This window comes from Rhodobacter maris (assembly GCF_900217815.1).
GTDB lineage: Bacteria > Pseudomonadota > Alphaproteobacteria > Rhodobacterales > Rhodobacteraceae > Rhodobacter > Rhodobacter maris.
On record NZ_OBMT01000003.1, the window covers coordinates 55,681 to 109,231 of the forward strand.

Here is a 53,551-nt window from a genome sequence, read left to right on the forward strand (position 1 = left end):
GCTCGATGCCTGCAGACGAAGCCTGGCTGGCGTTTCGTGGCAAGATGCCGGGGGTCGAGGCCTTGCTGAAAGGCCGGGGGCTCGCCGCGACCTGACACGTCACAGGTTGGCGCTCGGGTCCGGGGCTGTAGTCCCCCTCGGCCCGCTTCATCTGCTGCTCAACCACCTGCCGGATCGCCCGGTCGGTCTCTTGAATGAGCCGCTGGCGGCTGCTCGCGTCGGTGACGACGCCGCGTTCGAGAAGCAGAGTGTCAACGGTGGGGCCATACCAACGTTCCAAGCTCTCGGGCGTGGCGGCCGCGCGGTCCAGAAGCTTGAGCGCCTCGACCCAGATCCCCGGTTCGCCCGGCTCCAGCTCCATCGCCGCCATGTAGTCGCGATACAGCACCCCGGAGAGCGCGACGATTTGCTTGTGCGGCAGGGGCTCGGGGCGCTTGCGCAGCCGGTCCCAGATCAGCGCCTGTTTGCGCACCGCTTCGCTGTTGCGCTCCTTCGCCTCGGCCGGATCTTTCGTTCCGAGCGAGTGGCTGACCTCCCTGCGGCCGAACACCGCGACCAGATCGGCGGGCGTTTTCTGGCGAAAATAGTAGACGCCGGACTTCGGATTCTTATGCGGACGGGCCATCTGCAAGACCATGGTGTAGAACCTCGGTGTAGAACCGAAGGCAATCTAACCCCTTGATAGCAGCCAACTTCTTGGGATGTAACAAGAAAATATGGTGCTGCAAGAGAGGATTGAACTCTCGACCTCTCCCTTACCAAGGGAGTGCTCTACCACTGAGCTACTGCAGCGCCGGTGACCCTCTGGGGCCGTGGCGGCGATGTAGACGACAAATCCCGGCCATGCAAGTGCAAATTCGCTCGCTCTCTCGACACAATTCTTCGGGGACGCTAGAGAGGGGCCATGAACGAGAAAAACCCCGACAAATCCTGTGTCCGCACCGCTGGCGCGGCCCAGCTGAGCGCGCGCGAGGAGCGTCTGGCCGCAGCCTTGCGGGCCAATCTGGCGCGGCGCAAGGCGCAGGCGCGGCAGCGTGACGCGGTTACGGGGGACGATACGGATGAGGCCGAGACCGGCCCGGAAGGAAACCTGTAGTGGACAGCATCTTGGTGCGCGGCAACGGGCCGCTCTCTGGCCAGATCCCGATTGCGGGGGCAAAGAACGCCTGCCTCGCGCTGATGCCGGCAACGCTTTTGAGCGAGGAGCCGCTCACGCTCACCAATGCGCCGCGGCTCTCCGACATCCGCACCATGACCCAGCTTCTGGCCTCGCTCGGCGCCGAGGTCACCGCTTTGCAGGATGGCAAGGTGCTCGCCACCTCCTGCCATGGCGAGATCACGCCCGTCGCCGATTATGACATCGTGCGCAAGATGCGCGCCTCAAACCTCGTGCTGGGGCCGCTCCTTGCGCGGCTCGGCCATGCGGTCGTCTCGCTGCCCGGCGGCTGTGCGATCGGCGCGCGGCCGATGGACATTCATATCGACGCCCTCTCCGCCCTTGGCGCCGAGATCGAGTTGAAGGACGGCTATCTGCATGCCACGACCCGGGGCGGGCTGAAGGGCGCCACGCACCAGATGCGCTTTGCCTCGGTCGGCGCGACCGAGAACTTCCTGATGGCGGCGGTTCTGGCCAAGGGCAGCTCGGTGCTCAAAAACGCCGCGCGCGAGCCCGAGATCGTCGATCTTGCGCGTTGCCTGCGCGCGATGGGGGCCGAGATCGAGGGCGAGGGGACGTCCGAGATCACGATTCAGGGGGTGGACCGGCTGCATGGCGCCACCCATCCGGTGGTGACGGACCGGATCGAGCTGGGCACCTACATGCTCGCCCCGGCGATCTGCGGCGGCGAGGTCGAGTGTCTGGGGGGGCGGATCGCGCTCGTCGAGAGCTTCTGCGAGAAGCTCGATGCCGCCGGTGTTGCGGTTGAGGAGACCGAACGCGGCCTCAAGGTGCGCCGCAAGAACGGCCGGATCCGCGCCGTCGATGTGGTGACCGAGCCCTTCCCCGGTTTTCCGACTGACCTGCAGGCGCAGATGATGGCGCTTCTGTGCACCGCCGAGGGCACCTCGGTGCTGGAGGAACGGATTTTCGAGAATCGTTTCATGCATGCGCCCGAACTGATGCGGATGGGCGCCAAGATCGAGGTGCAGGGCGGGCATGCCACGGTGCACGGGGTCGAAAGCCTCAAGGGGGCGCGGGTGATGGCGACCGATCTGCGCGCCTCGGTCTCGCTCATCCTCGCGGGGCTTGCCGCCGAGGGGGAAACTGTGGTGAGCCGGGTCTACCACCTCGATCGCGGCTATGAACGGGTTGAGGACAAACTCCGCGCCGTGGGGGCGCAGATCGAACGGGTGAGGGACGAATGAAGGCGCAAGGCCGGTCACTCGAACTCTTCTTCATCGACGGTAATCCCGAAGGGATGCAGACCGCGGAAGTCTTCAATTGGACTGGCCATGTGCTCTATTTTCCGCGCACTCAGATTGTCCACGCTTTGCAACGCTCTGCTGCACGTCATACTGGCGTCTACGTCCTTCTTGGGGAGGGCGAGGTTGGCATGCGGGCCTATATTGGCGAAGGCGAAGATGTGGCCGAACGGATCAAAAGCCATGATGCGCAGAAAGACTTCTGGACGCATGCGGTGCTGATCACCACACAGGCGAACAACCTGCATAAGGCGCATGTAAAATATCTCGAGGCGCGACTGATCGAAGAAGCCACCAAGATCCGCCGCGTGCCTCTGGAGAACAACAACACGCCGTCCCGTCCGGGGCTGTCCGAGGCGGCACGTGCCAATATGGAAGAGTTTCTGGAGACGCTGTTTATCGTTTTGCCCGCGCTGCGAATCGACATGTTCCTTGATCGCGCACGGCCCAAAGCGCCTGTTGCGCTGACTGCTGCCGACAATATCGAGCCGCAAACTGGGGCAGATAGTATCATGTTCCGCCTGTCGGCGCCCCGCGTCGGTCTGGCCGCCCAAGCGCTTTTGATCAACGGAGAGTTCGTTGTTCTGGCGGGTTCTCTTGCGCGGGATCACTGGGCGGGAGTGGACTACGCGACATACAAAAAACTCTATGATGAGCTAGCGAATACGGGCGTTCTCGTTGCTGAGAGTGGCCATTGCGTTTTTTCCGAGCCTTATGCCTTTGCCAGCCCGTCTGCAGCAGCCGCCGTGATTTTGGGGCGCGCGGCAAATGGCACGCTCGAATGGAAGACCGAGGATGGTCGCAGTTATAAAGAATGGGAGGCCGGGACTCTGTCGAGCCTGCCCGAGGAGGACGAATGAGCCGGGATGCACGTTTTTCCGAAGGCGGCGAGGCGCCGCTGAGCCTGCGCGCGGAAAGCGCGGAAGATCTCGCGGTGATCGCCGCACTTGTGCAAGATGCGGTGCTGCCGGTCTCCGAGATCCGCTACGAGCCAAAGGCGCATCGGCTCTCGATGCTGCTCAACCGCTTTCGCTGGGAAGACAAGGCGCGGGCCGAGGCGGCAGGGCGCGATTATGAGCGGGTGCAGGCGCTGTTCGTGATCTCTGACGTGCTCAAGGTCGCCTCGCAGGGGTTCGACCGGCAGGATGCCGATCTCGTGCTCTCGGTGCTCGATGTAAGCTTCGAGCCCGGCGCAGAAGGCGCGGGGCGGGTGGTGCTGACGCTTGCGGGCGATGGTGCGCTTGCCGCTGATGTCGAATGCCTCGCGCTCGATCTGCGCGACGTGACGCGGCCCTATGCGGCGGTCTCGGGCCAGGCGCCGCAGCATCCGGAATGATCCGGCAGGCCCGGCCCGAAGACGCGGCCGCGATTGCGGATCTGATCGGCGCGGCAATCACCCGGCTTTGCGCGGCCGATCACCACGGCCAGCCCGAACGGCTCACTCCCTGGGTCGCGGCGAATGCGGCCGGCGCCATTGCGGCGCGGATCGCCGATCCCGCGCAGCGGCTCCTTGTGATCGCGCCCCCCGACGGGCTCGCCGCCGTGGGCGGGCTTGATTGGCGCGATCAGCCGCCGGTGCGCGGCCGCGTGAGCCTTCTTTTCGTCTCCCCGGATCGACGCGGGGCGGGCCATGCGCGCGCCATGCTTGGCGCGCTTGAAGGTGAACTTATCGCCCTTGGCCGCACGGAGGCCCGCCTCACCGCCACCAATACCGCGCGCGGATTTTACCTCGCGCAGGGCTGGACGGCGGACCCCGCCGCACCAGGCGGCGCGCTGCTCGGCCACGCGCTTGCCAAGACCCTCGCCTGAGCCCCTTTCATCTTGCCAAAAATATCCTGCGGGGGTGCGGGGGGGCAAAACCCCCGCTTTGCGCCGCCAAGCCTTGCCCCGCGCGCGCCAAGGCTCTATCCCGAGCGCAGAAGGAGCTCCGTGATGCCGCATTTCCTCAGCACTCAAGACGCCGATTTCGAGACCCGCTTCACCGCCCTTCTGGGGATGAAACGCGAGGACAGCCCCGATGTGGATGCCACCGTGGCGGCGATCATCGCCGAGGTGCGCGCGCGCGGCGATGCGGCGGTGATCGACTATACAGCAAAATTCGACCGGCTCGCGCTTACGCCCGAGACGCTTGCCTTCTCGCCCGAGGAGATCGCGGCCGAGGTGGCGAAGGTGAGCGCAGAAGAACGCGCCGCGCTCGAACTCGCGGCCGAGCGGATCCGCGCCTATCATGCCCGGCAGATGCCGGTGATGGAGGAGCGCTGGACCGAGCCGACGGGGGCGGAGCTTGGCTGGCGCTGGTCGCCTGTGTCGGCGGCGGGGCTCTATGTGCCCGGCGGGCTCGCCTCCTACCCGTCTTCGGTCCTGATGAACGCGATCCCGGCCAAGGTGGCGGGGGTGGAGCGGCTCGTCGTCGTCTGCCCGACGCCGGGCGGGGCGGTCAATCCGCTGGTGCTGCTGGCGGCGGAGCTTGCGGGCGTCGATACCGTCTACCGGATCGGCGGCGCGCAGGCGGTGGCGGCGCTGGCCTATGGCACCGAAACCGTGCAACCGGTCGACAAGATCACCGGGCCGGGCAATGCCTTTGTGGCGGCGGCAAAGCGGCGGGTGTTCGGCCGTGTCGGCATCGACATGATCGCCGGGCCTTCCGAGATTCTGGTCATTGCGGATGGAACCGCGAACCCGGACTGGGTGGCGCTCGACCTGCTTTCGCAGGCCGAGCATGACCAATCCGCTCAGGCGCTGATCCTGACGCCCGACGCTGATTTTGCCAAAGCGGTGACGGCGGCGGTGGAAAAGCGGCTCGAAACGCTGCAGCGGCGCGAAATTGCGGGGCCGAGCTGGCGCGATTATGGCACGGTGATCGTCACCCGCGATCTGGCCGAAGCGGCGATGCTGTCAAACCGCGTCGCCCCCGAACATCTTGAGCTTTGCGTCGCAGACCCGGAAGCGCTTTCGGCCCGGATCACCCATGCCGGCGCGATCTTCCTTGGCTCCTGGACGCCCGAAGCGATTGGCGATTACGTTGGCGGGCCGAACCATGTGCTGCCCACGGCGCGCTCGGCGCGGTTTTCCTCGGGCCTTTCGGTGATGGATTTCCTCAAGCGCACGACGCTGGCGAAAATGACCCCCGAGGCCTTGCGCGCCATCGGCCCTGCGGCGGAAACGCTGGCGATCTCCGAAAGCCTCGAAGCGCACGGGCTTTCCGTGCGCGCACGGCTTGATGCGCTCAACGCGCGGGGCTGAATGCCCCGCCCTGTGCCCGAGATCAGCTTTTCGCGAGGAGCTTTTCAAGCGCTTCGGCGGTGCGGCGGGTGTTGTGATAAATGCCGAGGCTAAGATAGGCCGCGCCGCCCCCGATCAACACCGAGATGCCGCCGGCGATCCAGATGCCCAACGCTGTGACTAGGCCGCCATGATACCTGTCGAACATCGCCGCGCCCCCCGACACGATCACGGCGAGCACGCTCAGCACGATCCCGATTCCGATGATGGCCTCGAAACTCCGGATAAAGAAATCACGCATTTTGGAAGATCCTGTGTGGCTGTAATGCGCCGTCATGCTGGGGTCAAAATGGGGCTGCGTCAACGTGGCAATGACGCTTGAGAAACGGCTGCGCCACTGTCATACCCGTGTAAAACAGGGGAGAGACATGAGCCGCATTTCCCGCCTCGAGATCGACGATTCGGGCCTGCCCGCGCCCACCCCGGAAATCGAACAGGAGCGCCGCGTGGCGGTGTTCGACCTGCTTGAGGACAATTCCTGGACGCTGCCGGGCCGCGAGGGGCAGCCCGCGCCCGTGGGGCCCTATGCGCTCACGCTCTCAGTGCGCGACGGACGGCTCGTGTTCGACACCTGTCTTGAAAGCGGCGAGAAGGTCACCGAATTCCATCTCTCCTTCGGCCCGTTCCGGCAGGTGGTGAAGGACTATTTCCAGATCTGCGAGAGCTATTTCGAGGCAGTGAAGAAACTGCCGCCCTCGCAGATCGAGGCGATCGACATGGCGCGCCGCGGCATCCACAACGAGGGCGCAAGGGTGCTGCAGGAGCGCCTTCACGGCAAGGCGGAGATCGACATCGACACCGCGCGCCGCCTGTTCACCCTCGTCTGCGCGCTGACCCCGGCAAGCTGATGACCAGCCTTCCCCATTCGGTCCTGTTCTGTTGTGATCACAATGCCACGCGCTCGCCGATGGCCGAGGGGATGATGAAGAAGTTCTATGGCCGCGAGGTCTATGTGCAATCGGTGGGCGTTAAAGCCGATCTCGATACCGACGGCTTCGCGATTTCCGTCTGCGCCGAGATCGGGGTGAACCTCGAGCGCCATCAGGCCCGCAGCTTTCATGAATTGCGCGAAATGGGGGATGACCTGAGCGGGTTTGACCTGATCGTCGCGCTCAGCCCTGCCTCCTATCATCAAGTGCTCGATCTGACGCGGTTTTACCACATCGAGGTCGAACACTGGATGATCATGGATCCGACCGGGCTCGGCGAGGGGCGCGAGGAGCGGCTGCATTATTACCGTCAGGCGCGCGACCAGATCCGCGACCATATCATCGGCCGGTTCGGCCCGCCGCATCGGAACTGAGCGCCATCAGCTCGGGCAGGTGGCTCTCGATCCAGTCGCTGAGTGCAAAGACCCGCGCCGAGATTTCCTCCCCCGCCGGGGTCAGCCGGTAATCGACACGCGGCGGCACCTCGCCGTGATCGGTGCGGATCAGGAGCCCGTCCGCCTCCAGCACCTGCAGCGTTTGCGCCAGCATCCGCTCGGAGATGCCCTGAATTCTCCGGCGCAACTCGGCAAAGCGCAGGGTGCTGCCGCGCAGCGCGATCAGCACGAGCCCACCCCAGCGCGAGCTCACATGTTGCAGGATCTGCCGCGACGGGCAATCGCGCGCCAGCACATCCCCCTGCATCTCTTCCTGCGCACTCTGCGCACCGATCCTGTGCATGGCTGCGGTATACTTACATTCCTGTTGGTACTTACGAATTGTTAGCGCACCACGTAGCTTCGGGCAAGACGCATCACAGGAGATTGCCATGACCATCGCCGTTACCGCCGCCACCGGACATCTGGGCGCGCTCACCCTTGCCGCGCTGAAAGCCCGTGGGGCCGCCCCCGTCGCGCTTGCCCGCAGCCCCGCCAAAGTTTCGGGCGGGTTCGAGGCCCGCGCTTTCGACTACAACGCCCCCGATCCGGCGGCACTCACGGGCGTCGACGTTCTGATTCTGATTTCGTCGAATGATTTCAATGACCGCGCCGGTCAACACAAGCGCGCGATCGCGGCGGCAAAGGCCGCGGGCGTGGGCCGGATCGTTTACACTTCGGTGCTGAAGGGGCCCGCCTCGCCGATGACCCTGCTCGCTGCAGATCATATCGCGACCGAGGCCGCGCTGCACGAAGCGGGCGTGCCCTTCACGATCCAGCGCAACGGCTGGTACAGCGAGAACCTGACCGGCAGCCTTGGCGCAGCGCTTGAGCATGGCGCGGTGATCGGCGCGGCCGGAGAGGGCAGGCTCGCGACCGCCGCGCGCGCCGATTATGCCGAAGCGGCCGCCGTCGTGGCGCTCGACGGAGCACATGCGGGCAAGGTCTATGAGCTGGCGGGCGATCAGGCCTTCACCATGGCCGAATTCGCCGCCGAAGTTGCAAAACAGTCGGGCAAGCCGGTCGCCTTCGTCAACATGACGGAAGCCGATTATGCCAAGGCGCTCGAAGGCTTCGGCCTGCCCGCAGCCTTTGCCGCCACGCTGGCGCAATCGGATGCCACCTCGGGCAGCGCGGCGGCGCTTTATGATGACAGCGGTGCACTCTCGCGGTTGATCGGCCGCCCGACCACGCCGATTGCGGAAACGATCCGCGCCGCCCTCGGCTGAGCGCTTCCGGCAGGACGGTTTTCACTCCCGTCCTGCCGGTTCCGAGGTTTGACGGCGCCCGGACGGCATGCCAATGTGGCGCAAAATCAGGAGGTTCCGATGCCCCGCGCCACTGCCCTTGCCGCCATCTCGGCCTATTACGACGCCTTCAACCGGGGCGACACGCGCGCCATGGAAGCGCTGGTGACCGAAGATTTCGAGCACCATGTCAACGAGGGCAATATTCGCCGCGGCGTGGAAAAGTTCCGCGCGTTCAACGCCCACATGACCCGTTGCTACCGCGAGACCCTCACCGATATCGTGGTGATGGCGAATGATGCGGGCACGCGCGCCGCGGCGGAATTCGTGGTGCATGGCAGCTATATCGAGACCGATGACGGCCTGCCGGAAGCGAGGGGGCAGGTCTACATCCTCCCGGCGGGCACGTTTTTCACCCTGCGCGAGGGCCGCATTGCGCGCGTGACCACCTATTATAACCTCGCCGACTGGATCCGTCAGGTGCGCTGATGGAAGTGCGCATGCTCACCGGTGCCGCGCTCGACGCCGCGCTCGACGACGTGGCCCGGCTCCGCATCGCCGTGTTCCGCGACTGGCCCTATATTTATGATGGCTCGCTCGACTATGAGCGGCGCTATCTCGAAAGCTACCGCGCCTCGGAAACCGCGATTGTCGTCGGCGCCTTTGAGGGTGCGCAGCTTGTTGGCGCGGCCACCGGCACACCGCTCGAAGACCATGCCGAGGATTTCGCCACGCCTTTCGCGAATACGAACCTTGTGCTCGACGAAGTCTTCTACTGTGCCGAGTCGGTGCTTCTGCCCGCTTATCGCGGCCAGGGCCTCGGCCATACCTTCTTTGAGGCGCGCGAGGCCCATGCCCGGGCGCTCGGGCGACGCTTTTCCGCCTTCTGTGCCGTGATCCGTCCCGAAACCGATCCGCGCAAACCCGCGGGTTATCACGCGCTGGACGGGTTCTGGCGCAAGCGCGGCTATGCGCCGATGCCGGGGGTCGTTGCGCATTTTCGCTGGACGGATCTGGGCAATGACGCTCAAACCGAGAAGGCACTGCAATTCTGGGGGAAATACTTGTGAAACAGGTCACTGTCGCGACAGCCGCCTATCCGCTCGACTGGCATGAGGACTGGGCGAGCTATGAGGCGAAGGTCCGCGCCTGGGTGCAGGCGGGGGCGCTCAAACGGGCCGATCTGCTGGTATTTCCCGAATATGGCGCGATGGAAATCGCCTCGCTTGGCGGGCCGGAGGTGGCGGGCGACCTGGACCGCTCGGTGGCCGAGGTGGCGCGGCATGTGGGCGCGATGGAGCGGCTCTTCGAGGGGCTGGCGATCGAGTTCGGCCTTTACATCCTCGCGCCGTCGGGCCCGGTGATCGAGGGCATGGCGCGGCGCAACCGCGCAACGCTCTTTGGCCCCGCAGGCCGGATCGGCCATCAGGACAAGGCGATCATGACCCGGTTCGAGCGCGATGACTGGCGCATTGATGGCGGCAGCGACGGGCTGCGCCTTTTCGACACGGGCTTTGGCCGGCTCGCAATCCTGATCTGTTATGACAGTGAATTTCCGCTTCTGGCCCGCGCCGTTTGCGAGGCGGGGGCGGTTTTGCTGCTGGTCCCGAGCTGCACCGACACCCGCGCAGGCTACCATCGGGTGCGCGTGGGCGCACAGGCGCGTGCGCTGGAAAACCAGTGTGTCACGGTGCAGGCGGTTGTGGTCGGCGCCGCCGCCTGGTGCCCCGCAGTGGCGGAAAACCACGGCGCCGCCGCACTTTACGCGCCCCCGGATGTGAACTGGTGCGAGACAGGGGTGATTGCCGAAGGCGCTTATGACGCCCCCGGCTGGGTGGTGGCCAAGGTCGACCTCGAAAAGGTCGAAATCGCGCGCACCGATGGCGAAGTGCTGACCTTCCGGCACTGGGGCGAGCAGGCCATGCAAACGGCTCATGTCGGGCTTGAGCCGGAATCCCCCCGCAAGGCTTGACATAGCGCTTGAATTTTGCGCGATCCGGGCGCATGTATCGCGCGCCCGCGGAATTGGCGCGGGTATCCCTATCGGAGTGACCATGGCCAAGGAAGAAATGCTCGAATTCCCCGGCGTCGTGAAGGAACTCCTGCCGAACGCGACGTTCAAGGTCGAGCTGGAAAACGGCCATGAGATCATCGCGCATATGGCAGGCAAGATGCGTAAAAACCGCATCCGTGTTCTGGCAGGCGACCGGGTTCAGGTGGAAATGAACACCTACGACCTCACCAAGGGTCGCATCAACTATCGCTTCAAGTGAGGCTGATCCTCGGATCGGCCAGCCCCCGTCGGCGCGAGCTTCTGGCCCAGCTGGGGCTGGAACCCGCCGAGGTCCGCGCCCCCGACATTGATGAAACGCCCCAACGCGGTGAGCCCGCGCGCGATTATGTAGCGCGTATGGCGCGCGAAAAGGCGGCTGCGCTGCCCTGCGCCGCCGATGAGGTGGTGCTGAGCGCCGACACGACCGTGACCTGCGGGCGACGCATTCTCGGCAAACCCGCCGATGAGAAGGAGGCGGCCGAGTTCCTCTGGCTCCTTTCCGGGCGGCGCCATCATGTGCTGACCGCCGTGGCCGTACGCACCACGGACGGGCTGCGCGAGCGGCTTGTGGATACCATCGTGCGCTTTCGTCCGCTCTCCAATACCGATGTGAATGGCTATCTCGCCTCGGGCGAATGGCGGGGCAAGGCGGGCGGCTACGCGATTCAGGGCCGGGCGGGAGCCTTCATCCCGTGGATTCAGGGCTCGTTTACCGGCGTTGTGGGCCTGCCGCTTGCCGAAACCGCCACGCTCCTGCAGGCTGCGGGGATCACCGCGGGAGAGACTGTATGAAGGGGCGGATCGTTGTTCTAGGCGAGGTGAAGGGGCTTGAGGCTGCCGCGCTGATGGTGGATGGCCGGCTTGAGGATCTGATCGTCGATGCCTCCGCCGCCGTCGCGCTGGCGCCGGGCGCGATTTGCCGCGCGAAGGTCGAACGGCAGATGAAGGGGCAGGGCGGCGTGTTTGTCACGCTGCCGGGCGGTGAAAAGGGCTTTTTGCGCGAGGCAAAGGGGCTTTCGCCGGGGCAATCTGTGCTCTGTCAGGTGTCGGGCGGGACCGAACCGGGCAAGGCGCTCCCGGTCACGCTGCGGCTTTTGTTCAAGGGCCGGTATGGCATCGTCACGCCGGGCGCGCCGGGGCTCAATGTCTCGCGCCGCATCCGCGACGAAGATCTGCGCGAGGGCCTTCAGGCCCTTGCGGGCGTGGTGATGGAAGGCTCCGAGATGGGGCTCATTCTGCGCTCGGCCTGCGAGGGCGCCGAGGATGGCGAGATCGTCGAAGATCTTGCCGGTCTGCGTGATCTGGCCGAGGCCGTGCTTGCCGATACCGAGGGCACGCCGGAGCTGTTGGTCGACGCTCCCGGCCCCCATGAAGAAGCCTGGCGCGACTGGGCCGAGCCCGCGCCCGATGAGGTAGTCGAGGGCTTTGGGCCGCGTGGCGTGCTCGAAGCGATCGACGAGGTGCTGAGCCCGCGCGTGGCGCTTTCCGGCGGCGGTCACATGATGATCGAGCCGACGCGGGCGCTGATTGCGGTCGATGTGAACACCGGCGCCGACACCTCGCCCGCGGCCAGCCTCAAGGCCAATATCGCCGCGGCCCGCGATCTGCCGCGCCAGCTTCGACTGCGCGGGCTGGGCGGTCAGGTTGTCGTTGATTTCGCGCCGATGCCGAAAAAAGATCGTGTCGCGCTCGAACAACAGCTGCGCACCGCTTTCAAGGGCGAGGCGGCGGAAACGAGCCTTGCCGGCTGGACGCCCTTGGGCATGTATGAGCTGGTGCGCAAGCGCGACCGGGTGGCGCTTGCCACGCTGATCGGGGGGGCGGTATGAGCTGCCCGATCTGCGGCAAGGAATCGGATCCGAAATACCGCCCGTTCTGCTGCAAACGCTGCGCCGATATCGACCTCGCGCGCTGGCTCAATGGCTCCTATGTGATCCCGGGCGAGGCGCTCGAGGAAGAAGACCGCGCCGCCGAGCGCCCGGAGCCGCCGATTCACTGAGCCCCGTTTCGCCACGTCACGCGCGCCTTTGACCCGCGCCTGTGCTTGGATGGGGCAAAGGGAGGATCGGATGAGCCGGGTTAGCGTGACAAGGGCGGGGGGCGTGGCGCAGGTGCGCCTCAATCGCCCCGAAAAGATGAATGCCGTCGATTTCGAGATGATCGACGCGGTGATTGCCGTGGCCGAGGACTTGGCCGCCGATGCGAGCCTGCGCGCGGTGGTGCTGTCCGGCGAAGGGCGGGCCTTTTGCGCCGGGCTTGATGTGGCGAATTTTTCGTCGCTGGCGCTCGGCGATCCCGAGGGGTTGATCATGCCGCGCAGCCATGGCGCCGCGAACCGGTTCCAGCAGTTTTCGCTCGCATGGCGCGCGCTGCCGGTGCCGGTGATCGCCGCGCTTCATGGCGTGGCCTTCGGCGCGGGGCTGCAACTCGCGGCGGGGGCAGATATGCGCATTGCCGCGCCGGGCACGAAGCTGGCCGTGATGGAGATGAAATGGGGCCTCGTGCCCGATATGGGCGGGATGGTGACGCTGCCCGAGCTGGTGCGGGCCGATGTGTTGCGTCGCATCACCTGGACTGCCGAAGAGGTGGCGGCAGAAGAGGCGCTGCGGATCGGGCTTGTGACCGAGATCGCCGCCGACCCGCTGGCGCGCGCGGTGGAGCTTGCGGGCGTGATCTCGGGCAAGTCCCCTTCTGCGGTGCGCGCGGCCAAACGGCTGATCGAGGTCGCCTATACCGCGCCCGCAGATGAGGTGCTGGAGCGCGAGAGCCGCGAGCAGACCGATCTGATCGGCAAGCCCGACCAGATGGAGGTGATTGCCGCCAATATGCAGGGCCGCGCGCCGAAGTTTGGGTGAGGGGCGCAGGCCGGGCCGCGCCCTCCCGCTTCAGATCGAGAGCTTCTTGAAGATCGGCTCCGGGATCGCGCGGATCACGGCCATGAGGAAATACCAGATCTTCGCGGTGTAGACGACGTTTGCACCGCGCGCGATGCCGCCCATGATGTCTTCCGCCACGGTCTCGGGGCTCGCCATGAAAGGCAGCTTCTTGCCCGCCGTCATGCGCGTGTCCACCGGACCGGGCTTCACCGTCATCACATGCACGCCCTTGCGACCGAGCCGGTTGCGCAGCCCCGACAGATAGGTGGCAAAGCCTGCCTTCGCGGCGCCGTAGACGTAATTGCCAACGCGCCCGCGGTCCCCCGCAACCGAGCCCACGCCGATGATCGTGCCTTCCCCCCGCGCCTCGAGCACCGGGGCAAGAAGGGTGAGGAACTTGGCCGGGCCGGTGAAATTGTCGGTCACTACCGCGTCGATCAAGGCCGGATCGGCGTCGATCGCAGATTGCTCGGGCATCGCGCCGACAAAACAGGCGAGGTTCAGCACGCCCTCGACCGCGGCGAGTTTTTGCACAAGCGCCGGGAAGGCGGCATCGTCGCGGATGTCGAATGGTATCACCTCGACCTTCGGCGCCCCGCGCAAATGACAGTCTTTCGCGAGCGCGTCGAGCTCTTCCATGTCGCGCCCGGCAAGAATCAACGCGGCGCCGTCGATTGCGAGGCGCCGCAGAAAGGGGCGGGCCATGCCAGAAGTGGCCCCGAGAACGATCCAGTATTGCATGCCTCAGGCACTCCTCAGGTTCAGGCGTCGGACGAGGTCGGTCTCGAAGGCGCGGGTCGGGTCGGCCTTCGCCACCTCTTGCTGCCACAGCGCGAGCTCGGGATACATGGCGCGGATGCGCGCACCCTCAGCAAGGGCGTCCTTGGCGAAATAGAGCCGCCCCCCCGCCGCTGCGGTATCGATCTCAAGCGCGCGGATCAGATCGCGCGCCGCGGCGCGGTTCGGAAAATCGACGGCGAGGGTGTAACCCTCCATCGGGAAGCTCAGATAGCCCGCGCGCCCCGTCCCCATGCGCTTGAGCACGGCAAGCGGTGAGGCAAGGCCCGAGTTGGCGATGCGGGTGAGCATGGCGCGCAACGCCTCGGCCGCCGCGAGCGGTACGACACATTGAAACTGGTGAAAGCCGCGCCGCCCGTAAAGCCGGTTCCAGTCGTGGATCCTGTCGAGCGGAAAGAAAAAATCCGTCATGGATTTGAGCACGGTGCGACCGGCCGCCGGGACGCGGCGGTAATAGGCGGCATTGAAGGCGCGTACCACCGGGGCAGAGAGCGCGAAATGCGGCGCATCCATCGGCACCCGCGTGATGTGCTTGCGATCCCGGCTCAGCCCGCGGCCAAATTCGGCCTCCTCGATGATGCCGCGGCCGAGCGATGAGCCGGTGGCGGTGGCGTCGATCCAGCCCACGGTGTAGCTTGCTTGCGAGCCGTCGAGAAACGCGAGATGCTCCGCCCAGTTCCGCGCGCGCCGCTCCGTCACCACCATCAGATCGCCCGCACAGGGGGCAAGACGCAGTTTCGCACGCGTAATTACCCCGGTCTGGCCAAGCCCGCCCACAGTTGCCTGAAAGAGCGCCGTGCCGGGCGTGACAATGACCTCGCCGCCGGCCTGACGCAGCGTGATCTCGCTCACATGGGTGCCAAAGCTTCCGGCGTGGTGGTGGTTTTTGCCATGCACATCCTGCGCGATGCAGCCGCCAAGCGTGGCAAAGCCGGTGCCGGGCATCACTGCCGGGATCCAGCCGCGCGGCGCGAAGCTGGCCGCCACCTCGCCGATCCGCGCGCCCGCTTCAAGCGTGAGTGTGCCGGTCGCGGGATCGAAATCGAGGAAGCGGTCGAGCCCGCTCATATCGAGCGCGGGCCCCTGCGAATTGAGCGCGGCATCGCCGTAAGAGCGGCGCATGCCGAAGGCGGGGGCGAGCATATCGAGCGCGCGCAGGTTTTGTGGCCGGTGGATCGGGCCGCGGGCGCGCAGCGCGCGGCCCCAGCCATAATATTCGGGCGGGGGCGGGGTCATCTTGCCGGGCCCGCCGCCGCGCGCTCGGCGAGCGGAAAGACGAGAAGCCCGAGCGCGATCGAGAACCAAAGCGTGGTCAGCCGGATCACCGCCGTGGCGGGCAGGGCAATCTCGAGCGCTACCCCCTCGAGCGTGAGCAGCGTGAGCATCGCCGCCTCTGCGCCGCCCATTCCTCCGGGAGCACCGGTGAGGCCGCCCGCGAGCGTGGCGAAGATGAAAATCGCGACGGCTTTCCAAAGACCGATCTCGGCGCCCAGGAACCCCAGGAGCAGATGGAACGCATAGCCCTCGGCCAACCAGCCGGCAAAGCCGAGCGTCAGCGCGAAGGCCAGCGTGGGCGCGTGGTGGAAGCGGGAGAGCGCGCGCGCCGCCTGACGGGCGCGTCCGAAAAGCCGTGGCAGGCGCCCGAAGACACGATAGCCGAGCGTGACGAGCGCCGCGAGCAGCCTTGGCCGCGTCGCCACGACCGCGGTGGCAAAAGCGAATGCCGTCACGGGAAGCGCCCCGGTGAGACCGCCCGCGGCGAGGGCAAGGGACAGCGCGAGCAGAAGCCCCATCACGGCCAGATCGGTGGCCCGGTCCATCAGCGCGAGGGGAGCGCTCAGCGCGACTGGCCAGCCGGTTTCGCGCCGGATCCAGCGCATCCGCACGAATTCACCCAGCCGCCCCGGCGTCACCGACAGGGCAAAACCGCCGATATAATGGCGCAGATCCTGCATCAGTCGGGTGGGTAGGCCAAGGCGGCGGGCAAGCAGATGCCAGCGCAGGCCCCTGAGCAGGTAATTCAGCAGCGAAAGCGCGAGAAGGACGGCAATCTGTCCCGGATGCAAGCGCGCAATCTGGGTGAGGCTCTCCTCCCAGCCCGTCACTGAGGCGAGCCCTGCCAGACCCACGCCGACCAGCGCCACGAGCCCCGCCATCAGCGCCCGGTCGCGCCAGCGGCGCGACACCGAGACAGAAGGCATATTTGGGCTCAGGCTCGTCATTCTCAGCCATCTAGTGGTTAATTGGGGCAGGATTATGATGCTGTTGCACGCAAGCGAACAATTTTAACGACGGCAGGGAGCGGGCTTTACCGTGTTGCCGCGCTTTCCGGAAGCGATCCGGCGGCACGAAAACAGGAAAAAGCCCCGCACCGGCGGGGCTTTTGTCGCGGTCTGGTTTGCCCCGGGGCCGGGTCAGTCGACGATGGTGGCTTCGGTTGCGGCGCGCAGCTCCGCCTCGCTCACGCCATCTGCGAGTTCGACGATCTTCAGCCCACCCGGCACTACATCCATCACGCCCATGTTGGAGATGATCCGGTTCACCACCGCCTTGCCGGTGAGCGGCAGCGTGCAGCGGTGCAGCACCTTCGAGTCGCCATGCTTGTTGGTGTGATCCATCACCACCACAACGCGCTTGACGCCCGCCACAAGATCCATCGCGCCGCCCATGCCCTTCACGAGCTTGCCCGGGATCATCCAGTTCGCCAGATCGCCCTCTTCGCTCACTTCCATCGCGCCCAAAATCGCCATCGCGATCTTGCCGCCGCGGATCATGCCAAAGCTCGTGGCGCTGTCGAAATAGGCGGTCTGCGGCAGTTCGGTGATGGTCTGCTTGCCCGCGTTGATCAGGTCCGGGTCTTCCTCACCCTCATAGGGGAAGGGGCCCATGCCGAGCATGCCGTTTTCCGATTGCAGCGTCACCGTGACGCCCTCGGGGATGAAGTTCGGCACCAAGGTCGGGATGCCGATGCCGAGGTTCACATAGGTGCCGTCTTGCAGCTCCTTGGCGGCCCGCGCCGCCATCTGGTTGCGATCCCACATGATCAGCCCTCCCGTTTGCGCGTGGTGCGTTGCTCGATGCGCTTCTCATGCGTGCCCTGAACAAGGCGGTGCACATAGATGCCGGGCAGGTGGATATGGTCGGGATCAAGGCTGCCCAAGGGCACGATCTCCTCCACCTCCATCACGCAGACCTTCCCGCACATCGCCGCGGGCGGGTTGAAGTTGCGCGCGGTCTTGCGGAACACCGCATTCCCCGAGGGGTCGGCCTTCCACGCCTTGACGATCGAGACATCGGCGAGGATCGCCCGTTCGAGAATATAGGTCTCGCCGTCGAATTCCTTGTGCTCCTTGCCCTCGGCCACCACCGTGCCAACGCCGGTTTTGGTGTAAAAGCCCGGAATGCCGCAGCCGCCCGCGCGCATCCGCTCTGCAAGCGTGCCCTGCGGGTTGAATTCAAGCTCAAGCTCGCCCGAAAGGTATTGGCGCATGAACTCGGCATTCTCGCCGACGTAAGACGAAATCATCTTCTTGATCTGCCGCGTGTCCAGAAGCTTGCCGAGCCCAAAACCATCCACGCCGCAGTTGTTCGAAGCGATGGTGATCTCCTTCACCCCGCTCGCCACCAGCGCGTCGATGCAAAGCTCGGGGATGCCGCACAGGCCAAACCCCCCCGCCGCCAGCGTCATGCCGTCGAACAGAAGCCCGTCGAGGGCCTCCGCCGCCGAGCCGTAGATCTTGTTCATCAATGCCTCCCCGAATTCCCTAAGGGAATTTGTGGCGAAGGCCGGGGCGCAAGTCAATTGCCGCGTTGCGGCGCTCAGTCTTCCGTCAGGCTCTCGTCCGCGTCAGGCTTGGCGACCTTTTTGGCCGGCGTCTTTTTCGCGGCGGCTTTTTTCGGTGCGGCCTTCTTTGCGGCAGGCTTTTTCTCGGCAGAGGCCGCTTTGGCGGGCGCTTTCTTGGCCGCAGCCTTTTTCGGTGCCGCCTTCTTGCCGCCTTTCGCGGCTTTCGCCTCGAGAAGCGGCAGGGCGGCCTCAAGTGTCACCGTCTCGGGTTCGAGATCCTTGGGCAGGGTCGCATTCACCTTGCCCCATTTGACGTAAGGCCCGTAGCGGCCCGGCATCACCTGCACCGGCCCGCCGTCGGGGTGCTCGCCCAGTTCCTTGAGCGGTTGCGCGCTCGCGCCGCCGCGGCCCGGACCGCGCGCAAGCTTTTGCGCCAGCACCTCGACCGCGCGGTTCATGCCGATGGTGAAAACCTCTTCCACATCGGGCAGGTTCGCATAGGTCTTGCCGTGTTTCACATAAGGCCCGAACCGCCCGATGGCCGCCTCGACGGGTTCGCCATCTTCCGGGTGCGGCCCGATCTGGCGCGGCAGCGAGAGCAGCGTGAGCGCGCGCTCGAGGTCGATGCTCTCAGGGGACCAGCCTTTCGGCAGGCTCGCGCGGGGGGGCTTCGGTTGCTCTTCGCTGGCCTCGCCCTTCTGCACATAGGGGCCAAAGCGACCAATCCGCAGCGTGACCGGCACGCCCTCGTCCTCGCCAAGCACCTTGCCGTCGAGCGCGGCGCTCTCGTCATCTCCGGGCGCCGAGAGGGGCCGCGTGTAGCGGCATTCGGGATAGTTGCCGCAGCCGATGAAGGCGCCGCCCGAGCGCGCGGTTTTCAGATGCAGTCGTCCCGCGCCACAAATCGGGCAGATGCGCGGGTCCGAGCCATCGGGGCGGGGCGGGTAGAGATGCGGCGAGAGCACCTCGTCGATCTTGTCGAGCACTTCGCCGATGCGCAGATCGGCGGTTTCGCCCAAAGCCGCCGAGAAATCCCGCCAGAAGCGCGCGAGCACTTCCTTGTAATGGCGGTCACCGGCGGAGATGTCATCAAGCTCCGTTTCCATGTCGGCGGTGAAATCGTATTCGACATAGCGGCGGAAATAGTTCGTCAGGAACGCTGTCACCAGCCGCCCGGTGTCTTCCGGGATCAGGCGGTTCTTGTCCTTGCGCACATAGCCACGGTCAACGATCGTGGTGAGGATCGAGGCATAGGTGGAGGGGCGGCCGATGCCGAGCTCTTCCATGCGCTTCACAAGCGTGGCCTCGGTATAGCGCGGCGGCGGCTGGGTGAAATGCTGCTCGGGGGTGATCTGCCCCTTCTTTGCCGCCTCGCCCTGCATGATCTGCGGCAGCCGCGCGCCGTCTTCGCTCTCGTCGTCATCGCGGCCCTGATCGTAGATCTTCAGAAAGCCGTCAAAGGTGACAACCTGCCCGGTCGCGCGCAGCTCCACCTCGCCATCGCGCGAGCCCACATCCACCGTGGTGCGCTCCATCACCGCCGCCGCCATCTGGCTTGCCAGCGTGCGCTTCCAGATCAGGTCGTAGAGCTTTCCCTGATCATCGGCGAGCTTGAGCTTGTCGGGGCTGGTGCTCATGTCGGTGGGGCGAATGCACTCGTGGGCTTCCTGCGCGTTCTTCGCCTTGTTCTTGTACATCCGCGGGCTCGCGGGGACGTAATTCTCGCCAAACCGGCGCTTGATCTCGTCGCGCGCGGCCATCACGGCCTCGGGCGCCATGTCGATGCCGTCAGTCCGCATATAGGTGATGTGACCGGCCTCGTAGAGCCGTTGCGCCGCCGACATGCAGGCCTTGGCCCCCATGCCGAACTTGCGGCTCGCCTCCTGTTGCAGGGTCGAGGTCATGAAGGGCGGATAGGGGTTGCGGGAGGCGGGCTTCGCCTCAACCGATTTGACGATCAGATCGCGCGAGGTGACGGCCTGCACCGCCAGCTCAGCATCGGTTTCGGTGGCAAGGTCGAACTTGTCGAGCTTCTTGCCGCCGAGCACCGTGAGCCGGGCCGAGAAGCTTTGCCCGCGCGGCGTGGTGAGCTCTGCTGTCACCGTCCAGTATTCGCGGGCGCGGAACGCCTCGATCTCCATCTCGCGCTCGACGATGAGCCGCAGGCAGACCGATTGCACGCGCCCCGCCGATTTTGCGCCCGGCAGCTTGCGCCAGAGCACCGGCGAGAGGTTGAAGCCGACAAGATAGTCGAGCGCGCGGCGCGCCAGATAGGCCTCGACCAGCGCCTGATCGACCTGGCGTGGCGCCTTCATCGCTTCAGTGATCGCCGATTTGGTGATCGCGTTGAAGGTGACGCGGCTGACCTTCTTCTTTTTCAGCTTCGAGGCCAGCGCCTCTTGCAGGTGCCACGAAATCGCCTCCCCCTCGCGATCAGGGTCGGTGGCGAGGATCAGTTCGTCATCGTCGGCCAAGGCCTCGGCAATGGCGCGGATGTGCTTTTTCGAGTCGGAGGCAACCTCCCATTTCATCTCGAAATCCTGCTCGGGGTCGACCGAGCCATCCTTGGGCGGCAGGTCGCGCACATGCCCGAAGGAGGCAAGAACGGTATAATCGGCGCCCAGATACTTGTTGATCGTCTTGGCCTTGGCAGGAGATTCGACAACGACGACGGCCATGACTTCCTCTCAATCTCGCGCACCCCATGTGGGGGCGGACCATGCGGGGCGTTTGGGGGAAATGTCAATCCGCGATGATCTGGCCGCGAAACGGGTTGCAAAGCGATGCGCGGACAGGGGGTTGCCACGGCGGATGATGCGAGGAAGCTCAGCCGCGGCTGACGAGGCCGCCCGGATGGCGCGTCACGGCGCCCTCGATTTCAAGCGCCAGAAGCTCGCGCGAAAGCGTCGCGGCATCGGTGCCCAGATCGCGGATCACGGCATCTTCGGGCGTGGGGGAGGGGCCGAGAAGCGCAAGCAGGCGCGCGCGCAGGGGGGGCTGCGGCGTTCGGGCGGCGGCGGGGGCGCTGTCGGGCACTGGGCGCGGTGGAGCGACCATCCCGAGCGCGGCGAACACATCTTCGGCGCCGCGGATCAGCGTGGCGCCATCACGGATCAGCATGTTGCCCCCGCTCGCGCGCGCATCCATCGGGTGACCCGGCACCGCCATCACCTCGCGGCCATAGTCGAGCGCCATCCGCGCGGTGATCAGGCTGCCAGAACGTGCCGCGGCCTCGATCACCAGCGTGGCCCGGGAAAGTGCTGCAATGATCCGGTTGCGCTGCGGAAAATGGCGCGCCTGCGGTTCGATCCCCGGCGGCAATTCGCTCAGGCGCAGGCCAGAGGCCGCGATGCGCCCGGCCAACGCCTTGTTTTCAGGCGGATAGATCACGTCGATGCCGCCTGCCATCACGGCGATCGTGCCCGTTTCAAGTGCGGCGTCATGGGCGGCGGCGTCGATGCCACGGGCGAGGCCCGAGACCACGGCGAACCCGGCCTGACCGATGTCGCTTGCGAGCCTCTGCGCCATCCGCAGCCCGAGCGAAGACGCGTTTCGCGCGCCCACAAGCGCGATCCTCGGGCGGGCCAGGAGCGCGGGGTCGCCGAGTGCCCAGAGCAGCGGCGGGGCATCGGCAAAGGCGAGGAGATCGGCGGGATAGCCGGGGGCCCCGGGCAACAGGAGCCGGGCCCCGGCCCGCCGACCCGCGGCGCGTTCGGCCTCGGCTACGCCACGAGGGCAGGGCGTATAGCCCGCAGCGCCCGCGGCGGCGGCCATGCCCGGAAGTGCGTCGAGCGCCGCTGCGGCGCTACCGTGATCTGCGAGGAGCCGGAAAAAAGTCGTCGCGCCGACGCGACGGGAGCGAGCGAGGCGAAGAAACGAGAGCTCGTCTTCTTCCGTGGTGGGTGGGGTGAAGGGGGTGGGGTAAGAAAACAAACTTGTTTTCATCCGTCCCTCCGCCTCGTTCGCAAGACCAATCTGGCGCGTTAATCTTAACAAAACGTTACCAAGAAGGCGATTCGCGTCAAGGTTGTACAAAATTTTCCGCAAATGGGCGTCATGCGGAAGGCGCGCGCTCAGGCCGCGGATCCGCCCACGGTGAGGCCGGAAATGAGAAGGGTCGGCTGGCCCACGCCCACCGGCACCCATTGGCCCGCCTTGCCGCAATTGCCCACGCCGGGGTCGAGCGTCATGTCATTGCCGATCGCGCGGATCCGCTTCATCGCGGCGGGCCCGTCGCCGATCAGCGTCGCGCCCTTCACCGGCGCGCCGATCACGCCGTTTCTCACCCGGTAGGCCTCGGTGCAATTGAAGACGAACTTGCCGTTGGTGATGTCGACCTGACCGCCACCAAAGCCCACGGCATAGATCCCGTCTTTCAGATCGGCGAGAATCGCGCCGGGTTCGGTGTTGCCGCCGAGCATGTAGGTATTGGTCATGCGCGGCATCGGCGGGTGGGCATGGCTCTCGCGTCGGCCGTTGCCGGTCGGCGCCACGCCCATCAGCCGGGCGTTCTGACGGTCCTGCATGTAGCCGACAAGAATGCCGTCCTCGATCAGCACGGTGCGGTTGGAGGGCGTGCCCTCGTCATCGACCGAAATCGAGCCGCGCCGGTCGGGGATCGTGCCATCGTCCAGCACCGTCACGCCCTTCGCGGCAACCTGCTGGCCAATGAGCCCGGTGAAGGCAGAGGTTTTCTTGCGGTTGAAATCGCCCTCAAGGCCGTGGCCCACCGCCTCATGCAGCATCACACCGGGCCAGCCGGGGCCGAGCACCACATCAAACGTGCCTGCCGGGGCGGGTTCCGCATCCAGATTCACGCAGGCGATCCGGAGCGCCTCGCGCGCGGTCTTCTGCCAATGCTGCGGCTCCAGAAGGCCTGCAAGCCCGAACCGCCCGCCGCCGCCGTGCGAGCCGCTCTCGCGCCGCCCGTTTTCCTCGACAATCACCGAGACATTGAGCCGTGCCATCGGGCGGATGTCGCTGACCATGCCGCCTTCGGGGCGCAGGATCACCACCTCTTGAAGGCTCGCCGCCACAGTCGCCGTCACTTGCACCACACGCGCATCGAGCCCGCGGGTGAAGGCATCAATCTCGCGCAGGAGGTCGATCTTGGCCGCAAAAGGCGCATCCCCCATCGGATCGGCGGCGCCGTAAAGGGCCCGGTTGGTGCGCGAGGGAGGCGGGGCCAGCATGCCGCCGCCATCGCCCACGGCAAGCCGCGCCGTCTCGGCGGCGCGCTTCAGTGCGGCCTCCGAGATCTCGGTCGCATGGGCAAAGCCCGAAACCTCGCCTTTCACCGCGCGCAGGCCAAACCCCTCGGAAGCGTCATAGGAAGCATTCTTCACCCGCCCGTCATCGAAAACGAGCGCTTCGGAGCGGTGGCGCTCAAGGAACAGTTCGCCATCCTCCGCCCCCGCAGTCGCCGCACGCAAAACGGCAAGGGCGGCGGCCTCGTCGACATGGGTCTCGAAAGGGGCGAAACGGTCCTCGGTCATGGGAGCTCCTCCTTGCATCGGGCAAAAATAGGGGTGGGGGGCGCGAAAGGAAAGGCGATCGCGCGATTGCACGGATTATTGCGTGGAATGCGGCGATTTCCCTTGCATCCTTGGGGATGACAGTCCCCGCGATCTCGCGTATCACGCGGCAGTCAAGAAAAGGGCGACAGATGCGCTATATCTCCACCCGGGGGCAGGCCCCGGTTCTGAGCTTTGCCGAGGCGATGTTGACGGGGCTCGCGCGCGACGGCGGCCTTTATGTGCCCGAATGGGTGCAGGCGATGAGCCCCGGGGAAATCGCCGATCTGGCCGGGCGCAGCTATGAAGAGGTGGCGTTTCGCGTGATGTCGCCCTTCGTCGGCGCGGCCTTCACCGAGGCGGAGTTGCGCGGCGCGATTGCACGCGCCTATGCGGGCTTTGGCCATGTGGCGCGCGCGCCTCTGGTGCAGCTTGCGCCGGGGCATCATCTGCTTGAGCTCTTCCACGGCCCGACGCTGGCGTTCAAGGATTTCGCCATGCAGATCATCGGGCAGCTGTTCCAGATCGCGCTGGCAAAAGAGGGCAAGCGCATCACCATCGTCGGCGCCACCTCGGGCGACACCGGCTCGGCGGCGATTGAGGCCTTCAAGGGGCTGGAAAACGTCGATGTCTTCATCCTGTTCCCGCATGGGCGCGTCTCGGAGGTGCAGCGCCGCCAGATGACGACGCCCGCGGAGGCCAATGTCCATGCGCTCGCCCTCGATGGCACGTTTGATGATTGCCAGAACCGGCTCAAAGACATGTTCAACGACTTCGCCTTCCGCGACGAGGTGGGCCTTGCCGGGGTGAACTCGATCAACTGGGCGCGGGTGCTGGCGCAGGTCGTCTATTATTTCACCGCCGCCGTGGCGCTGGGCGCGCCCGGACGCAAGGTCAGCTTCACCGTGCCGACGGGGAACTTTGGCGATATTTTCGCGGGCTTCATCGCGCGCGAGATGGGGCTGCCGATCGAGCGGCTCGTCATCGCCACGAACCAGAACGACATTCTGCACCGTTGCCTGACCACGGGCGATTACCGCATGGACGGGGTAAAACCCTCGATCTCGCCCTCGATGGATATCCAAATTTCCTCGAACTTCGAGCGCGCGCTGTTCTTTGCCTATGGCAAGGACGGGGCTGCGGTGACGCAACTGATGGAAGAGCTGAAAACACAAGGCGGGTTCAGCGTGTCTCAGGGCGCGCTTGAAGCGCTGCGCGAGATCTATGCCTCGGCCAGCGTCTCGGAGGCGGAAACATCCGAGACCATCGGGGCCGAACTGGCGCGCTCGGGCGAGCTTTTGTGCCCGCATTCGGCCGTTGGCGTGCGGGTGGGCCATGCGCATCTGAGCGCCCCCACCCCGATGATCACGCTCGCCACCGCTCATCCGGCGAAATTCCCCGATGCGGTCGAGGCCGCCACCGGCATCCGCCCGGCGCTGCCCGAACGCATGGCGGATCTGTTCGCGCGCTCCGAGCGTGTGACCCGCGTGCCCAATGACCTTGCGGCCCTTGAGGCGCTGATCCGGCAGGAGCGGCGCGCATGATCGAACTGACCACGCTCGCCAACGGCCTGCGCATCGTCACCGAGCGCATGCCGGGCCTCGCTTCGGCTTCGGTGGGCATCTGGGTGCAGGCCGGCGGGCGGCATGAACGTGTCGAGCAAAACGGGATCGCCCATTTTCTCGAACATATGGCCTTCAAGGGCACGAAAACCCGCTCGGCGCTGCAGATCGCCGAGGCGATCGAGGATGTGGGCGGCTATATCAACGCCTATACCTCGCGCGAGACCACGGCCTATTACGCCCGCGTGCTGGGCGCCGATGTCGGGCTGGCGCTCGATGTCATTTCCGACATCGTGCTCAACCCGGTGTTCGATGCGCGCGAGCTTGAAGTCGAACGCCATGTGATCTTGCAGGAGATCGGTCAGGCGCTCGACACGCCTGATGACATCATCTTCGACTGGCTGCAGGAAGCCGCCTATCCCGATCAGGCGATCGGGCGCACGATCCTTGGCCCCGCCGAGAATATCGAGCACTTCGGGCGCGCCGATCTCGCGCGCTTTGTGGCCGAGCATTACGGCCCTGACCAGATGATCCTCTCGGCGGCGGGGGCAGTTGATCACGGCGCGATCGTGAAACAGGCCGAGGCGATCTTTGGCGCGCTCAAACCCGTCGGCCTGCCGGATGTGCAGCTTGCCCGCTGGTCCGGGCAGGAGCGGCGCGAGCTGAAGGATCTTGAGCAGGTGCATTTTGCGCTCGCCTTCGAGGGGCCGTGCTACCGCGATGCCGATCTTTATACCGCGCAGGTCTATTCGACTGCGCTGGGCGGCGGCATGTCTTCGCGGCTGTTCCAGAAAATCCGCGAGGAGCGGGGGCTCTGTTATTCGATCTTTGCTCAGGCCAGCGCCTATGACGATACCGGCATGGTGACGATTTACGCGGGCACCTCGGGCGAGGAAGTGGCGGATCTGTGCGGGCTGACGATTGACGAGCTCAAGCGCGCCGCAGACGACATGACCGAGGCGGAGGTGGCGCGTGCCCGTGCGCAGATGAAGGCGGGGATGCTGATGGGGCTCGAAAGCCCGTCCTCCCGCGCCGAGCGGATGGCACGCAACCTCGCGATCTGGGGCCGGGTGCCCGGGCTTGATGAGGTCGCCGCGGAGATCGATGCGGTGAGCGTGGCTGCGGTGCGCGATTATGCGGGCCGGATGGTGGCAGGGGGGCACAATGCGCTCGCCCTCTATGGCCCGGCGGAAGCGGCGCCGGATCTCGCAGGGCTCAGGCGGAGGCTTGCCGCCTGATGTTCCTGCGCCGCCGCAAGCCTCTGGTCGAGACCGAACGGCTGACGCTGCGGCTGCCCCTGCATGCCGATTATCGCGGCTGGGCGGCGCTCCGCACCGAGAGCCGGGAGTTTCTGGCGCAATGGGAGCCCGCCTGGTCGTCCGATCATCTCGGCCGCAAGGCCTTTGCAAACCGGGTTTACTGGGCGGCAAGGGCGGAAGCTGCGGGCACGGCGCTGCCCTTTTTTCTGATCGAGCGGCAATCGGGGGCGGTGCTGGGCGCGATCACGCTCGACAATATCCGGCGCGGCCCGGCGCAAGCGGGCACGCTCGGTTACTGGGTTGGTGCGCGCTATGCCCGGCAGGGCTATATGCGCGAAGCGATTGCGGCAGTGGTCGATTATGCCTTCGGCCCGATGGATCTGAGCCGGATCGATGCCGCCTGCCTGCCCGAAAACGCCGCCTCGCGCGGGGTGCTGGAAAAATCCGGGTTCAAATACGAGGGCGTGGCGCAGAGCTATCTGCAGATCAACGGGCGCTGGCGCAACCATGTGCTTTACGCCAATCTGCGCGCAGACCGGCGGGGTCGAACCGATATCGGCTGAGCGGGGCGGGGCTGCTCCGGCATCGCTGCCCCGGGACAGTTGGACAAAGTCGAAAGGAAAGCGATGCTCAATCCGGCCGATGATCTGTTCATCCGCACTCTGGGCGAGGCGGTGCCGGGGCTCTGGCTGGGTGCGGCCGAGCCGCGGTATCTGGAAGAGCCGCGCGGGCGCTGGAGAGGGCAGGCGGGCGTGCTGGCGCGGCCCGAGAGCACGGCACAGGTCTCGGCCCTTTTGGCGTTCTGCCATGCCCGGCGGGTCGGCGTCGTGCCCTTTGGCGGCGGCACCGGGCTTGTGGGTGGGCAGGTGCTCTCCGAAGGGCCCGCGCCGGTGCTCCTGAGCCTCGAGCGGATGGCGGCGCTGCGCGCGATCGACGCGCAGAGCCTTGTGATCGAGGCGGGCGCGACGTTGCAGGCGGTGCATGAGCAGGCAGAGGTCGCCGGGCGACGCTTTCCGCTCACGCTGGCGAGCCAGGGCTCGGCGCAGATCGGCGGGTGCCTCGCCACCAATGCGGGCGGGGTGAATGTGTTGCGCTACGGCAATGCGCGCGCGCTCTGCCTTGGGCTCGAAGTGGTGCTGGCGGATGGCACGATCTGGCACGGGCTGAAACGTCTCGCCAAGGACAATACCGGTTACGATTTGCGCGATCTGATGATCGGCGCCGAGGGCAGCCTTGGCGTGATCACCGCGGCAAGCCTGAAGCTCGTCGAGCCGCCCGCCGTCGAGGGCACGGCGGTTTTTGCGGTCGCCTCGCCGCAGGCGGCGGTCGAGCTTCTCGGGATCGCGCAGGCGCAGCTTGCGGGCTGCGTGAGCGCTTTTGAACTGATTTCAGGGCAGGGGCTTGCCTTTTTGCGCGCTGTCGGGCCGGAAGTGAGCCTGCCCTTCGCGGCGGACCCTGACTGGTCGGTTCTGATCGAATTGGGCTTGCCCGAGGGCATGGAGGCAGAGGCCGCCTTTGGTGCGCTTTACGAGGCGGCGGGGGCGCGGGTGTCTGATGCCGTGATCGCGCAATCGCAGGCGCAGCGCGCGCGCCTGTGGCAGATGCGCGAGTCGATCCCGCTGGCGAACCGCCGCATCGGCGCGATTTCAAGCCATGACATCGCCGTGCCGGTGGCCGAGATCCCGGCCTTCATCCGCGAGGCGGGGGCGATGCTGGCCGGGATGGGGGATTACCGGATCAACTGTTTTGGCCATGTTGGTGACGGCAATCTGCATTTCAACGCTTTCCCGGCTGAGGGGCGCACTCGGGCCGAATATGACGATGAGCGCCATGCGGTGATGGAAGCAGTGCACCGGCTGGTGGTGGAGCGGTTCGACGGCTCGATTTCGGCCGAACACGGCATCGGGCGGCTCAAAGTGGGCGAGCTTGCCCGCACCGCGGATCCGGCGAAGCTCACGATGATGCGGGCGGTGAAAGCGGCGCTCGACCCGCGGGGGATTCTCAATCCCGGCGTGATCCTGCCCACCTGAGATCCAGGGTGGCCAATATAAGGCATTGATGACATGGGTGGAAAATAGGTGCGCCCTGCCGGGGGCGGCAGGGCGCTGCTCTATTGGTTCACGTGTTTGCAAGCAGCCGAACCATCAGGCACGTTTTGAGTAGCGCGATTCGGGTTATGAAAAGATTAACGCGATTCACCCCATTTTGAGTAAGCCGCGGATTTTGGGGCCCTATGCCCCGGGGAAGCCGCGCGCTGTTGCCTCAGGGGGGTGACAGGACGGCCCAGGCCTGACCGGTCCAGCGAAACACCTGATCGGAGACCGGGTAGGGGTTGGCCTGCTGCATCGCCCGGGCAAAAGCCGCGAGATCCGCCGCGGCCTCGGGGGTGCCGCTCGTATCCACCACCACTGTATCGCGGTTTGGTACCACCATGATCGGCGGGCCCTGATCCTCGGCGAAGCGGCGCCAGAGTTCGTTATCGAGCAGAAGCGAGCTTTCGTATGTACCGTCGAGCACAAGCGCCCAGCGCTGCGTGCCGAGCGGCTCGAACCGCGTCTTGTGGGTGGCGAGATTGGCAAGTGCGGCTTTCGTGGCGGACGCACCATCGAGCCCGGCGCCCTTGAGCCGCTCGGGGGTGACGTAAGCCGTGCTCGAAGCGCGGTCCTCGACCAGATAGATCGAGAGTCCCGCCGCCCAGGGAACTGCGGCGATCTTGCGCGCTTCGGGCAGATGCTCGGCGAAAGTCGAGGGGCGCAGGATCGGCAGCAGTCGGGCAGGGTCGAGCACGCCGCCCTCAAGTGCCACGAGATCGTCGAAGGCGGCAAGATAGGCATCAAGCATCTCTTGTCGCTCGGCATCGGTCATAGCCCCCTGCATCGCCATGAAAAGGTTGTGCGGGTCGGCAACGAGCTGGGTGCCCTTCCAGGTGAGAAAGAGCCGGTGCGCCGAGGGATCGGGGCGGATTTCGGTCGCATCGCCGGTGGCGGCAACGGCATTTTGCAGCACGACGAGCAGCGCATCGAGGCTTTGCGGGCGGGCGATATCGGCCGCGGCCGGGCCCGCCGCGAGCATCAGGGCGAGCGCGAGCCCGCCCCGTCGCATCACGCGCCCTCGAACTCGCATAGCACGTTCACGTCCATGCCGAGGCCCTCAAGCAGTTTGCGGCCGCCCAGTTCGGGCAGATCGACGATGAAGGAGCAGCCGACAATATCGCCGCCGAGCCGCTCGACGAGCTGGATCGCCGCGCCGCAGGTGCCCCCCGTCGCGAGCAGGTCATCGACGATCAGCACCTTCTCGCCCGCCTGGATCGCATCGTCATGGAGCTCCATGATCGCCTCGCCATATTCGAGCTTGTAGGCTTGGCTGATGGTCTGGCCCGGCAGCTTGCCTTTTTTGCGGATCGGCACGAAGCCCTTGGAGAGCTGGTGCGCGATGGCGCCGCCCAGAATGAAGCCGCGCGCCTCGAGCCCCACCACCTTGTCGATCTTCTCGCCCGCCCAGGGGTGCAGAAGCTGGTCGATCGCCATGCGGAAGCCGCGCGGGTCGGCAAAGAGCGTGGTGACATCGCGGAACATGATCCCCTCATGCGGGAAATCGGCGATGGTGCGGATGTAATCCTTGACGGTCTTCATCATTCAGCCTTTCAGGACGCGGCCCATCACGGGCATCAGACGGGCGATCACTTCGGGGTCGCGTTTGGCGGGCGCGGTCATGATCGCGCCATCGAGGGCATGGGTGCAGCCCTTCGCACAGGTCTCGGCCGGGCCCTTGAGCAGCGCGGGGAGCGCAGCCACAAGATTGCGCGCCTTGTCGGCATTGGCGATCGCGGTGGCCACCACCTGCGCCACATCCACGGCATCATGATCCGGGTGCCAGCAATCGAAATCCGTCACCATCGCCACGCAGGCGTAGCACATCTCCGCTTCGCGGGCGAGTTTGGCCTCGGGCATGCCGGTCATGCCGATCACATCGGCATGCCAGGAGCGGTAAAGCTCGCTTTCGGCCTGGGTGGAAAATTGCGGACCCTCCATCGCCACATAGGTGCCGCCCGCGTGGACTGTCACACCGATCTTGCGCGCCGCCTCGGCGCAAAGCGCGGAGAGCCGGGCACAGGTCGGATGGGCCACCGAGACATGGCCCACGAGCCCGGTGTCAAAAAAGCTCTTGGCGCGGGCAAAAGTGCGGTCGATATATTGATCGACCACGACAAAATCGCCCGGCGCGTAATCTTCGCGCAGCGAGCCCACGGCGGAGACGGCGACGAGATCGGTCACCCCCATCATCTTCATCGCGGCAATATTGGCACGGTACGGCACGCTTGTTGGCGTGAAGCGGTGGCCGCGGCCGTGACGCGGCAGGAACACCATTTTCACGCCATCATAATAGCCGACGAGCAGTTCATCCGAGGGCGCGCCAAAGGTGGTTTCGACCGCCTGCCATGTTGCCCCTTCGAGCCCGGCGATGTCATAGACACCCGAGCCCCCGATCACCCCGATCACCCGTTCTGCAGTCATGGCCTTCCTCTCGCGCTTGCTTGTGCGGCGGGCCGAGATTAGGCCGGGGGGCGCGCGGTGGAAAGGGCATAGACCCTTTGCACTCCGCGTCATATTTTCACCCGCCGGAAGAACTGGGAGAGCGTGATGGAAAACCTGCGCGGCGCGGGGCTGATGGTGCTCGCGATGGGGCTCTTTGCGCTTGAGGACATGTTCGTCAAGCGGGCGACGGGGGCTTTGCCGGTGGGGGAGGTGCTGATCCTGTTCGGGCTCGGCGGCACGGCGGTCTTTGCATCGCTTGCCCTCGGCGCGGGCCAAGGTATCTGGCACCGCGCCGTGGCGAGCCGGCTCATGCTGCTCAAGGCGGCTTTCGAGATCACCGGGCGGCTCGGCTATACGCTCGGCATCGCGCTGACACCGCTTTCCAACGCCTCGGCGATCTTGCAGGCGACCCCGCTTGTCGTGGTGGCGGGAGCAGCGCTCCTGTTTCGCGAGAAAGTCGGCCCGCGGCGCTGGGCGGCGATCGCGGTCGGATTTGTCGGGGTTCTGGTGATCTTGCGGCCGGGACTCGAAGGGTTCGTGCCCGCCGCGCTCTGGACCGTGCTGGGCCTTTTGGGCTTTGCCGGGCGCGACCTCGCAACCCGGGCCGCGCCGAAGGTGCTGACGAACTTCCAGCTTGGCATCTACGGCTTTGCCGCGCTTGTGCCCGCGGGCGCGATCATTCTTGCGGTGACGGGCGGTGCTGCCCCGCCGCACCCGGACGCGCTTTGGCCGATTGCGGGGGCCGTGGCTGTGGGCGTCGCGGCTTATTGGGCGCTCACCGCGGCGATGCGGATGGGTGACGTTTCCGTGATCACGCCGTTTCGCTACACCCGGCTCGTCTTCGCGCTCATTCTCGGCGTGCTTGTCTTTGGTGAGCGGCCCGATGCGGCCACGCTGGCAGGGGCAGCGTTGGTGGTTGCTTCCGGGGTCTATACGCTTTTGCGCTCTGCCCGGAACCAGCGCCAAAGCCCACGTTAGCACATGGCCCGCGCAAGAGCCACTTGACGGCAATTGCCGAAGCGGGCGGATCTGCGCATGCGATCATGGCGTGGGGCGGTCACCAGACCCTTGCCGAGGCAGAGCGCTATACCCGCGCGGCGGTTCGAAAGCGGCTTGTGATGGGTGCGGAACAGACAGGGAACGTTGTGCCACCCTCTCGCCTTGATACAAAAACGGCGAAAAAGTGAATGTATTCAGTGCAATTTTTGGAAGGTGGCAGCCCGTAGGGGGCACACCTTTCCCAATGAAATCAATTTCCCGGCACGTCCAACTGCGCGCCAAACACCCATTGAACGGAAAGGGGAAATTCCCCAAACGTCCAACGGAAAAGCGCCCCAAAATCCGATCCAAGCCCTCGCCAAAGACAGCCACAAGCGCGCCGCTAAGCTTCTCGGTTATGGTCTGATCCTCGACACGCCCGAAGCGTGGCAGGCGGTGGCAAGCGTCTGGGCTGCACGGCTGACCACGGGCGAGCGCGCCGCAATCCTGATTGCCGCGCTGCATTCTCTGCACCCGGAACAAGCCGAAGTGATCTGCGCCCATGCGTTTAGCGGGGGTGCGGCATGAACTCCGAAAATGGAAGCGATCCTTCGAAGGTTGGCGGTATCGAGCGCGTGCGCGAAGTGATGGGCCGGGCCGAGGATGTTGCGCCCATCGAAGAAGCGCGGGGCGCGGGCGGGAATGTCCGGCCATTGCGGGGCAATCCCGACGCGCTGAAACCTCGCGCCATGGCCATGCTGGGCGCGATCACCTTTGCGGGCAACATAGAGCGCCAGCTCGAACGCCCCTACCTTGTGAAAGGTTGGCTCGATCGGGGCGGGGTTTCGGTCCTCTATGGCCCGTCGAATGTGGGCAAGAGCTTCCTTGCCCTCGACATCGCCCACCACGTTGCCAAGGGGCTCAGCTGGGGCGGGCGGCGCACACGTAAGGGGAAGGTGCTCTATGTCGCCGCGGAGGGGGGCGGTAGCTTTGCCAACCGCGTTGCCGCGCTCGAAGATCCGGAATTCTGGGTCTATAACGGGCCGCTGACCCTGACCGGGAGCAAGGGGGCCGCCGCGCCGCTTTCCGAGGCGTTGCAGCACCTCGCCGCCGTTCATAACGAGCCGTTCTCGCTGATCATCTTCGACACGCTCGCCCGGGTGATGGGCGGCCTTGATGAAAACACCGCGCCCGACATTGCGCATCTGGTGGCGAGCCTTGACCATATCCGCCGCGCCACGGGCGCGCATATCATGCTGGTGCATCACACCGGCAAGGACGTGGCGCGGGGCGCGCGGGGGCATTCTTCGTTGCGCGCGGCGATTGATACGGAAATCGAACTGACCCGCGATGAAGTGGGCCAGATCACGGCAGAGGTGACGAAGCAACGCGACGGGCCGACCGGCGATCGCTTCGCTTACACTCTGCGTCGAAAGGAACTTGGCCACGATCAAGACGGCGATCAGGTCACGTCCTGCTTTGTCGAGCCGGTGGAGACCGCCCGGGCGGGCCACGCGGAGGTTACGGGATCGGCGCGGGTTGCGCTCGATCTTCTCGACAAGGTGCTTGCGGAAGCGGGGGAGATCCACCGCAAGCCGCACTACCCGAGCGGGCCCGGCGTGGCGCTCGATCAGTGGCGGGATGCCTGCATAGCGGCGGGCACCCTCTCGACCTCGGACAACCGGGACACGCAGCTCAAGGCCTTCCGCCGCGCGCGGGAAGGGCTGGAAACCGAGCGATTGATCGTGGTGCGCGACGAACTGGTGTGGAGGGTGGAATGATCCGGACACGCCTCTTTGTCCGCCTCTGTCCGGCGTGTCCGATGCTTCCGGACATGGGCGCGTGTCCGGCCCTGTCCGGCATGTCCGGGCACGCAGTCAAGGCAATGAAATACAATGAAAATATCCGCAATCGCTCCGTGTCCGCCTCATGTCCGGACAAGGCCGCACGGCGCATTGTGGACCGGACAAGGCGGGGGAATGGTTTCCCCCCTTTAGGGGGGGAACCATCCCACCCCCGGGACACGCCCGGGGCGGTTCTGTCTGTCCGGGCAAGGATCGGGGGTGCGGCGTGACGATGGCGAAGAACGGGGCGAGCCCTGACGATGCAGCCCTGACCCGCTTGCAGATCCTCGCACTCGATCGCGCGCTTTCGGACGTGGTGCTGCGCAGCGAATGCCTCTCGCTGCGAGCCAAGGATCAGCTGGCGGCAATGAAGCGCAAGCTGCGCGCAATGCGCATCGAGCTCGAAATCTCCTACCGGCTGCCCGAGATCGGGGCGCTTCGGGTCCTTCCCGCAGGCTATCCGTGCGCGGGTAATTCGCACCCCGAGCATGTAACGCCGCTTAACATTAGGGCAAGCCTTAACAAGGCGGGCGGCTTAACAAGCTGTGCGGTGCCAGAAGATCCGGCGCGGGTCCTTCCAGGCACCCTACCGCACGCGGGTAATTCGCACCCCGTTTCAGGGCAGAGAGGTATCAAGATACCTCCTTCCGATTAGGGTTGTTGTTGTCGCCCCCGATGTCGGGGGCCGGAAGAGCGGCCGCACCGCTCAACGTCGAGACGCAAAGGAGTTTCACATGCTCGACAAGCACACCACCGGCGCGGCGCAACCGACCGCCCGTCACCTCGCCCAGATGCGGCTTGCCGCCTCGAAGGCGGGCCTGCCGCCCGATCAGGCCGACCTGATGGCGGCGCATGGCGTGAGCCTCGCCGCAGCCGATGCCACGGCGCAAGGACTCGCTCAGGTTGCCCAGATGGCCGCGCCGTTCCTCCATTCGGGGCGCCTCGATGCCGCCGCCATGCTGCGGATCTCGAAGCACGCGCTGCGCGCCGGTTCCGGGATCGAGGACCCGGCGCAGATCGCCCAGGCGATCGCAAAAGCGGCGGGCGAGGAAGCCGCCGCGATCATGGCCGCGAATGAGCCCAACGGACGCACCGCCGCACCGGATCTCGCGCGCGGCACGGCTTCGATGGTTTCCGCGCGTGCGGGCGGCAGCCCGAGCCTTGCCGATTGCATGGCCGATGGCCTCCTGGCGCGGATGATGGCGGGCCATGTGCCGACGCATGGGCGTGAGTTCGCGCAAATGCGCCTTGAAGATCTGGCGCGCTTCGAGAGCGGCGCGAGCCGTCGCGGCGCGCGGCAGTTCATGAGCGGGCTGCATGTGAGCGATGATTTCCCGATCGCCCTCGGGATCGCCTCGAACCAACTCCTGCTCAATGCCTATGTGGCATCGGAAGGCCAGCTCAAACGCGCCTCGCGCGAGGTGACGGCCTCGGACTTCCGCCCCATCAACACGGTGCAGGTGTCGAACGGGATGGGGCTCGACAAGGTGAACGAGGCGGGCGAGTTCACCCGCGGCACGATCGCGGAAGCGGGTGAGGCCTTCGCCGTCGAGACCTATGGCAAGGTGTTCGCCCTGACCCGGCAGGCCTTCGTCAATGATGACCTGGGCGTTCTGAGCAATGCCGCGCGCCTTCAGGGCACTGGCGCCGCGCTGACCGAAGCGAAGCTCTTTGCCTCGCTGCTCGAAAAGAACGCGGGCCTCGGGCCGACGATGCAGGACGGCAAGACGCTGTTCCATGCGGATCACGGCAACCTTGCGGCGATCGGTGCCGCGCCGAATGTCACCTCGCTCACCGTCGCGCGCACCGCGTTGCGCCGGCAGAAGGGGCTTTCGGGCGAGGCGATCCAGGTGCAACCGGCGTTCCTGATCGTGCCGCCCGAACTGGAAACCGCGGCGCAGCAGCTCGTTGCCGCGATCACCGCCGCGAGCGTCGATCAGGTCAACCCGTTCTCGGAAAAGCTCGAGGTGTTGGTGGATGCGAACCTGACGAACGCGAAGCGCTGGTATCTCTCGGCGGCGCCGGGCGTGCCGGATGGGATGCTCCATGCCTATCTGGACGGCGCCAAGGGGCCGCAGATCTTCACCCGCGAGGGCTTCGACGTGGATTCGATGGAATTCAAGGTCCGGCTCGATTTCGGCTGCGGCTTCGCAGATCACCGCGCCTGGTTCATGAACCCGGGCGAGTAAGCGCGCGCGGGTGACCGCGTCGCGCGGTCACCCAACGAATGGTCAGGATGGGACCGCCATAGGCATTGGCAGCCATCCCCGTTCGCCGGTGAGTGGGCAAACCCCGGCAGAGTCGCGGCCTTGGGCCTTCCGGGGCGACGGCGGCTCACCGAAGCGGCCTCGCCCTTGGGTGGGGCCGCTGTTTTCTCTAAAGTTCGAGATGTCTTGGCAAAGTGATGCCCACGCCAACAATGGCGTGGGCTAAGTTCACCGGAACAGTTACGCAAAGGACCGAGGGTTGTCGCCCTCAGGCCGCGCAAACGATCCACTGATCTTCACTCGATCTGGCAAGCGTCATAAGCCTGTGCATCTCAGCATCGAGCGCCGACAAACGTTCAAGAGCATCTGCAAGTCCTGTCTCTTCGTCGTTCACTTTATCTCTGTAGTATGCCCCGACAAGGCGCTGTGCCGGAGCCGGGATCTTGGTCTTGTCCTTCTCCCAACGAGCAATGGACTGCTCATCAACGCCGATGAGCACTGCTAATGCTTTTTGGGACAGGTCAAGTTCATGTCTGATAAAGCGAAACTCGCGACCGGAAAGAGGGGCACTTTGCTCGGAGAGCTGCAAGCCGATGGCACGGTGCAGCCCGTCGACATCATGAATGGAAACGCCTCTTCCGTAGGGTGTTTCGGTCACTTCGAAGCCGTTCAGGAGATAGACAGTGTCTAGTCCGCATTCGGTATAATGATACTTCTCCTGGTGAGTTTGCATAGTCGTCTCCTGGATCAGTAGACAGTCACGGCGAAAACGGTCAGTTCACTTCCGCGGATTGCGCAAATGACGGTGACTTCCCTCCCGGTTCCGTGATATGTCATTGCTCCTTCGTATGTTGCGTGTTGGGCATTGTATTCTGGAGGCTTCTTAAGTGAGCCTTTTCTTAGCGTGTTGGGCACTTGGCGGAACGTCACGTCTCGCGCCATCATCTGCTCTTTAAGATGGTCCGTTTGGACCACCATATGGGAGAACTGCGCCCTTCCTCGAACTTCCTGTTCGAATAGTTGCGGTGTCATTGGCTTTCGAAAGGGAATCAGCACGGCCATACCGTCAAGATGATAGGTCAATCTAGGCACGGTCAAGGTAACAAAGGGTTTACGGACTGTCAAATTGACAGTATATGCGCGACACTCTGAAGCAACATAGCTCGTGGCAAACTTCTCAGCCCATTGCCGGCTCTCAAGGCTCAGCTTGGAATTGCAATCACGCAAGACACCGATCAGCCGTTAGGCCGGGTTTGACGTCGCTTCAACTCCCACATCGTCAGCGCCAAGCGCAACTCGCTCTGTAGCTGTGCCCTGGCTGCCTTGCTCTCGCCTTCGCAGAACATCTTCTGAAAGCGTCCCCTGATCTGATCCTGTGAGTCGCCAGGCGTCGCGGTCCCTTCGATCCAATTCAGAATTTCAGCGGCATTCAGCTTTGTCATTTCATCCTCATTCACTCGCTCAGGGGGACGTTGACTTGCCTTCCTTCGAAGCCCTGATCTGGTCTTCGAATTCCTTCATGCGCCGCAGGGCCTCTTCCATGCTGATCTTGGGGAGCTGCTTCGAGAACTGCTCCAGAGCCTCGATCAGCGCATCATCGCGGGCGGGATACTTCTCTTCGAGCGTGGCGACGATTTCGGCATTCATGCTGCGGTTGCTGGCATCCGCCGCCGCCTTGATCCGGTCGCGCATCCCATCGGGAAGGCGAAGCATGAACTTGTCGGATAGGGCTCGTTTCTCTTGCTCTGGCATGATGTCAAATGGACACAGGAAATAGCTTGACGCAATGATGTCCATTGGACATATAGTAATGTCACTTGGACATCATGGAGTTTGCAATGACCGACCGTAAGCCGATGCAGCTTCGCCTTCCGCCCGATCTGAAGGACTGGATCAAGGATCAGGCCGAGTGCAACGGGCGCTCGCAAAACTCCGAGGTTGTCCAGGTGATCCGGGCCGCGAAGGCCCGGGCCGAACAAACCGCAGCCTGACAAGAGGAAACACGATGAACGCTTTTAACCCCACTTCGGGGAACGTCCCCGGCTTGCCTGCCGTCAAAACTTCCCGCTTCAGCAGCGCTGAAGAGACAAGATCCGTGCATTTTGTGCGCGTTCTCTCCGATGTCCCCGCTTTGAGGTATCGCGAGGGCGACATGATCCAGATCCCTCCTGCCGATCGCGTTACTGCGGATGCCAAATACAGGCTGGTCACGGGTGAAATCGCGCAGTTTTCCATGTGGTCTGGCGGGAAGTGCCGCGTGGTCAGCCCGGACGGGACAATTCACTTCATCGATCGCGAAGAGTGTCACTCTATGGTCATTGGCCGCGTGGAACGGGTTTTTCGTGATGTCTGCTATCTCAACTCGGGTCCCGGCCCGCGTCTTGATCTCGCGGCGCAGCTCTTGACGCTCGCGGCGGATGCGCTCCCGTTCTTCGATGATCGAACTTATGCGGTCGTCCGGCGCTCCGAGCTGGTTGCCCTGGCCGAAGCGATCGGCAGCGAGGCCCGGTCATGATTGCGACAGTCGCGCTTAGCCCCGAGAAGGGGGACCTGCCACTTGCCGAAACCCGGGCTTTTCTGGCCGGTTCCATCATCACCACTTGCCGCCTTGCGCTCGAAAACGGCTCGTCCGCGATGGATGACAGGGCCGTATGTGAGAGCGTGGCGAGCACGCTCGAAGTCGCACAGCACCTCATGATGCTGATCGATGACGGGCTGCCCACCAAGAGCTCGGTTGAACTTGCGAACGAGCTGAAGGCCGCGATTGGTCTTAAGCAGGAAGCGAGCCCGATCGTGCGGGAACCGATGATGACGTGAGATAAACGATCAACAAAGTGGGTTGCACGGGAACCATATATGAAATAGGTTTTAGGAAACCCACATAGGAGCGAAAAATGACGAAAGACACGATCCGGCTTCAGGCTCTCGCGGAGATCACCGGCCGCCCACGCGAAGCAATCCGCAATATCCAGAAATCCGGCGATGCGCCCTGGAACGATGCCGATGACTTCGGAGACGCTGGCCAACGCCGTTACACCGGGCGGCACGCTTTGGCTCTCGTCATCGCTGAAGTGCTCGCGGCGCAAGGGGTGAGTGTCACCGTCATCGGGGAAACGGTCCGGGCGCACTCCCTTGCGCTCGATAAGTTCCTCGATGAAATCGAGAACTCGATGCCGTGCACCCCGCGCTTCGTCCTCGCAATGTCGAACGCGATCGAAGACCCGTTCACCGGGATCAACTGGGAACCGGTGGCTCTCTACGGTGCGGGCACCCTCGATGAAGTTCAAAGCACGATTCTCGATGGCCTCAAGCGCGTCGGGCAAGTGCAAAAAAGCGGCAACGGCGATTTCGAATACCGCTGTGTCGCTGGCCCGTCCATCTCGCTGGCCTCGATCCCGGAGGCCTATCGGCTCCTCCGGGCGCGCGCCAAGGCGGCAGGCTATGTCGTCGACGGGCGCAGCATCTTCAAGATTTCCGATAGCGAGGAGGCGGCAGAGTGACCGAGGCGCTGCACATCAACGGGCTGATTGGTGAGGGCGAGAACACCACCGCGAGCGTCGGGCGCTTCCTTGAAGCGAACCCCGGCGCGGCGCAGATCATCGTCAACTCGCCCGGGGGCGATGCGCACGAGGGGGCCGGGATCATGGCGCTTGTGCAAGATCATGGGCGGGTCACCGTGCAGGTTGTCGGGCTTGCGGCCTCTGCGGCCTCGCTGGTGGCCGTCGCGGCGAAACATGTCCTGATGCATTCCTCCGCGCATATGATGATCCATGAACCGGCTTCGGTGATCTTCGGCACCGCGGGCGAGCTGCGCGGCGAGGCCGATACGCTCGACAAGCTCACGGGCACTTATGCCGAAGCCTATTCCCGCGCGACGGGGCAGCCGGTTGCGCGGATTCGTGCCTGGATGGCAGAGGAAACCTGGATGACAGCCGAGGAAGCCCTCGCCCTAAACTTCTGCGACGAGATCACCGGGCCGAACGAGCGCGCCCGCCCGGTGGCCGCATTCGACTACACCCGTTTCAATGCCGCCCCCCGCTCGCTGGTCCAGCTGGCGAAGTCGAAGGGCTGGACGCGGAAGGCGGAGGTCTAAAATTATGGCTGGCCGTCCTGCCCTTGTCTCTCAGGCCGAAATCAAGCGCACTGTCGCGGCGGCGATCGAGGGCGGTTTGCGCATTGGCAAGATTGAAGTCGATCATCGCACCGGCAAGGTCGCGATTTTCCCCGAGGGTGTCGATGCAGACGTGATCACCAACCCTTGCGACAGGCTGTTGAAATGAGGGGCCGCAAGAACCCTTTCCCCGGTGTTCGACCTAATCGTGTCAAGGGCCGCATCTACTGGAAATTCGAGGCCGGGGATTTTCGCTGCAACATTCCCGGCCCCTACGGCAGCCCTGCATTCCTTGCGGCCTATGAGGCGGCGTTGCAGGGGGCCAAGGTGCCGACCTCGACCGCCGCGCCCGACACCGTAGCGTGGCTGATCGAGCAATATCTTAGCAGCCTCAAATTCAAGAACCTGTCGGATTCGCGCAAGCGCAGCATTCGCGGCGAACTCGATTGGCTCCGCGACCGGGCCGGGGACCTTCCTTTTGCGCGGATCGAGGTCAAGCACGTCGAAGCCCTGATGGGCAAGAAGACCGGCCCGGCGGCGGCGAACACCGTCAAGAAAAACCTCTCCATGCTGTTCAACTTCGCGGCCAAGAAGCTGGGCTATTCCGGCCCCAACCCGGCGCGCTTTGCCGAGCACATGAAGACCAACCCGGACGGCTATCACACCTGGACCGATGCAGAGGTTGACCGCTTCCTTGCCCGACATGGCCCCGGATCAAAGGCGCGTCTTGTGCTGCTTCTGGCGCTCAATACCGGCATGGCGCGGCAAGACCTTTGCGGCGTGGGCTGGCAGCATATTGCCACGCGGGAAGGCCGCGACCGGATCGCCTATCGGCGCGGCAAGACCTCTGTTGCGGCTGATCTGCCGATCCTGCCCGAACTGGCCGAGGAACTGGATAAGCTGCCCAAAGACAGGCTGCTTCTGATCACTCAGGACAAGCGCCCGATTGGCTACAAGCCCGAGACGCTGGGCAACTGGTTTAGGGATCGGTGCAAAGAGGCGGGCGTCCCAGGCTCATTGCATGGGCTGCGCAAGGCTGGTGCAACACGCCTTGCGGATGCCGGGGCGAGCGAATGGGAAGTGGCTTCCTATCTCGCCCATACCGACACGAAAGAGGCCGCGACCTACACCAAGAAGGCCAACCGCTCGAAGCTGGCTGATAGTGGGTTCGCGAAATTGGGCAACATGTCCAACTCAGTTACGAAGTTGGACAGGAAGGCGGTAAAACCCGATGAATAACAACATGTTGCGGATTGTGGTGGCAGCCCGTAGGGGAGTCGAACCCCTCTTTTCAGGTTGAAAACCTGACGTCCTAACCGATAGACGAACGGGCCACCGTTGCTGCTTCAGCGCTTTGCCGTGCAGCGTGGGGCGGTGTTTAGGCCAGGCGTGCGTGACTCGCAAGAGGGATTTTGCAGATTTTTCAAACTTTCTTTGCGGCTCTGTAACAAGGTGGAAAATCTCACGAAAACAAAGGCTAGTGACGCCCTCAGGCGCGCGCTGCATCGTCAAGGCGCAGTTGTACGCGATTGCGCCCGCCCCAGCTGTTGATCTCGAGCTTGCCGGCGAGATGAAAGCGCCCCGCGCCGCCAGCCGAGAGCGCCGGGCCGAGTGGGCCGTCGAAGGCGCCGAAGGCCACGGCGTCGATCTTCGAGCCCATCCCAGCCCCGAGGGAGAACCGCAGATGGCTCTCGCCGATCCGCCGCGCCCCCGAGATCGCCATTTCGGCAAAGGCAAAGCGCGGCCCGGGCGCGCCCTGGCCGAAAGGGCCTGCCCGCTCAAGATCTTCGACGAGGGCAGGCGTTGCGGCGCCAGGCATCAACAGTCCGTCGAGCCGCAAATCGGTGGGCCCGCCCGCGCCCGCGCCCTGGCGGGCGAGGAGGTCGGCAAGGCGTGCCATCGCGGCCTCAATTCGGCCTTCCTCGACCGTCAGCCCCGCCGCCATGCGGTGCCCGCCACCCTTGACGAGAAGCCCCTCCGCCGCCACGCGTTGCACCGCCGCGCCAAGGTCGACCCCCGCCACCGAACGCGCCGAGCCTTTGCCGATGCCGCCTTCGAGCCCGATCACCACCGCCGGGCGGTTTGTCGCCTCTTTCAGCCGTGCCGCAACGATGCCGACCACGCCCGGGTGCCAGCCCTCCCCCGCCGCCCAGACGAGCGGGCCGTCGAGCCCGCGCGCCTCGGCCTGGGCGAGGGCGGCCGCGCGCACCCGGTTCTCGATCTCGCGGCGCTCCGCATTGAGCCGGTCGAGCCGTTCCGCCAGCGCTGCCGCCTCGGTCGGGCTCTCGGTGGCGAGAAGCCGCGCGCCGAGGTCGGCCGCACCGATCCGCCCGCCCGCGTTGACGCGCGGCCCGAGCAGGAAGCCGAGGTGGTAGGCGGTGGGCGGCCGGTCGATCCGCGCCACATCGGACAGCGCCACAAGGCCGGGGCGCTCGCGCCGCGCCATCACCTTCAGCCCCTGGCGCACCAGCGCCCGGTTCACGCCGACAAGCGGCGCCACATCGGCCACGGTCGCGAGCGCCACGAGATCCAGAAGCGCCATGAGGTCAGGGCCCTTGACCTGTTGCGCCCGCAGTTGCCGGTTCGCCTCGACCAGCATCAAAAACACCACAGAGGCGGCGCAGAGATGGCCGAGATCGCCCGGTTCGTCGGCCCGGTTCGGGTTCACGCAGGCAAGCGCGGGGGGCAGGGTCTCACCGCCGAGGTGATGGTCGAGGATCACCACATCGGCGGGCCGCGCGGCCGCCACCGGTTCGTGCGAAAGCGTGCCGCAATCGACGCAGACAATCAGGGAATGATCGCGACCGAGTGCCTGCATGGCGGGCACATTGGGGCCATAGCCCTCGTCGATGCGGTCGGGAATGTAGAGCGTTGCGGCATGGCCGAAGGCGCGCAGCCAGATCATGAGGAGCGCCGCGGAGGCGCCGCCATCGACGTCGTAATCGGCGAAGACGGCGATCTTTTCTCGCCGATTGAGGGCGAGCAGAAAGCGCGCCGCGGCCTTTTCCATGTCCTTGAGCCGGTGCGGATCGGGCAGAAGTTCACGCAGGGTGGGCTCAAGGAAGCCCTCCGCCTGCTCGGCCGTCACGCCGCGGGCCACCAGCACGCGGGCCAGAGGCAAGGGCAGGCGGGTCGCCTGCGCCATCGCCTCGGCCAGCCGGTCAGCCTCGATCGTCGGGCCGACCCAGCGCCGCCCCGTCAACGAATTCTCGACAGTCAGAAAAGCACTCATGCGACGGGATTACCGAAAAAGCGAAACGCCCGCCAGAGGGGCGGGCGCGGGGGTGTGGGGGCATGGCCCCCACGAAAAGCGGGGGGTGCGGGGGGCGGCAGCCCCCCGTTTCCTCCCTCACCGAATGGGATTGCGGTAGATCACATGGCGCACCGAGCCGGTTTTCGAGCGCATCAGGATCGTTTCGGTCTCGATGAACTTCGGATTGCGCTTCACGCCGCGCAGGATCGAGCCGTTCGTCACCCCGGTCGCGGCGAAGATCACATCGGCGCGCACCATGTCGTCACGTGCATAGATCTTGTCGAGATCGGTGATCCCCGCCTTTCTCGCCCGGCCGCGCTCGTCATCGTTGCGGAAGAGAAGCCTGCCCCACATCTGCCCGCCCATGCATTTGAGCGCGGAGGCCGCAAGAACGCCCTCGGGCGCGCCGCCCGAGCCCATATACATGTCGATGCCCGTCACATCGGGTTCAGCGCAGTGGATCACGCCCGCCACGTCGCCATCGGTGATCAGCCGGATTGCGGCGCCGGTGGCGCGCACTTCCTCGATCAGCGCTTCATGGCGCGGGCGTTCGAGGATGCAGCAGGTGATGTCCTGATTGGTGCAGCCCTTCGCCTTCGCGAGCGCAGCCACCCGTTCGGTCGGGGACATTTCGAGGCTGACCACGTCTTTCTCGAAGCCCGGGCCGATCGCCAGCTTGTCCATATAGACATCGGGCGCATGCAGCATTGTGCCGCGGGGCGCCATGGCGATGACAGTGAGCGCATTGGGCATGTCTTTTGCGGTCAAGGTCGTGCCTTCGAGCGGGTCGAGCGCAATATCCACCGCCGGGCCTTCGCCGGTACCGACCTCTTCGCCGATATAGAGCATCGGCGCCTCGTCGCGCTCGCCCTCGCCGATCACCACGACACCCTTGATGTCGAGGCTGTTGAGTTGTTCGCGCATCGCGTTCACGGCGGCCTGGTCGGCGGCCTTCTCGTCGCCATGGCCGATCAGGCGGGCCGAGGCATGGGCCGCCGCTTCCGAGACCCGGGCAAGGCCCAGAGAAAGCAGTCGGTCATTGAAATCGGTGGGGGGGGTCATGGCTTGTCCTGTCGTGTTTGCGGGTCGTGCCCAGCTAATCCGTCGCAGTACCGGGTGACAAGCCTGTGAACGCTAACGCGAAATCGCGGTTTCGTGTGTGTGTTCCTTGGCACTCCGGGCCGAGTGGCCCGGCGCATGCGCGTTCAGACTTCCTCGATCCGCAGCGCAACAGGTTGCCCCTCGACCACGCCGGTCGCGGGAAGCGCGGCAATCGCCACGTCGATCGCGTCGCGGGTGGTCTTGTGGGTGACGATCAGCACCGGGGCGGTGGTGTCGGCATGGCCGTATTGGCGCATGCGCGAGATCGATACCCCCGCATCACCGAGCGCCGCCGCAACTTTGGCGAGCGCGCCGGGTTTGTCGAGAAGTTGCAAGCGCAGGTAATAGGGCGCTGGGGCGGAGACCGCGGCCGGAATCGGATCGGCAAGCCGTGCGGCGGGCTGGCCGAAGGTGGGAAGCCGCGTGCCGCGCGCGATGTCAAGCACATCGCCCATCACCGCCGAAGCGGTTGGGCCTTCGCCCGCGCCCGCGCCACGCAGCACGATCTGGCCGACCGAGTCGCCCTCGATCACCACCATGTTGGTGCCGCCCTGCAACTGGCCGAGCGGCGAGGCGGCGGGCACGAGGCAGGGCATCATGCGCTGCTCAAGGCCGCGGCCGGTCATTTGCGCCACACCCAGAAGTTTGATCTTGTAGCCCATGTCGGCGGCGCGGCGGATATCGTCGATCGAGATGCAGCCGATGCCCTCGAGCACGACATGCTCGAAGCTCACCTTGGTGCCGAAGGCGATCGCGGCGAGGATCGAGAGCTTGTGGCCCGCGTCGATGCCCCCTACGTCAAGCTGCGGATCGGCCTCGAGATAGCCGAGCTGCCGCGCCTCCTCGAACACGGTCTCATAGGGGAGGCCCGCGGTTTCCATCCGGGTCAGGATATAGTTGCAGGTGCCGTTCATCACACCCATCACGCGGCGGATCGCATTGCCTGCGAGCCCTTCGGTGAGCGCCTTGATGACCGGGATGCCGCCCGCCACAGCCGCCTCGAAGCGGATCACCCGGCCCGCGCCTTCGGCCAGTTCGGCAAGTGCCTGACCGTGATGGGCGAGCAGCGCCTTGTTCGCGGTGACGACATCCTTGCCGGCTTTCAGCGCGGCCATCGTCGCGTCTTTCGCCGCGCCCTCATGCCCGCCCATCAGCTCGACGAAAACATCCACATCCTCGCGCGTGGCGAGCGCCACCGGATCGACCTCCCAGGCGTAACTGGAAAGATCCGCATCGCGGTTTTTGGTACGGTCGCGGGCGCTCACGGCGGTGATCACCACCTTGCGGCCGGTGCGCGCCTCGAGCATCTCGGCATGGCGCTGCACGATCTTCACCACGCCAATGCCGACGGTGCCGAGCCCGGCGATGCCGAGGCGGAGCGGGGATGCGTCGGGGGCGGACATGGGGACCTCGTGCGTCTGGTGAGCTTTCCGCCCTGTTAGCGGTTTGGCTGCGGGCTTGCAACGCGCCCGTGGCGCGCGCCCCTTGCCGGGGTCACGGGGTTTCGGCCCGCAGGGCGGCGGCGCGGGCCCGCAGTGCCGCGGCGCGGGCCTCAAGTTCGGGGGCCGGCGAGGGGGTGAGCGGCTCTTCGGCGAGGAGCGTATCGACCGGCACCAGCGCCGGATAAGCCTCCTGCCCGGCACTGCCACAGGCGGAAAGGAAAAACGGCACAAGCAGAAGGAACGGTCTGAGGCGCATGCGCTTTCCGGTCGGTTGCACGGGAGTCGGGTGGACTGGCGCCACCATAGGTGGGCGCGGCGGCGGGCGCCAGAGGCGTTCGGGGGCCCCCGGTTGTTTGCGGTTGAAGGCCGAAGCCGCGTTCAGATAGCGTGGCGCAATGGCACGCAAAACCGGCTCACATTCGGAAATCACCGGCCCGCGCATTCGCGCGGAGGCCTCTCGGCTCTTTGCCCGGCACGGATTCGCGGCGGTCTCGATGCGCCAGATTGCGGCGGCCGTCGGGGTGCAGGCGGGGGCGCTTTATCTCTACACCCCCGACAAGGAGGCGCTGCTCTTCGATCTTTTGAAGACACATATGGAGGAGTTGCTTGTCGCCTGGGCGGAGGAGCCGCGAGGAGACGGCGCGCTTGGTACGCTCGAATCCTTCGTGCGCTTCCATATTCGCTACAACCTGATGCGGGCCGAGGCGGTGTTCTTGAGTTACATGGAACTGCGCAACCTGAATGCCGCGAATTTCGCGGTGATCGAGGCGCTGCGCGGTCGCTATGAGGCCGAGCTTGAAACGATCCTGAAAGCGGGACAGGCGGAGGGCAGCCTCGTGCTGCCCGATACCAAGCTCGCGACGATGGCGATCATCGCAATGCTGACCGGGGTAACGACCTGGTATCGTGAGGGCGGGCGGCTGGGCCGTGAGACGGTCGAGACGATCTACTGGGACATGGTGCGCAAGGCGGTCGCGGCCTGAAGCGGAAACGGTCGCGGCGACGCGGGGGCCGGTTATTTGGTACTGTTCCAGACCGTCTGCGGGCCGCGCGGGCGGGTGACGACGAAATTCGAGAACCGCAGCTTCGAGCTCAACCCCTGCTGGGTCCAGGTCTCGCCATCCAGCAAAAGCGCCATGTCGCCGATGTCGAGGATCGGAAAATACGGGTAGGAGCTCTCCAGCACCACGGCCATGTCGCCCGGCGCGAGAATCGGGATCCGCTCATGCTCGGCATTGATCGAGGTGGTGGTATGCACCGAAACCCCGCTCGTCGCGGTGGTGTAGGAGGGCGCGGCGAGGGTGAAGGCTTTGCTCACGCCATCGCAATTGTCGGAGGTCTGGGCGCTGCAGGAGATCAACGTCAGCCGCAGCCAGGTGCCATCCGAGTCACTCGTATTGGAGATATAGTCGAAGACTTTCTTCAATCCGGTCACATAGGTCGGACCGATCGCGTTGCGCTCGCGCGAGATCAGATCGGCAACGGTATAGGACGCGCGCAACACCTGGGCGCGCATCCGGAACACATCATAGAACTGGAAGGCGATCGCGTACCAGCCAAGCAGCAACAGGCTGCCAAACAGCCCTTCGAAGACCACTGCGCCGTCGGTCTGACGCCAGAATTTGCGAAGCAGGCGTATCATGTCGGATCAGCTCCCGGGGCGCGGTTCGTTGACGAAAGCGGTCATCGACACAAGCGCCACCTGCCCCCCCGCATCGCGGGTGAGCGCGGCGGCGAGCGGGTTTATTTCCATCATCGTGTCGATCTTCAGGCAGGCGCGCAGGATCATCATCTGGTTCGAATCGCCCGCCTGAAGCTGCGGCGAGAGTTCCGCCGCCGAAGTTGAATCGGTGCAGAGCACGTCGGAGGCGCCGGTGCTCGTCCAGGTGTCGGTGTCGACCGGAAACACCTCGATCGCGAGCCGGTCCATGCAATTGCCGATGAACCCCATATTCTCGCAGACCGAGCGTTTGAGCGTGTCGTGATCGGGCAGATCGTCGATTCCCAGACGCAGGATCCGCGTCGTCAGATCAACGCCACGGTCAAGCAGGGTCTGTTTGACCGTCAGCATCTCGAGTTCGACGCTGGCGGCCATCAGCATGACGAAGAACGGCAACCACAGAAGCGCCGGGAGCGTTACCGCACCGTCTTCCGCGCGGAACCGGCGCAGGAGGGGCTGGGTGAGGCGCGAGGGGCGGGGTTTGGGCATCGCGGCCTCCTCAGTTTGTCAGCCGCAGCGCGTTCACCGCGGCGGCGATGGAGGCGAAGGCGTCGTCGATCTGGTCGGTGTCGATGTCATAGGCATAGGTTTCGGCGGTGGCGCAGGACGCGAGCAGTTCGATACTCGAGCTGGGGGCATCCACGGCCATGGTGAAGATCGTGATGTTCTGGTCTTTCGCCGCGGTGCACAGCGCATCAAGGGCGTCGTCCTTGTCGCTTGAGACCGACTGGATCGCCATCAGATCATAGATCTTGTTGTAGGCGGTGGAGCTGCCCCAGCCTTTCCAGCTTGCAATCGGCGGCACGAGGAAGGTCGAGATGATCGTATAGAGCTTGTCGTTGTAATCCCAGACCGTTTGCCAGGTGATCGGGTGAATCGTGCCCGAAAGGTTCGAGGACCAGGTCTTGTTTTTCATGCTGTAATAGGGGGCGCTTTTGCCGGGCACATAATAATAGAGATAGTTCCAGTAGGCGGAATTGCTCGACGAGGCAAAAGCCGTGGCGCTCTTGGTGGAGACGAAATAGCCCGAATAGACGCCCGCATTGCCGGTGCGGTAATCTGCCCCGGTCGAATAGGCAGAGGTGTTCTGGCCGTCGGTCATCAAGACCATCACCTTGAGGGCGATATCGTCAATGTCCTGGCTGCCGTCATCATAGGCAAAAGGCCGCCCGTCGAGGTCAGAACTTGCCGTGCCGTTCGCAATCATCGCGTCAAGGATCGGTTGGGCGGCCGGGTCGAGCAGCGCAAGCCCCCAACGGGCGCCGAAGTCAATCGAGGTGTTGCCGCCCGCGCTCAGGCCCGAGATCTTCGATTTCAGCGCCGTTTCGCTGTTGGAGAACGCAAGAACCTCGGCCTTGCTGCTTTCAACGCAGTTCGACAGGCTGCCGGAGTTGGGGTAGCTGTCGCCATGCATGGTGCGCAGCAGCGGCGTTGTATCCGAGATCTGGAAGTCGCCGTCCGACAAGAGCTCCACATCGGCGCAGGTGTTTTCCGTGTGATCGGTGGAAAGATTCAACAGCGAGGCAAAATCGTCGCCCAGTACCACCTGCTGGTTATAGGGGATGATCGACATCGACAACCGGCCCGCCGGGGCGCCCTCGGGCTGCACCGTGTCGAACATGGTCTCCACGAAATCGCTGGCTGCATTGCGCAAACGGCTGATCTTCGTGCCGCTCATGGAGCCGGAAATATCGAGCACCAGAGAGATTTCCACGTTGCCGACCGATTCGAGCGCCTGGCTGCGGCCGGCGGTCGAGAGCGATTCCAACCCCACCAGCGGGCCGAAGATCGTCGGCATATTGTCTTTCGTGGTGACGGTCACGCGGCGCCACTCGTCGAAATTGCCCTCATCGACGGTGGTGGTCACTTTCAGCGCGCCGAGCCCGGCTTTTTCGAGGTAATCCTGCACCACGAGTTCGGGGTCGAGATCCTGCGACAGCGAGGCGGCGGCGAGGGATGCGCGGTCGAGCGTGTTCTGGATCACCGCGCGGCGCTCCTCGATCCGCACGAAATCGATGGCAACCCCGGTACAGATCATCATCACCACAAAAAGCTGGAGTGACAGGATCAGCAGCCCGCCTTCCTCGTCGCGCAGCAGATCGCCGATCCGGCGTCGCACGGGACGGGGCGGGAGGGCCCGAGGCATGCGGTGCTTGCGCGGCTGATGCGCTGTCATGGCGTCATACTCCGGTTCGGCGCGGCAAGGGGGGCTGCGCACGGAAGAAAATTCCTCTCCTTATCGAGGGGGAAGGGGGCGGAAATGAGGCATCATGAGGGCCGCTTGGGCCGATTGGCACGTGTTCGGTCAACCGTCTTGTCCCGTGCCGTCGGGCGGTTTCGCCCCGCGCGACAATCTGGCACCGGGCCTGCCCGTCTCTTACCCGTTTCGTAATGCCATCAACCTTACCAAAACCCTGATTCGTCCCCGCTCTCTTCGCGTCGCCCCTCTCGACTCTGGTGCGACGAGGGCCGATACTGTCACCATGTCCCTGCCCCCCGGTTTCCTTGATGAGCTGCGCACCCGCGTGACCCTGTCCGATGTTGTCGGGCGCAAGGTGGTATGGGATCAGCGCAAATCGAACCGCGCCAAGGGCGATTACTGGGCGCCGTGCCCGTTCCATCAGGAAAAGTCGGCCTCGTTCCACGTCGATGACCGCAAGGGCTTCTATTATTGCTTTGGCTGCCACGCGAAGGGGGATGCGCTGGGCTTCATCAAGGAGACGGAAAACGTCTCCTTCATGGAGGCGGTGGAGATCCTCGCGCGCGAGGCGGGAATGCCGATGCCCGCGCGCGACCCAAAGGCCACCGAGCGCGCCGACCGGCGCACGGAGCTCGCGCAGGTGATGGAGGAGGCGGTAAAATACTACCGCCTGCAACTCAACACCCAGGCGGGGGCAGGCGCGCGCGACTATCTGGCCCGCCGCCGCCTTGGCGCCTCGGCACTTGAGCGCTTCGAAATCGGTTTCGCGCCCGACACCCGTCACGGCCTGTTTCAGGCGCTCACCGGCAAGGGGATCGCCCCCGATCTGATCGTCGAGGCCGGGCTCTGCATCCGCCCGGAGGATGGCGGCGCACCCTATGACCGGTTCCGGGGCCGGGTCATCTTTCCGATCCGCGATGCGCGGGGCCGCGCGATCAGCCTTGGCGGGCGGGCGATGGACCCGAATGCGCGGGCAAAATACCTCAACGGCCCCGAGACGCCGCTTTTTGACAAGGGGCGCAACCTTTACAACATCGGCCCCGCGCGCACCGCTTGTGGGCGCGGGCAAAAGCTGATCGTGGCCGAGGGCTATGTCGATGTGATCGCGCTGGTCGAGGCGGGGTTCGAGGGGGCAGTGGCGCCTTTGGGCACTGCGATCACCGAAGATCAGTTGCGGCTGATGTGGCGGATCGCGGAGGAGCCGCTGATCGCGCTCGATGGAGATGCGGCGGGACTGCGCGCCGGAATGCGGCTTGTCGATCTGGCTCTGCCGATGCTGGAGGCGGGCAAGGGGCTGCGGTTTGCGCTTTTGCCCGGCGGGCAAGACCCGGATGATCTCATTCGCGCCGAGGGGCGCGGCGCGATGGAAAAGGTGCTCGAAGGCGCGCGGCCGATGGTGGATCTGCTCTGGCGGCGCGAGACCGAGGGCAAGGTGTTTGACAGCCCCGAGCGCCGCGCGGCGCTCGACAAGATCCTGCGCGCGGCGCTTTTGCGCATCACCGATCCCTCGCTGCGCGCTCATTACGGGGCGGAAATCAAGCGGCTGCGCGAAGAGCTTTTCGGCACTGCGAGCCAGTGGCAACCGCCGCGGGCACGCGGCGCCTGGAAGCCCGGCAAGGGTCCGGCGCTGCCACTCCCCGCCACCCGCTCCACGCTTCTGGCCGCCGCCACCACCGATGCAGTGGCCGAGCAATTGCGCGAGACCATGTGCCTGGCCATTCTCGTGGCACATCCGGGGCTCGTGTCCGAGTTCGAAAGTCAGCTCGAGCGGATGCATCTCACCGACCCCGATTTTGACGCGGCGCTCGCGCTCATGCTCGCCCATGCCGCCGCTCCGCCCGCCGATCTTGCCGAAACGCTGGCTCAAGAGGCGGCACCGGCCCTTGAAAAGCTGCGCGTCCACCCCCATGTGCGCACCGCTCCCCCCGTGTTGCGCCGCGATGACACCGCTTTTGCCCGCATGTGTCTGGCAGAGGAATTGGCGAAACTCTCGGCCGCCCGCGCGGTGAAAGCAGAGATCGAGGACGCCATGGAAGCGCTCGAAGGCCTGGCCGACGAGGGCGTGACGTGGCGTATTACGCAGGCGACGAAGGCTTATCACCATGCCGAAAAGTCGAAAATCAACGATACCGCCGATCTCGGCGAGGATCGTGCGGCGATGTCGCAATTCCTGCAATCGCTGCTCGATAAACATTCGGGCCGCTGAAATGCGATGATTTGATTCGCCCTGTGATTCGCCGCTGTGATTCGATACAACGGCGGGAATCGATTCGATTCCGTTGCGCGAGGCCCCGCGCAGCGATGATTTGCCCGATGAAGCCCGATCAAGGAGCGCCCATGGCCGCCAAGGACATCGACGACACCAAGCCTGAGACCGCCGCCGACGAGGATACTTCCTTCGACATGAGCCAGGCCGCGGTAAAGCGGATGATCGCCGAGGCGAAGGAGCGGGGCTACATCACGATTGACCAGCTCAATGCCGTGATGCCGCCCGAACAGGTTTCGGGCGACCAGATCGAGGATGTGATGTCGATGCTCTCCGAGATGGGCATCAACGTGGTCGAGGGCGAGGAAGCCGAGGAGAGCGAGGGCGGCGAGGTGGTCGCCACCGGCTCCGGCTCGCGCGAAATCGCGGTGGCGGGCACCACTGCGGAAACGCTCGACCGCACCGATGATCCGGTGCGGATGTATCTGCGCGAGATGGGCTCGGTGGAGCTGCTTTCCCGCGAGGGCGAGATCGCCATCGCCAAGCGCATCGAGGCGGGCCGCAACACGATGATTGCGGGGCTCTGCGAGAGCCCGCTGACCTTCCAGGCGATCACCATCTGGCGCGACGAACTTCTCTCCGAAGAGATCTTGCTGCGCGACGTGATCGACCTTGATGCCACCTTCGGCCGCTCGATCGATGGCGAAGAGGACGAACTGGGTGAGAGCCCGGTTGACGGGCTCGACATGGAAGGCGCCGAACCCGGCGCGCAGCAGCCGCGCCCGGCCTCGAACGAGCCCGAATATGATGCGGACGGCAACCCGATCTCGCGCGTCGAAGAGGATGACGACGAGGATGACGGCTCCAGCATGTCGCTCGCCGCGATGGAAGCCGCGCTCAAGCCGAAAGTGCTCGAAACGCTCGACCAGATCGCCGATGATTACGCCCGCCTTGCCGAGATGCAGGACCAGCGCATGTCCGCGACGCTGAACGAGGACGGCACCTTCTCGGTGGCGGAAGAGGCCGCTTACCAGAAGCTGCGCTCGGAAATCGTTCTGCTCGTGAACGAACTGCATCTGCACAACAACCGCATCGAAGCGCTGATCGACCAGCTTTACGGTATCAACCGCAAGATCATGTCGATCGACAGCGGCATGGTGAAGCTTGCCGACAATGCCCGCATCCCGCGCCGCGAGTTCATCGACGAATACCGCGGCTACGAGCTCGACCCCACCTGGATGGACCGGATGGCCGCGAAATCGGGCCGGGCCTGGGCCACGCTGATGGAAAAGAGCCGCGACAAGCTGGAAGACCTGCGCTACGAGATGGCGCAGGTGGGCCAGTATGTCGGCGTCGATATTTCCGAATTCCGCCGCATCGTGAACCAGGTGCAGAAGGGCGAAAAGGAAGCCCGTCAGGCCAAGAAAGAGATGGTCGAGGCGAACCTGCGGCTCGTGATCTCGATCGCGAAAAAATACACCAACCGCGGCCTGCAATTCCTCGACCTCATTCAGGAAGGCAACATCGGCCTGATGAAGGCGGTCGATAAATTCGAATACCGTCGCGGCTACAAGTTCTCGACCTATGCGACCTGGTGGATCCGTCAGGCGATCACCCGCTCCATCGCGGACCAGGCCCGCACGATCCGCATTCCGGTGCATATGATCGAGACGATCAACAAGCTGGTGCGCACCGGGCGGCAGATGCTCCACGAGATCGGCCGCGAGCCGACGCCCGAGGAATTGGCCGAAAAGCTGCAGATGCCGCTCGAGAAGGTTCGCAAGGTGATGAAGATC

The 53,551-nt window shown here is 65.1% G+C and carries 60 protein-coding genes, 2 tRNA genes and 1 pseudogene (2 of these 63 running past the window's edge); 37 read left to right on the top strand and 26 right to left on the bottom strand.

Translation table 11 applies throughout. The features are described 5' to 3' along the window. Positions 1–95: the 3' portion of a M3 family metallopeptidase gene (locus CRO22_RS06215; RefSeq protein WP_097069275.1), read on the top strand. It extends 1,921 nt beyond the left edge of the window; 95 of the gene's 2,016 nt are visible here — the last part of the coding sequence; its start codon lies beyond the left edge, outside the window; its stop codon occupies positions 93–95. Between the two features lie 353 nt (positions 96–448). Here the strand turns inward: CRO22_RS06215 and CRO22_RS19385 are convergent. Next, positions 449–637, bottom strand: a pseudogene (locus tag CRO22_RS19385) (DUF6538 domain-containing protein); the annotation flags it as partial. Positions 638–717: 80 nt separating this feature from the next. Next, positions 718–792: transfer RNA gene (locus tag CRO22_RS06225), tRNA-Thr, on the bottom strand. Between the two features lie 112 nt (positions 793–904). Between CRO22_RS06225 and CRO22_RS06230 the strand changes: the two genes are divergently transcribed. The 6 genes from CRO22_RS06230 to hisD all read left to right on the top strand — a co-directional run bounded on the left by CRO22_RS06230 (position 905) and on the right by hisD (position 5,664). Next, positions 905–1,096 (top strand): hypothetical protein, encoded by a 192-nt coding sequence (locus CRO22_RS06230; RefSeq protein WP_097069277.1) that lies wholly within the window; start codon positions 905–907, stop codon positions 1,094–1,096. Next, positions 1,096–2,364 carry a UDP-N-acetylglucosamine 1-carboxyvinyltransferase gene (gene murA, locus CRO22_RS06235; protein ID WP_097069278.1) on the top strand — a complete coding sequence of 423 codons (1,269 nt, stop codon included), beginning with the start codon at positions 1,096–1,098 and terminating at the stop codon, positions 2,362–2,364. The genes CRO22_RS06230 and murA overlap by 1 nt, the downstream gene beginning before the upstream one ends. Further along, positions 2,361–3,281 carry a GIY-YIG nuclease family protein gene (locus CRO22_RS06240; RefSeq protein ID WP_097069279.1) on the top strand — a complete coding sequence of 307 codons (921 nt, stop codon included), beginning with the start codon at positions 2,361–2,363 and terminating at the stop codon, positions 3,279–3,281. Before murA ends, CRO22_RS06240 begins: the two co-directional genes overlap by 4 nt. Beyond that, positions 3,278–3,757, top strand: coding sequence for a DUF2948 family protein (locus CRO22_RS06245; RefSeq protein WP_097069280.1), 480 nt, complete (start codon positions 3,278–3,280; stop codon positions 3,755–3,757). Before CRO22_RS06240 ends, CRO22_RS06245 begins: the two co-directional genes overlap by 4 nt. Then, positions 3,754–4,230 carry a GNAT family N-acetyltransferase gene (locus tag CRO22_RS06250; protein ID WP_176518565.1) on the top strand — a complete coding sequence of 159 codons (477 nt, stop codon included), beginning with the start codon at positions 3,754–3,756 and terminating at the stop codon, positions 4,228–4,230. Before CRO22_RS06245 ends, CRO22_RS06250 begins: the two co-directional genes overlap by 4 nt. A gap of 123 nt (positions 4,231–4,353) precedes the next feature. After that, positions 4,354–5,664 (top strand): histidinol dehydrogenase, encoded by a 1,311-nt coding sequence (gene hisD, locus CRO22_RS06255; RefSeq protein ID WP_097069282.1) that lies wholly within the window; start codon positions 4,354–4,356, stop codon positions 5,662–5,664. Positions 5,665–5,686: 22 nt separating this feature from the next. On the opposite strand, the gene CRO22_RS06260 is transcribed toward hisD, so the two are convergent. Beyond that, positions 5,687–5,980 (bottom strand): hypothetical protein, encoded by a 294-nt coding sequence (locus CRO22_RS06260; RefSeq protein ID WP_141399420.1) that lies wholly within the window; start codon positions 5,978–5,980, stop codon positions 5,687–5,689. Positions 5,981–6,071: 91 nt separating this feature from the next. On the opposite strand from CRO22_RS06260, the gene CRO22_RS06265 reads away from it, so the two are divergent. Both CRO22_RS06265 and CRO22_RS06270 read left to right on the top strand, forming a co-directional pair. After that, a complete protein-coding gene (locus CRO22_RS06265; protein WP_097069284.1) occupies positions 6,072–6,551 on the top strand; it encodes a UPF0262 family protein in 480 nt (159 codons plus the stop codon). Beyond that, on the top strand, positions 6,551–7,006 hold the full coding sequence (locus CRO22_RS06270; RefSeq protein ID WP_097069285.1) for an arsenate-mycothiol transferase ArsC: 456 nt from the start codon (positions 6,551–6,553) through the stop codon (positions 7,004–7,006). The genes CRO22_RS06265 and CRO22_RS06270 overlap by 1 nt, the downstream gene beginning before the upstream one ends. Here the strand turns inward: CRO22_RS06270 and CRO22_RS06275 are convergent. Beyond that, complete coding sequence (locus tag CRO22_RS06275) at positions 6,972–7,370, bottom strand: winged helix-turn-helix transcriptional regulator (RefSeq protein ID WP_097069286.1); 399 nt, start codon at positions 7,368–7,370, stop codon at positions 6,972–6,974. The genes CRO22_RS06270 and CRO22_RS06275 overlap by 35 nt on opposite strands. Positions 7,371–7,458: 88 nt before the next feature. Between CRO22_RS06275 and CRO22_RS06280 the strand changes: the two genes are divergently transcribed. From CRO22_RS06280 to CRO22_RS06320, 9 genes are all read left to right on the top strand, one after another. Beyond that, the gene (locus CRO22_RS06280) at positions 7,459–8,295 is read left to right on the top strand and encodes an NmrA family NAD(P)-binding protein (RefSeq protein ID WP_097069287.1); all 837 of its coding nucleotides are present in this window, start codon (positions 7,459–7,461) and stop codon (positions 8,293–8,295) included. Between the two features lie 99 nt (positions 8,296–8,394). Continuing rightward, a complete protein-coding gene (locus tag CRO22_RS06285) occupies positions 8,395–8,802 on the top strand; it encodes a ketosteroid isomerase-related protein (RefSeq protein WP_097069561.1) in 408 nt (135 codons plus the stop codon). After that, positions 8,802–9,383: a GNAT family N-acetyltransferase gene (locus CRO22_RS06290; RefSeq protein WP_097069288.1), complete on the top strand. Its 582-nt coding sequence runs from the start codon at positions 8,802–8,804 to the stop codon at positions 9,381–9,383. The genes CRO22_RS06285 and CRO22_RS06290 overlap by 1 nt, the downstream gene beginning before the upstream one ends. Next, positions 9,380–10,285: a carbon-nitrogen hydrolase family protein gene (locus tag CRO22_RS06295; RefSeq protein ID WP_097069289.1), complete on the top strand. Its 906-nt coding sequence runs from the start codon at positions 9,380–9,382 to the stop codon at positions 10,283–10,285. The genes CRO22_RS06290 and CRO22_RS06295 overlap by 4 nt, the downstream gene beginning before the upstream one ends. 82 nt (positions 10,286–10,367) lie before the next feature. Then, positions 10,368–10,586, top strand: a complete 219-nt coding sequence (infA, locus tag CRO22_RS06300; protein ID WP_055212580.1) for a translation initiation factor IF-1 — start codon at positions 10,368–10,370, stop codon at positions 10,584–10,586. Further along, positions 10,583–11,158 (top strand): Maf family protein, encoded by a 576-nt coding sequence (locus CRO22_RS06305; protein ID WP_097069290.1) that lies wholly within the window; start codon positions 10,583–10,585, stop codon positions 11,156–11,158. Before infA ends, CRO22_RS06305 begins: the two co-directional genes overlap by 4 nt. Then, a complete protein-coding gene (locus CRO22_RS06310; RefSeq protein ID WP_097069291.1) occupies positions 11,155–12,195 on the top strand; it encodes a ribonuclease E/G in 1,041 nt (346 codons plus the stop codon). Before CRO22_RS06305 ends, CRO22_RS06310 begins: the two co-directional genes overlap by 4 nt. Further along, positions 12,192–12,365 carry a DNA gyrase inhibitor YacG gene (locus CRO22_RS06315; protein ID WP_097069292.1) on the top strand — a complete coding sequence of 58 codons (174 nt, stop codon included), beginning with the start codon at positions 12,192–12,194 and terminating at the stop codon, positions 12,363–12,365. Before CRO22_RS06310 ends, CRO22_RS06315 begins: the two co-directional genes overlap by 4 nt. A gap of 70 nt (positions 12,366–12,435) precedes the next feature. Further along, the gene (locus CRO22_RS06320; protein ID WP_097069293.1) at positions 12,436–13,221 is read left to right on the top strand and encodes a crotonase/enoyl-CoA hydratase family protein; all 786 of its coding nucleotides are present in this window, start codon (positions 12,436–12,438) and stop codon (positions 13,219–13,221) included. Positions 13,222–13,251: 30 nt separating this feature from the next. Here CRO22_RS06320 and CRO22_RS06325 read toward each other — a convergent pair whose 3' ends face one another. The 8 genes from CRO22_RS06325 to tldD form a co-directional block, all read right to left on the bottom strand. After that, positions 13,252–13,983 (bottom strand): SDR family NAD(P)-dependent oxidoreductase, encoded by a 732-nt coding sequence (locus CRO22_RS06325; protein ID WP_097069294.1) that lies wholly within the window; start codon positions 13,981–13,983, stop codon positions 13,252–13,254. Positions 13,984–13,986: 3 nt separating this feature from the next. Then, positions 13,987–15,276 carry an FAD-binding oxidoreductase gene (locus tag CRO22_RS06330; protein ID WP_097069295.1) on the bottom strand — a complete coding sequence of 430 codons (1,290 nt, stop codon included), beginning with the start codon at positions 15,274–15,276 and terminating at the stop codon, positions 13,987–13,989. Further along, positions 15,273–16,262: a lysylphosphatidylglycerol synthase transmembrane domain-containing protein gene (locus tag CRO22_RS06335; protein ID WP_097069296.1), complete on the bottom strand. Its 990-nt coding sequence runs from the start codon at positions 16,260–16,262 to the stop codon at positions 15,273–15,275. The genes CRO22_RS06330 and CRO22_RS06335 overlap by 4 nt, the downstream gene beginning before the upstream one ends. 192 nt (positions 16,263–16,454) lie before the next feature. After that, positions 16,455–17,084 carry a 3-oxoacid CoA-transferase subunit B gene (locus tag CRO22_RS06340; protein ID WP_097069297.1) on the bottom strand — a complete coding sequence of 210 codons (630 nt, stop codon included), beginning with the start codon at positions 17,082–17,084 and terminating at the stop codon, positions 16,455–16,457. Then, the gene (locus CRO22_RS06345) at positions 17,084–17,785 is read right to left on the bottom strand and encodes a CoA transferase subunit A (RefSeq protein ID WP_097069298.1); all 702 of its coding nucleotides are present in this window, start codon (positions 17,783–17,785) and stop codon (positions 17,084–17,086) included. The genes CRO22_RS06340 and CRO22_RS06345 overlap by 1 nt, the downstream gene beginning before the upstream one ends. 74 nt (positions 17,786–17,859) lie before the next feature. Next, positions 17,860–20,502 carry a type I DNA topoisomerase gene (gene topA, locus CRO22_RS06350; protein ID WP_097069299.1) on the bottom strand — a complete coding sequence of 881 codons (2,643 nt, stop codon included), beginning with the start codon at positions 20,500–20,502 and terminating at the stop codon, positions 17,860–17,862. 148 nt (positions 20,503–20,650) lie between these two features. Further along, a complete protein-coding gene (dprA, locus tag CRO22_RS06355; protein WP_097069300.1) occupies positions 20,651–21,769 on the bottom strand; it encodes a DNA-processing protein DprA in 1,119 nt (372 codons plus the stop codon). Between the two features lie 128 nt (positions 21,770–21,897). After that, complete coding sequence (gene tldD / locus CRO22_RS06360) at positions 21,898–23,319, bottom strand: metalloprotease TldD (protein WP_097069301.1); 1,422 nt, start codon at positions 23,317–23,319, stop codon at positions 21,898–21,900. 170 nt (positions 23,320–23,489) lie between these two features. Between tldD and thrC the strand changes: the two genes are divergently transcribed. The 4 genes from thrC (at position 23,490) to CRO22_RS06380 (ending at position 28,188) form a co-directional block, all read left to right on the top strand. Further along, positions 23,490–24,881, top strand: a complete 1,392-nt coding sequence (gene thrC / locus CRO22_RS06365) for a threonine synthase (protein WP_097069302.1) — start codon at positions 23,490–23,492, stop codon at positions 24,879–24,881. Next, positions 24,878–26,137, top strand: a complete 1,260-nt coding sequence (locus tag CRO22_RS06370; protein WP_097069303.1) for a M16 family metallopeptidase — start codon at positions 24,878–24,880, stop codon at positions 26,135–26,137. The genes thrC and CRO22_RS06370 overlap by 4 nt, the downstream gene beginning before the upstream one ends. Then, a complete protein-coding gene (locus tag CRO22_RS06375; RefSeq protein WP_097069304.1) occupies positions 26,137–26,721 on the top strand; it encodes a GNAT family N-acetyltransferase in 585 nt (194 codons plus the stop codon). Before CRO22_RS06370 ends, CRO22_RS06375 begins: the two co-directional genes overlap by 1 nt. 63 nt (positions 26,722–26,784) lie before the next feature. Next, positions 26,785–28,188, top strand: a complete 1,404-nt coding sequence (locus CRO22_RS06380) for an FAD-binding oxidoreductase (protein WP_097069305.1) — start codon at positions 26,785–26,787, stop codon at positions 28,186–28,188. Between the two features lie 232 nt (positions 28,189–28,420). Here the strand turns inward: CRO22_RS06380 and CRO22_RS06385 are convergent, their stop codons facing one another. The 3 genes from CRO22_RS06385 to CRO22_RS06395 are packed head-to-tail and all read right to left on the bottom strand — an operon-like array spanning position 28,421 to position 30,672. After that, on the bottom strand, positions 28,421–29,260 hold the full coding sequence (locus tag CRO22_RS06385) for a hypothetical protein (RefSeq protein WP_097069306.1): 840 nt from the start codon (positions 29,258–29,260) through the stop codon (positions 28,421–28,423). Continuing rightward, complete coding sequence (locus CRO22_RS06390) at positions 29,260–29,790, bottom strand: adenine phosphoribosyltransferase (RefSeq protein ID WP_097069562.1); 531 nt, start codon at positions 29,788–29,790, stop codon at positions 29,260–29,262. Before CRO22_RS06390 ends, CRO22_RS06385 begins: the two co-directional genes overlap by 1 nt. A gap of 3 nt (positions 29,791–29,793) precedes the next feature. Then, positions 29,794–30,672: an S-methyl-5'-thioadenosine phosphorylase gene (locus CRO22_RS06395; RefSeq protein WP_097069307.1), complete on the bottom strand. Its 879-nt coding sequence runs from the start codon at positions 30,670–30,672 to the stop codon at positions 29,794–29,796. A 126-nt stretch (positions 30,673–30,798) separates the two neighbouring features. On the opposite strand from CRO22_RS06395, the gene CRO22_RS06400 reads away from it, so the two are divergent. The 5 genes from CRO22_RS06400 (at position 30,799) to CRO22_RS06420 (ending at position 35,704) form a co-directional block, all read left to right on the top strand. Then, the gene (locus CRO22_RS06400) at positions 30,799–31,671 is read left to right on the top strand and encodes a DMT family transporter (protein ID WP_097069308.1); all 873 of its coding nucleotides are present in this window, start codon (positions 30,799–30,801) and stop codon (positions 31,669–31,671) included. Between the two features lie 234 nt (positions 31,672–31,905). Further along, the gene (locus CRO22_RS18640) at positions 31,906–32,259 is read left to right on the top strand and encodes a hypothetical protein (protein ID WP_141399421.1); all 354 of its coding nucleotides are present in this window, start codon (positions 31,906–31,908) and stop codon (positions 32,257–32,259) included. Next, positions 32,256–33,452 (top strand): AAA family ATPase, encoded by a 1,197-nt coding sequence (locus tag CRO22_RS06410; protein ID WP_097069309.1) that lies wholly within the window; start codon positions 32,256–32,258, stop codon positions 33,450–33,452. The genes CRO22_RS18640 and CRO22_RS06410 overlap by 4 nt, the downstream gene beginning before the upstream one ends. Before the next feature lie 289 nt (positions 33,453–33,741). Beyond that, on the top strand, positions 33,742–34,170 hold the full coding sequence (locus tag CRO22_RS06415; protein ID WP_141399422.1) for a hypothetical protein: 429 nt from the start codon (positions 33,742–33,744) through the stop codon (positions 34,168–34,170). 79 nt (positions 34,171–34,249) lie between these two features. Beyond that, positions 34,250–35,704, top strand: coding sequence for a phage major capsid protein (locus tag CRO22_RS06420; protein ID WP_097069311.1), 1,455 nt, complete (start codon positions 34,250–34,252; stop codon positions 35,702–35,704). Positions 35,705–35,990: 286 nt separating this feature from the next. Here CRO22_RS06420 and CRO22_RS06425 read toward each other — a convergent pair whose 3' ends face one another. The 3 genes from CRO22_RS06425 to CRO22_RS06435 form a co-directional block, all read right to left on the bottom strand. Beyond that, complete coding sequence (locus tag CRO22_RS06425) at positions 35,991–36,455, bottom strand: helix-turn-helix domain-containing protein (protein WP_097069312.1); 465 nt, start codon at positions 36,453–36,455, stop codon at positions 35,991–35,993. A 502-nt stretch (positions 36,456–36,957) separates the two neighbouring features. Next, positions 36,958–37,164 carry a hypothetical protein gene (locus CRO22_RS06430; protein ID WP_097069313.1) on the bottom strand — a complete coding sequence of 69 codons (207 nt, stop codon included), beginning with the start codon at positions 37,162–37,164 and terminating at the stop codon, positions 36,958–36,960. A gap of 19 nt (positions 37,165–37,183) precedes the next feature. Next, positions 37,184–37,519 carry an Arc family DNA-binding protein gene (locus CRO22_RS06435; RefSeq protein WP_217991878.1) on the bottom strand — a complete coding sequence of 112 codons (336 nt, stop codon included), beginning with the start codon at positions 37,517–37,519 and terminating at the stop codon, positions 37,184–37,186. A gap of 41 nt (positions 37,520–37,560) precedes the next feature. On the opposite strand from CRO22_RS06435, the gene CRO22_RS06440 reads away from it, so the two are divergent. From CRO22_RS06440 to CRO22_RS06470, 7 genes are all read left to right on the top strand, one after another. Then, complete coding sequence (locus CRO22_RS06440) at positions 37,561–37,713, top strand: Arc family DNA-binding protein (RefSeq protein ID WP_217991879.1); 153 nt, start codon at positions 37,561–37,563, stop codon at positions 37,711–37,713. A gap of 14 nt (positions 37,714–37,727) precedes the next feature. Beyond that, positions 37,728–38,237 carry a hypothetical protein gene (locus CRO22_RS06445; RefSeq protein WP_097069315.1) on the top strand — a complete coding sequence of 170 codons (510 nt, stop codon included), beginning with the start codon at positions 37,728–37,730 and terminating at the stop codon, positions 38,235–38,237. Beyond that, on the top strand, positions 38,234–38,539 hold the full coding sequence (locus tag CRO22_RS06450) for a hypothetical protein (RefSeq protein WP_097069316.1): 306 nt from the start codon (positions 38,234–38,236) through the stop codon (positions 38,537–38,539). Before CRO22_RS06445 ends, CRO22_RS06450 begins: the two co-directional genes overlap by 4 nt. Positions 38,540–38,616: 77 nt before the next feature. Continuing rightward, positions 38,617–39,222, top strand: coding sequence for a hypothetical protein (locus CRO22_RS06455; RefSeq protein WP_097069317.1), 606 nt, complete (start codon positions 38,617–38,619; stop codon positions 39,220–39,222). Next, positions 39,219–39,815, top strand: a complete 597-nt coding sequence (locus tag CRO22_RS06460) for a head maturation protease, ClpP-related (protein WP_097069318.1) — start codon at positions 39,219–39,221, stop codon at positions 39,813–39,815. Before CRO22_RS06455 ends, CRO22_RS06460 begins: the two co-directional genes overlap by 4 nt. A gap of 4 nt (positions 39,816–39,819) precedes the next feature. After that, a complete protein-coding gene (locus CRO22_RS06465; protein ID WP_097069319.1) occupies positions 39,820–40,002 on the top strand; it encodes a hypothetical protein in 183 nt (60 codons plus the stop codon). A gap of 158 nt (positions 40,003–40,160) precedes the next feature. Then, entirely contained in the window at positions 40,161–41,072 is a 912-nt protein-coding gene (locus CRO22_RS06470; protein ID WP_245860902.1) for a tyrosine-type recombinase/integrase, read from the top strand. 20 nt (positions 41,073–41,092) lie between these two features. Here the strand turns inward: CRO22_RS06470 and CRO22_RS06475 are convergent. The 5 genes from CRO22_RS06475 to CRO22_RS06495 form a co-directional block, all read right to left on the bottom strand. Further along, positions 41,093–41,167 (bottom strand) — tRNA-Glu (locus CRO22_RS06475). Between the two features lie 155 nt (positions 41,168–41,322). Further along, the gene (gene recJ / locus CRO22_RS06480) at positions 41,323–43,065 is read right to left on the bottom strand and encodes a single-stranded-DNA-specific exonuclease RecJ (protein WP_097069321.1); all 1,743 of its coding nucleotides are present in this window, start codon (positions 43,063–43,065) and stop codon (positions 41,323–41,325) included. A 117-nt stretch (positions 43,066–43,182) separates the two neighbouring features. Beyond that, a complete protein-coding gene (gene glpX / locus CRO22_RS06485) occupies positions 43,183–44,148 on the bottom strand; it encodes a class II fructose-bisphosphatase (protein WP_097069322.1) in 966 nt (321 codons plus the stop codon). A 143-nt stretch (positions 44,149–44,291) separates the two neighbouring features. Next, positions 44,292–45,590, bottom strand: coding sequence for a homoserine dehydrogenase (locus tag CRO22_RS06490; RefSeq protein ID WP_097069323.1), 1,299 nt, complete (start codon positions 45,588–45,590; stop codon positions 44,292–44,294). Between the two features lie 91 nt (positions 45,591–45,681). Beyond that, positions 45,682–45,885, bottom strand: a complete 204-nt coding sequence (locus CRO22_RS06495) for a hypothetical protein (RefSeq protein ID WP_097069324.1) — start codon at positions 45,883–45,885, stop codon at positions 45,682–45,684. Positions 45,886–46,024: 139 nt separating this feature from the next. On the opposite strand from CRO22_RS06495, the gene CRO22_RS06500 reads away from it, so the two are divergent. Next, on the top strand, positions 46,025–46,612 hold the full coding sequence (locus CRO22_RS06500) for a TetR family transcriptional regulator (RefSeq protein WP_097069325.1): 588 nt from the start codon (positions 46,025–46,027) through the stop codon (positions 46,610–46,612). A gap of 32 nt (positions 46,613–46,644) precedes the next feature. On the opposite strand, the gene CRO22_RS06505 is transcribed toward CRO22_RS06500, so the two are convergent. The 3 genes from CRO22_RS06505 to CRO22_RS06515 are packed head-to-tail and all read right to left on the bottom strand — an operon-like array spanning position 46,645 to position 49,525. Then, on the bottom strand, positions 46,645–47,271 hold the full coding sequence (locus tag CRO22_RS06505; RefSeq protein ID WP_097069326.1) for a hypothetical protein: 627 nt from the start codon (positions 47,269–47,271) through the stop codon (positions 46,645–46,647). Between the two features lie 6 nt (positions 47,272–47,277). Beyond that, on the bottom strand, positions 47,278–47,838 hold the full coding sequence (locus CRO22_RS06510) for a TadE/TadG family type IV pilus assembly protein (RefSeq protein ID WP_097069327.1): 561 nt from the start codon (positions 47,836–47,838) through the stop codon (positions 47,278–47,280). Between the two features lie 10 nt (positions 47,839–47,848). Next, a complete protein-coding gene (locus tag CRO22_RS06515; RefSeq protein ID WP_097069328.1) occupies positions 47,849–49,525 on the bottom strand; it encodes a TadE/TadG family type IV pilus assembly protein in 1,677 nt (558 codons plus the stop codon). A gap of 307 nt (positions 49,526–49,832) precedes the next feature. Here CRO22_RS06515 and dnaG point away from each other — a divergent pair, with 307 nt between their 5' ends. Both dnaG and rpoD read left to right on the top strand, forming a co-directional pair. Beyond that, a complete protein-coding gene (gene dnaG / locus CRO22_RS06520) occupies positions 49,833–51,755 on the top strand; it encodes a DNA primase (protein ID WP_097069329.1) in 1,923 nt (640 codons plus the stop codon). A gap of 131 nt (positions 51,756–51,886) precedes the next feature. Further along, positions 51,887–53,551 carry the 5' portion of an RNA polymerase sigma factor RpoD gene (gene rpoD / locus CRO22_RS06525; protein ID WP_097069330.1) on the top strand. The gene runs 342 nt beyond the window's last position, so only the first 1,665 of its 2,007 coding nucleotides appear in the window; its start codon is at positions 51,887–51,889; the stop codon falls past the right edge of the window.

What these genes read in the sequence shown, in the direction of transcription:
- CRO22_RS06420 (WP_097069311.1), top strand. Translation starts at nt 34,250, where the DNA reads ATGCTCGACAAGCACACCACCGGCGCGGCGCAACCGACCGCCCGTCAC.
- CRO22_RS06400 (WP_097069308.1), top strand. Translation starts at nt 30,799, where the DNA reads ATGGAAAACCTGCGCGGCGCGGGGCTGATGGTGCTCGCGATGGGGCTC.
- CRO22_RS06285 (WP_097069561.1), top strand. Translation starts at nt 8,395, where the DNA reads ATGCCCCGCGCCACTGCCCTTGCCGCCATCTCGGCCTATTACGACGCC.
- CRO22_RS06370 (WP_097069303.1), top strand. Translation starts at nt 24,878, where the DNA reads ATGATCGAACTGACCACGCTCGCCAACGGCCTGCGCATCGTCACCGAG.
- CRO22_RS06345 (WP_097069298.1), bottom strand. Translation starts at nt 17,785, where the DNA reads ATGAACAAGATCTACGGCTCGGCGGCGGAGGCCCTCGACGGGCTTCTG.
- CRO22_RS06490 (WP_097069323.1), bottom strand. Translation starts at nt 45,590, where the DNA reads ATGTCCGCCCCCGACGCATCCCCGCTCCGCCTCGGCATCGCCGGGCTC.
- CRO22_RS06325 (WP_097069294.1), bottom strand. Translation starts at nt 13,983, where the DNA reads ATGCAATACTGGATCGTTCTCGGGGCCACTTCTGGCATGGCCCGCCCC.
- CRO22_RS06410 (WP_097069309.1), top strand. Translation starts at nt 32,256, where the DNA reads ATGAACTCCGAAAATGGAAGCGATCCTTCGAAGGTTGGCGGTATCGAG.
- CRO22_RS06290 (WP_097069288.1), top strand. Translation starts at nt 8,802, where the DNA reads ATGGAAGTGCGCATGCTCACCGGTGCCGCGCTCGACGCCGCGCTCGAC.
- CRO22_RS06455 (WP_097069317.1), top strand. Translation starts at nt 38,617, where the DNA reads ATGACGAAAGACACGATCCGGCTTCAGGCTCTCGCGGAGATCACCGGC.
- CRO22_RS06440 (WP_217991879.1), top strand. Translation starts at nt 37,561, where the DNA reads ATGACCGACCGTAAGCCGATGCAGCTTCGCCTTCCGCCCGATCTGAAG.
- CRO22_RS06385 (WP_097069306.1), bottom strand. Translation starts at nt 29,260, where the DNA reads ATGCGACGGGGCGGGCTCGCGCTCGCCCTGATGCTCGCGGCGGGCCCG.
- CRO22_RS06330 (WP_097069295.1), bottom strand. Translation starts at nt 15,276, where the DNA reads ATGACCCCGCCCCCGCCCGAATATTATGGCTGGGGCCGCGCGCTGCGC.
- thrC (WP_097069302.1), top strand. Translation starts at nt 23,490, where the DNA reads ATGCGCTATATCTCCACCCGGGGGCAGGCCCCGGTTCTGAGCTTTGCC.
- glpX (WP_097069322.1), bottom strand. Translation starts at nt 44,148, where the DNA reads ATGACCCCCCCCACCGATTTCAATGACCGACTGCTTTCTCTGGGCCTT.
- infA (WP_055212580.1), top strand. Translation starts at nt 10,368, where the DNA reads ATGGCCAAGGAAGAAATGCTCGAATTCCCCGGCGTCGTGAAGGAACTC.
- CRO22_RS06435 (WP_217991878.1), bottom strand. Translation starts at nt 37,519, where the DNA reads ATGGACATCATTGCGTCAAGCTATTTCCTGTGTCCATTTGACATCATG.
- recJ (WP_097069321.1), bottom strand. Translation starts at nt 43,065, where the DNA reads ATGAGTGCTTTTCTGACTGTCGAGAATTCGTTGACGGGGCGGCGCTGG.
- CRO22_RS06505 (WP_097069326.1), bottom strand. Translation starts at nt 47,271, where the DNA reads ATGATACGCCTGCTTCGCAAATTCTGGCGTCAGACCGACGGCGCAGTG.
- CRO22_RS06465 (WP_097069319.1), top strand. Translation starts at nt 39,820, where the DNA reads ATGGCTGGCCGTCCTGCCCTTGTCTCTCAGGCCGAAATCAAGCGCACT.
- CRO22_RS06280 (WP_097069287.1), top strand. Translation starts at nt 7,459, where the DNA reads ATGACCATCGCCGTTACCGCCGCCACCGGACATCTGGGCGCGCTCACC.
- dprA (WP_097069300.1), bottom strand. Translation starts at nt 21,769, where the DNA reads ATGAAAACAAGTTTGTTTTCTTACCCCACCCCCTTCACCCCACCCACC.
- CRO22_RS06445 (WP_097069315.1), top strand. Translation starts at nt 37,728, where the DNA reads ATGAACGCTTTTAACCCCACTTCGGGGAACGTCCCCGGCTTGCCTGCC.
- CRO22_RS06430 (WP_097069313.1), bottom strand. Translation starts at nt 37,164, where the DNA reads ATGACAAAGCTGAATGCCGCTGAAATTCTGAATTGGATCGAAGGGACC.
- CRO22_RS06315 (WP_097069292.1), top strand. Translation starts at nt 12,192, where the DNA reads ATGAGCTGCCCGATCTGCGGCAAGGAATCGGATCCGAAATACCGCCCG.
- CRO22_RS06240 (WP_097069279.1), top strand. Translation starts at nt 2,361, where the DNA reads ATGAAGGCGCAAGGCCGGTCACTCGAACTCTTCTTCATCGACGGTAAT.
- CRO22_RS06375 (WP_097069304.1), top strand. Translation starts at nt 26,137, where the DNA reads ATGTTCCTGCGCCGCCGCAAGCCTCTGGTCGAGACCGAACGGCTGACG.
- tldD (WP_097069301.1), bottom strand. Translation starts at nt 23,319, where the DNA reads ATGACCGAGGACCGTTTCGCCCCTTTCGAGACCCATGTCGACGAGGCC.
- CRO22_RS06270 (WP_097069285.1), top strand. Translation starts at nt 6,551, where the DNA reads ATGACCAGCCTTCCCCATTCGGTCCTGTTCTGTTGTGATCACAATGCC.
- CRO22_RS06515 (WP_097069328.1), bottom strand. Translation starts at nt 49,525, where the DNA reads ATGACAGCGCATCAGCCGCGCAAGCACCGCATGCCTCGGGCCCTCCCG.
- dnaG (WP_097069329.1), top strand. Translation starts at nt 49,833, where the DNA reads ATGTCCCTGCCCCCCGGTTTCCTTGATGAGCTGCGCACCCGCGTGACC.
- hisD (WP_097069282.1), top strand. Translation starts at nt 4,354, where the DNA reads ATGCCGCATTTCCTCAGCACTCAAGACGCCGATTTCGAGACCCGCTTC.
- CRO22_RS06310 (WP_097069291.1), top strand. Translation starts at nt 11,155, where the DNA reads ATGAAGGGGCGGATCGTTGTTCTAGGCGAGGTGAAGGGGCTTGAGGCT.
- CRO22_RS06500 (WP_097069325.1), top strand. Translation starts at nt 46,025, where the DNA reads ATGGCACGCAAAACCGGCTCACATTCGGAAATCACCGGCCCGCGCATT.
- CRO22_RS06495 (WP_097069324.1), bottom strand. Translation starts at nt 45,885, where the DNA reads ATGCGCCTCAGACCGTTCCTTCTGCTTGTGCCGTTTTTCCTTTCCGCC.
- CRO22_RS06335 (WP_097069296.1), bottom strand. Translation starts at nt 16,262, where the DNA reads ATGACGAGCCTGAGCCCAAATATGCCTTCTGTCTCGGTGTCGCGCCGC.
- CRO22_RS06450 (WP_097069316.1), top strand. Translation starts at nt 38,234, where the DNA reads ATGATTGCGACAGTCGCGCTTAGCCCCGAGAAGGGGGACCTGCCACTT.
- CRO22_RS06510 (WP_097069327.1), bottom strand. Translation starts at nt 47,838, where the DNA reads ATGCCCAAACCCCGCCCCTCGCGCCTCACCCAGCCCCTCCTGCGCCGG.
- CRO22_RS06245 (WP_097069280.1), top strand. Translation starts at nt 3,278, where the DNA reads ATGAGCCGGGATGCACGTTTTTCCGAAGGCGGCGAGGCGCCGCTGAGC.
- CRO22_RS06250 (WP_176518565.1), top strand. Translation starts at nt 3,754, where the DNA reads ATGATCCGGCAGGCCCGGCCCGAAGACGCGGCCGCGATTGCGGATCTG.
- CRO22_RS06320 (WP_097069293.1), top strand. Translation starts at nt 12,436, where the DNA reads ATGAGCCGGGTTAGCGTGACAAGGGCGGGGGGCGTGGCGCAGGTGCGC.
- CRO22_RS06390 (WP_097069562.1), bottom strand. Translation starts at nt 29,790, where the DNA reads ATGAAGACCGTCAAGGATTACATCCGCACCATCGCCGATTTCCCGCAT.
- CRO22_RS06425 (WP_097069312.1), bottom strand. Translation starts at nt 36,455, where the DNA reads ATGCAAACTCACCAGGAGAAGTATCATTATACCGAATGCGGACTAGAC.
- CRO22_RS06265 (WP_097069284.1), top strand. Translation starts at nt 6,072, where the DNA reads ATGAGCCGCATTTCCCGCCTCGAGATCGACGATTCGGGCCTGCCCGCG.
- topA (WP_097069299.1), bottom strand. Translation starts at nt 20,502, where the DNA reads ATGGCCGTCGTCGTTGTCGAATCTCCTGCCAAGGCCAAGACGATCAAC.
- CRO22_RS06260 (WP_141399420.1), bottom strand. Translation starts at nt 5,980, where the DNA reads ATGACGGCGCATTACAGCCACACAGGATCTTCCAAAATGCGTGATTTC.
- CRO22_RS06230 (WP_097069277.1), top strand. Translation starts at nt 905, where the DNA reads ATGAACGAGAAAAACCCCGACAAATCCTGTGTCCGCACCGCTGGCGCG.
- CRO22_RS06380 (WP_097069305.1), top strand. Translation starts at nt 26,785, where the DNA reads ATGCTCAATCCGGCCGATGATCTGTTCATCCGCACTCTGGGCGAGGCG.
- CRO22_RS06275 (WP_097069286.1), bottom strand. Translation starts at nt 7,370, where the DNA reads ATGCACAGGATCGGTGCGCAGAGTGCGCAGGAAGAGATGCAGGGGGAT.
- CRO22_RS06395 (WP_097069307.1), bottom strand. Translation starts at nt 30,672, where the DNA reads ATGACTGCAGAACGGGTGATCGGGGTGATCGGGGGCTCGGGTGTCTAT.